This is a genomic window from Pseudomonas sp. P5_109, assembly GCF_034009455.1.
GTDB lineage: Bacteria > Pseudomonadota > Gammaproteobacteria > Pseudomonadales > Pseudomonadaceae > Aquipseudomonas.
In genome coordinates this window covers 1,413,539-1,470,109 of record NZ_CP125380.1, presented here as the reverse complement: position 1 = coordinate 1,470,109, position 56,571 = coordinate 1,413,539, and the positions used below count along the sequence as shown (strand labels likewise).

53 protein-coding genes (2 of these 53 only partly in view) are annotated in these 56,571 nt (G+C 60.4%); 31 read left to right on the top strand and 22 right to left on the bottom strand.

What is annotated here, in order from left to right:
* Positions 1-1,988: the 3' portion of an RNA polymerase-associated protein RapA gene (rapA, locus tag QMK54_RS06445; protein WP_320402232.1), read on the top strand. Its footprint begins 859 nt before the window's first position; 1,988 of the gene's 2,847 nt are visible here — the last part of the coding sequence; its start codon lies beyond the left edge, outside the window; its stop codon occupies positions 1,986-1,988.
* 184 nt (positions 1,989-2,172) lie between these two features.
* Here the strand turns inward: rapA and QMK54_RS06440 are convergent, their stop codons facing one another.
* The gene (locus QMK54_RS06440; protein WP_110658096.1) at positions 2,173-3,522 is read right to left on the bottom strand and encodes a spinster family MFS transporter; all 1,350 of its coding nucleotides are present in this window, start codon (positions 3,520-3,522) and stop codon (positions 2,173-2,175) included.
* A gap of 374 nt (positions 3,523-3,896) precedes the next feature.
* Here QMK54_RS06440 and QMK54_RS06435 point away from each other — a divergent pair, with 374 nt between their 5' ends.
* Together QMK54_RS06435 and QMK54_RS06430 are read left to right on the top strand one after the other, a co-directional pair.
* A complete protein-coding gene (locus tag QMK54_RS06435) occupies positions 3,897-4,262 on the top strand; it encodes a YkgJ family cysteine cluster protein (RefSeq protein WP_110658094.1) in 366 nt (121 codons plus the stop codon).
* A 147-nt stretch (positions 4,263-4,409) separates the two neighbouring features.
* Positions 4,410-6,626, top strand: a complete 2,217-nt coding sequence (locus QMK54_RS06430) for a putative bifunctional diguanylate cyclase/phosphodiesterase (RefSeq protein WP_277749437.1) — start codon at positions 4,410-4,412, stop codon at positions 6,624-6,626.
* Here QMK54_RS06430 and QMK54_RS06425 read toward each other — a convergent pair.
* Entirely contained in the window at positions 6,583-7,479 is an 897-nt protein-coding gene (locus QMK54_RS06425; protein WP_320402231.1) for an NAD(P)-dependent oxidoreductase, read from the bottom strand. The genes QMK54_RS06430 and QMK54_RS06425 overlap by 44 nt on opposite strands.
* A gap of 196 nt (positions 7,480-7,675) precedes the next feature.
* Between QMK54_RS06425 and QMK54_RS06420 the strand changes: the two genes are divergently transcribed.
* Entirely contained in the window at positions 7,676-9,874 is a 2,199-nt protein-coding gene (locus tag QMK54_RS06420; RefSeq protein WP_110658088.1) for a hypothetical protein, read from the top strand.
* Between the two features lie 263 nt (positions 9,875-10,137).
* Here the strand turns inward: QMK54_RS06420 and QMK54_RS06415 are convergent, their stop codons facing one another.
* Positions 10,138-10,443 (bottom strand): DUF2288 domain-containing protein, encoded by a 306-nt coding sequence (locus QMK54_RS06415; protein ID WP_110658086.1) that lies wholly within the window; start codon positions 10,441-10,443, stop codon positions 10,138-10,140.
* 351 nt (positions 10,444-10,794) lie between these two features.
* Here QMK54_RS06415 and QMK54_RS06410 point away from each other — a divergent pair, with 351 nt between their 5' ends.
* The 5 genes from QMK54_RS06410 (at position 10,795) to QMK54_RS06390 (ending at position 15,798) form a co-directional block, all read left to right on the top strand.
* Positions 10,795-11,922 carry a branched-chain amino acid ABC transporter substrate-binding protein gene (locus tag QMK54_RS06410; RefSeq protein ID WP_110658084.1) on the top strand — a complete coding sequence of 376 codons (1,128 nt, stop codon included), beginning with the start codon at positions 10,795-10,797 and terminating at the stop codon, positions 11,920-11,922.
* 233 nt (positions 11,923-12,155) lie between these two features.
* Positions 12,156-13,079, top strand: a complete 924-nt coding sequence (livH, locus tag QMK54_RS06405) for a high-affinity branched-chain amino acid ABC transporter permease LivH (protein ID WP_110658082.1) — start codon at positions 12,156-12,158, stop codon at positions 13,077-13,079.
* Positions 13,076-14,332 carry a high-affinity branched-chain amino acid ABC transporter permease LivM gene (locus QMK54_RS06400; protein WP_110658080.1) on the top strand — a complete coding sequence of 419 codons (1,257 nt, stop codon included), beginning with the start codon at positions 13,076-13,078 and terminating at the stop codon, positions 14,330-14,332. The genes livH and QMK54_RS06400 overlap by 4 nt, the downstream gene beginning before the upstream one ends.
* Entirely contained in the window at positions 14,329-15,096 is a 768-nt protein-coding gene (gene livG / locus QMK54_RS06395) for a high-affinity branched-chain amino acid ABC transporter ATP-binding protein LivG (RefSeq protein ID WP_057716103.1), read from the top strand. The genes QMK54_RS06400 and livG overlap by 4 nt, the downstream gene beginning before the upstream one ends.
* A complete protein-coding gene (locus tag QMK54_RS06390; RefSeq protein WP_034146751.1) occupies positions 15,097-15,798 on the top strand; it encodes an ABC transporter ATP-binding protein in 702 nt (233 codons plus the stop codon).
* Positions 15,799-15,841: 43 nt separating this feature from the next.
* On the opposite strand, the gene QMK54_RS06385 is transcribed toward QMK54_RS06390, so the two are convergent.
* Positions 15,842-17,173 (bottom strand): IS4 family transposase, encoded by a 1,332-nt coding sequence (locus QMK54_RS06385; protein WP_223588473.1) that lies wholly within the window; start codon positions 17,171-17,173, stop codon positions 15,842-15,844.
* 229 nt (positions 17,174-17,402) lie between these two features.
* Positions 17,403-18,311: a LysR family transcriptional regulator gene (locus QMK54_RS06380; RefSeq protein ID WP_110658078.1), complete on the bottom strand. Its 909-nt coding sequence runs from the start codon at positions 18,309-18,311 to the stop codon at positions 17,403-17,405.
* Between the two features lie 106 nt (positions 18,312-18,417).
* Between QMK54_RS06380 and QMK54_RS06375 the strand changes: the two genes are divergently transcribed.
* On the top strand, positions 18,418-19,017 hold the full coding sequence (locus QMK54_RS06375) for a short chain dehydrogenase (RefSeq protein WP_110658076.1): 600 nt from the start codon (positions 18,418-18,420) through the stop codon (positions 19,015-19,017).
* 35 nt (positions 19,018-19,052) lie between these two features.
* Here QMK54_RS06375 and QMK54_RS06370 read toward each other — a convergent pair whose 3' ends face one another.
* Entirely contained in the window at positions 19,053-19,421 is a 369-nt protein-coding gene (locus QMK54_RS06370) for a SecDF P1 head subdomain-containing protein (protein WP_320402230.1), read from the bottom strand.
* Between the two features lie 171 nt (positions 19,422-19,592).
* On the opposite strand from QMK54_RS06370, the gene QMK54_RS06365 reads away from it, so the two are divergent.
* On the top strand, positions 19,593-20,261 hold the full coding sequence (locus QMK54_RS06365) for a COG3650 family protein (protein WP_110658072.1): 669 nt from the start codon (positions 19,593-19,595) through the stop codon (positions 20,259-20,261).
* Between the two features lie 95 nt (positions 20,262-20,356).
* Positions 20,357-21,970 carry an NAD(P)/FAD-dependent oxidoreductase gene (locus tag QMK54_RS06360; protein ID WP_223591562.1) on the top strand — a complete coding sequence of 538 codons (1,614 nt, stop codon included), beginning with the start codon at positions 20,357-20,359 and terminating at the stop codon, positions 21,968-21,970.
* Positions 21,971-22,087: 117 nt separating this feature from the next.
* Here QMK54_RS06360 and QMK54_RS06355 read toward each other — a convergent pair whose 3' ends face one another.
* On the bottom strand, positions 22,088-23,185 hold the full coding sequence (locus QMK54_RS06355; RefSeq protein ID WP_223591620.1) for a PLP-dependent cysteine synthase family protein: 1,098 nt from the start codon (positions 23,183-23,185) through the stop codon (positions 22,088-22,090).
* Positions 23,186-23,432: 247 nt separating this feature from the next.
* On the opposite strand from QMK54_RS06355, the gene nhaA reads away from it, so the two are divergent.
* Complete coding sequence (gene nhaA, locus QMK54_RS06350; RefSeq protein ID WP_110658066.1) at positions 23,433-24,620, top strand: Na+/H+ antiporter NhaA; 1,188 nt, start codon at positions 23,433-23,435, stop codon at positions 24,618-24,620.
* A 92-nt stretch (positions 24,621-24,712) separates the two neighbouring features.
* Here nhaA and QMK54_RS06345 read toward each other — a convergent pair whose 3' ends face one another.
* Complete coding sequence (locus QMK54_RS06345; RefSeq protein ID WP_007971612.1) at positions 24,713-25,177, bottom strand: glycine zipper 2TM domain-containing protein; 465 nt, start codon at positions 25,175-25,177, stop codon at positions 24,713-24,715.
* A gap of 164 nt (positions 25,178-25,341) precedes the next feature.
* Here QMK54_RS06345 and QMK54_RS06340 point away from each other — a divergent pair, with 164 nt between their 5' ends.
* Complete coding sequence (locus tag QMK54_RS06340; RefSeq protein WP_110658064.1) at positions 25,342-25,578, top strand: hypothetical protein; 237 nt, start codon at positions 25,342-25,344, stop codon at positions 25,576-25,578.
* 5 nt (positions 25,579-25,583) lie between these two features.
* Here QMK54_RS06340 and pdxH read toward each other — a convergent pair whose 3' ends face one another.
* The 5 genes from pdxH to dinG form a co-directional block, all read right to left on the bottom strand.
* Complete coding sequence (gene pdxH, locus QMK54_RS06335; RefSeq protein WP_223591564.1) at positions 25,584-26,231, bottom strand: pyridoxamine 5'-phosphate oxidase; 648 nt, start codon at positions 26,229-26,231, stop codon at positions 25,584-25,586.
* 24 nt (positions 26,232-26,255) lie between these two features.
* Positions 26,256-27,263, bottom strand: coding sequence for an OmpA family protein (locus tag QMK54_RS06330; RefSeq protein ID WP_223591566.1), 1,008 nt, complete (start codon positions 27,261-27,263; stop codon positions 26,256-26,258).
* 113 nt (positions 27,264-27,376) lie between these two features.
* Complete coding sequence (locus QMK54_RS06325; RefSeq protein WP_110662981.1) at positions 27,377-28,522, bottom strand: serine hydrolase domain-containing protein; 1,146 nt, start codon at positions 28,520-28,522, stop codon at positions 27,377-27,379.
* A 250-nt stretch (positions 28,523-28,772) separates the two neighbouring features.
* Positions 28,773-31,256 carry a beta-galactosidase gene (locus QMK54_RS06320; RefSeq protein WP_320402229.1) on the bottom strand — a complete coding sequence of 828 codons (2,484 nt, stop codon included), beginning with the start codon at positions 31,254-31,256 and terminating at the stop codon, positions 28,773-28,775.
* Between the two features lie 96 nt (positions 31,257-31,352).
* A complete protein-coding gene (gene dinG, locus QMK54_RS06315; protein WP_102702550.1) occupies positions 31,353-33,497 on the bottom strand; it encodes an ATP-dependent DNA helicase DinG in 2,145 nt (714 codons plus the stop codon).
* A gap of 99 nt (positions 33,498-33,596) precedes the next feature.
* On the opposite strand from dinG, the gene QMK54_RS06310 reads away from it, so the two are divergent.
* Entirely contained in the window at positions 33,597-34,061 is a 465-nt protein-coding gene (locus QMK54_RS06310; RefSeq protein ID WP_320402228.1) for a CopD family protein, read from the top strand.
* Between the two features lie 202 nt (positions 34,062-34,263).
* On the opposite strand, the gene QMK54_RS06305 is transcribed toward QMK54_RS06310, so the two are convergent.
* From QMK54_RS06305 to QMK54_RS06290, 4 genes are all read right to left on the bottom strand, one after another.
* Entirely contained in the window at positions 34,264-35,022 is a 759-nt protein-coding gene (locus QMK54_RS06305; protein ID WP_223591569.1) for a collagen-like protein, read from the bottom strand.
* Positions 35,015-35,293, bottom strand: a complete 279-nt coding sequence (locus QMK54_RS06300) for a DUF1145 domain-containing protein (protein WP_223591571.1) — start codon at positions 35,291-35,293, stop codon at positions 35,015-35,017. Before QMK54_RS06300 ends, QMK54_RS06305 begins: the two co-directional genes overlap by 8 nt.
* Positions 35,294-35,441: 148 nt before the next feature.
* Complete coding sequence (locus QMK54_RS06295; protein ID WP_320402227.1) at positions 35,442-36,149, bottom strand: OmpA family protein; 708 nt, start codon at positions 36,147-36,149, stop codon at positions 35,442-35,444.
* Between the two features lie 91 nt (positions 36,150-36,240).
* Positions 36,241-36,930: an OmpA family protein gene (locus tag QMK54_RS06290; RefSeq protein ID WP_046041243.1), complete on the bottom strand. Its 690-nt coding sequence runs from the start codon at positions 36,928-36,930 to the stop codon at positions 36,241-36,243.
* 189 nt (positions 36,931-37,119) lie between these two features.
* Here QMK54_RS06290 and QMK54_RS06285 point away from each other — a divergent pair, with 189 nt between their 5' ends.
* The 4 genes from QMK54_RS06285 (at position 37,120) to QMK54_RS06270 (ending at position 38,889) form a co-directional block, all read left to right on the top strand.
* A complete protein-coding gene (locus tag QMK54_RS06285) occupies positions 37,120-37,617 on the top strand; it encodes a DUF6231 family protein (protein ID WP_223591579.1) in 498 nt (165 codons plus the stop codon).
* 4 nt (positions 37,618-37,621) lie between these two features.
* Positions 37,622-38,098 (top strand): YchJ family protein, encoded by a 477-nt coding sequence (locus QMK54_RS06280; RefSeq protein WP_223591581.1) that lies wholly within the window; start codon positions 37,622-37,624, stop codon positions 38,096-38,098.
* An 87-nt stretch (positions 38,099-38,185) separates the two neighbouring features.
* A complete protein-coding gene (locus QMK54_RS06275) occupies positions 38,186-38,680 on the top strand; it encodes an LEA type 2 family protein (RefSeq protein WP_223591590.1) in 495 nt (164 codons plus the stop codon).
* Positions 38,677-38,889: an SEC-C metal-binding domain-containing protein gene (locus QMK54_RS06270; RefSeq protein WP_053155520.1), complete on the top strand. Its 213-nt coding sequence runs from the start codon at positions 38,677-38,679 to the stop codon at positions 38,887-38,889. Before QMK54_RS06275 ends, QMK54_RS06270 begins: the two co-directional genes overlap by 4 nt.
* 172 nt (positions 38,890-39,061) lie before the next feature.
* On the opposite strand, the gene QMK54_RS06265 is transcribed toward QMK54_RS06270, so the two are convergent.
* The gene (locus tag QMK54_RS06265) at positions 39,062-39,619 is read right to left on the bottom strand and encodes a cysteine hydrolase family protein (protein ID WP_320402226.1); all 558 of its coding nucleotides are present in this window, start codon (positions 39,617-39,619) and stop codon (positions 39,062-39,064) included.
* 194 nt (positions 39,620-39,813) lie between these two features.
* On the opposite strand from QMK54_RS06265, the gene QMK54_RS06260 reads away from it, so the two are divergent.
* The 8 genes from QMK54_RS06260 to QMK54_RS06225 all read left to right on the top strand — a co-directional run bounded on the left by QMK54_RS06260 (position 39,814) and on the right by QMK54_RS06225 (position 49,513).
* Positions 39,814-42,264: a penicillin acylase family protein gene (locus QMK54_RS06260; protein ID WP_320402225.1), complete on the top strand. Its 2,451-nt coding sequence runs from the start codon at positions 39,814-39,816 to the stop codon at positions 42,262-42,264.
* A 124-nt stretch (positions 42,265-42,388) separates the two neighbouring features.
* Positions 42,389-43,423: a ligase-associated DNA damage response exonuclease gene (locus QMK54_RS06255; protein ID WP_223591594.1), complete on the top strand. Its 1,035-nt coding sequence runs from the start codon at positions 42,389-42,391 to the stop codon at positions 43,421-43,423.
* Positions 43,420-45,090 carry an ATP-dependent DNA ligase gene (locus QMK54_RS06250; RefSeq protein WP_320402224.1) on the top strand — a complete coding sequence of 557 codons (1,671 nt, stop codon included), beginning with the start codon at positions 43,420-43,422 and terminating at the stop codon, positions 45,088-45,090. Before QMK54_RS06255 ends, QMK54_RS06250 begins: the two co-directional genes overlap by 4 nt.
* 224 nt (positions 45,091-45,314) lie before the next feature.
* Positions 45,315-46,097 (top strand): transporter substrate-binding domain-containing protein, encoded by a 783-nt coding sequence (locus QMK54_RS06245; protein WP_110658610.1) that lies wholly within the window; start codon positions 45,315-45,317, stop codon positions 46,095-46,097.
* 56 nt (positions 46,098-46,153) lie between these two features.
* On the top strand, positions 46,154-46,882 hold the full coding sequence (locus QMK54_RS06240; protein ID WP_110658609.1) for an ABC transporter permease: 729 nt from the start codon (positions 46,154-46,156) through the stop codon (positions 46,880-46,882).
* Positions 46,879-47,589 carry an ABC transporter permease gene (locus QMK54_RS06235; RefSeq protein ID WP_110658608.1) on the top strand — a complete coding sequence of 237 codons (711 nt, stop codon included), beginning with the start codon at positions 46,879-46,881 and terminating at the stop codon, positions 47,587-47,589. Before QMK54_RS06240 ends, QMK54_RS06235 begins: the two co-directional genes overlap by 4 nt.
* Positions 47,590-47,616: 27 nt before the next feature.
* Positions 47,617-48,735, top strand: coding sequence for a succinylglutamate desuccinylase/aspartoacylase family protein (locus QMK54_RS06230; protein WP_110658607.1), 1,119 nt, complete (start codon positions 47,617-47,619; stop codon positions 48,733-48,735).
* A 13-nt stretch (positions 48,736-48,748) separates the two neighbouring features.
* On the top strand, positions 48,749-49,513 hold the full coding sequence (locus QMK54_RS06225) for an ABC transporter ATP-binding protein (RefSeq protein ID WP_110658606.1): 765 nt from the start codon (positions 48,749-48,751) through the stop codon (positions 49,511-49,513).
* 55 nt (positions 49,514-49,568) lie between these two features.
* Here the strand turns inward: QMK54_RS06225 and QMK54_RS06220 are convergent, their stop codons facing one another.
* The 3 genes from QMK54_RS06220 to dcd all read right to left on the bottom strand — a co-directional run bounded on the left by QMK54_RS06220 (position 49,569) and on the right by dcd (position 51,078).
* Positions 49,569-49,949, bottom strand: a complete 381-nt coding sequence (locus QMK54_RS06220) for a hypothetical protein (protein ID WP_223591600.1) — start codon at positions 49,947-49,949, stop codon at positions 49,569-49,571.
* 245 nt (positions 49,950-50,194) lie between these two features.
* Complete coding sequence (locus QMK54_RS06215) at positions 50,195-50,404, bottom strand: hypothetical protein (RefSeq protein ID WP_110658604.1); 210 nt, start codon at positions 50,402-50,404, stop codon at positions 50,195-50,197.
* 107 nt (positions 50,405-50,511) lie between these two features.
* Positions 50,512-51,078 carry a dCTP deaminase gene (gene dcd, locus QMK54_RS06210; RefSeq protein WP_110658603.1) on the bottom strand — a complete coding sequence of 189 codons (567 nt, stop codon included), beginning with the start codon at positions 51,076-51,078 and terminating at the stop codon, positions 50,512-50,514.
* Positions 51,079-51,433: 355 nt separating this feature from the next.
* Here dcd and QMK54_RS06205 point away from each other — a divergent pair, with 355 nt between their 5' ends.
* Positions 51,434-51,643 carry a cold-shock protein gene (locus tag QMK54_RS06205; protein WP_002554837.1) on the top strand — a complete coding sequence of 70 codons (210 nt, stop codon included), beginning with the start codon at positions 51,434-51,436 and terminating at the stop codon, positions 51,641-51,643.
* Between the two features lie 149 nt (positions 51,644-51,792).
* Here QMK54_RS06205 and QMK54_RS06200 read toward each other — a convergent pair whose 3' ends face one another.
* A complete protein-coding gene (locus QMK54_RS06200) occupies positions 51,793-52,800 on the bottom strand; it encodes a DUF481 domain-containing protein (RefSeq protein WP_110658602.1) in 1,008 nt (335 codons plus the stop codon).
* 163 nt (positions 52,801-52,963) lie between these two features.
* Here QMK54_RS06200 and QMK54_RS06195 point away from each other — a divergent pair, with 163 nt between their 5' ends.
* The 3 genes from QMK54_RS06195 to QMK54_RS06185 form a co-directional block, all read left to right on the top strand.
* Complete coding sequence (locus QMK54_RS06195; RefSeq protein WP_007971652.1) at positions 52,964-53,317, top strand: MGMT family protein; 354 nt, start codon at positions 52,964-52,966, stop codon at positions 53,315-53,317.
* 44 nt (positions 53,318-53,361) lie between these two features.
* The gene (locus QMK54_RS06190; protein ID WP_110658601.1) at positions 53,362-54,921 is read left to right on the top strand and encodes an AmpG family muropeptide MFS transporter; all 1,560 of its coding nucleotides are present in this window, start codon (positions 53,362-53,364) and stop codon (positions 54,919-54,921) included.
* 143 nt (positions 54,922-55,064) lie between these two features.
* On the top strand, positions 55,065-56,571 hold the 5' portion of the coding sequence (locus QMK54_RS06185; RefSeq protein WP_223591611.1) for a proline--tRNA ligase. The gene runs 209 nt beyond the window's last position; only the first 1,507 of its 1,716 coding nucleotides appear in the window; the start codon lies at positions 55,065-55,067; its stop codon lies off the right edge, out of view.

The following is a 56,571-nucleotide window of genomic DNA, read 5'->3' as shown; positions in this document are numbered from 1 at the left end:
AAGATCAGGTCAGCCCTGAATACTCGCTGGTCGAGCAACTCGCCGAAACCATTCCCGGCGTGCTGCTGTTGACCGCCACCCCGGAACAACTGGGCCAGGACAGTCACTTCGCCCGTCTGCGCCTGCTCGACCCGAACCGCTTCCATGACCTGCAAGCCTTCCGCGCCGAGAGCGAAAACTATCGCCCGGTGGCCGAAGCCGTTCAGGAGTTGCTGGACCAGGGTCGCCTGTCGCCGCAAGCCCACAAGACCATCCACGGTTTCCTCGGCAACGAAGGCGAAGCCCTGCTGGCCGCCGTCAACGATGGCGACACCGAAGCCAGCGCGCGCCTGGTGCGCGAACTGCTCGACCGCCACGGGACCGGCCGCGTGCTGTTCCGCAACACCCGCGCCGCCGTGCAGGGTTTCCCGGAGCGCAAGCTGCACCCGTATCCGCTGCCGTGCCCGGACGAATACCTCGAACTGCCACTGGGCGATCACGCCGAGCTGTACCCGGAAGTCAGCTTCCAGGCCCAACCGGACGCCAGCGAAGAAGAACGCTGGTGGAAATTCGACCCGCGCGTCGAATGGCTGATCGACCAGCTGAAGATGCTCAAGCGCACCAAGGTGCTGGTGATCTGCGCCCACGCCGAAACCGCCATGGACCTGGAAGACGCCCTGCGCGTGCGTTCCGGCATCCCGGCCACGGTGTTCCATGAGGGCATGAACATCCTCGAGCGCGACCGTGCCGCCGCCTATTTCGCCGACGAAGAGTTTGGCGCGCAGGTACTGATCTGTTCGGAAATCGGCAGTGAAGGTCGCAACTTCCAGTTCTCCCATCACCTGGTGCTGTTCGACCTGCCGTCCCACCCGGACCTGCTGGAACAACGTATCGGTCGACTGGACCGGATCGGTCAGAAGCACATCATCGAAGTGCACGTGCCGTATCTGGAAACCAGCCCGCAAGAGCGCCTGTTCCAGTGGTACCACGAAGCACTGAACGCCTTCCTCAACACCTGCCCGACCGGCAACGCCTTGCAGCACCAGTTCGGCCCGCGCCTGCTGCCGCTGCTCGAAGAAGCCGACGACGGCGAGTGGCAAGCGTTGATCGACGAAGCCCGCACCGAGCGTGAACGCCTGGAAGACGAGCTGCACACCGGTCGCGACCGTCTGCTGGAGCTGAACTCCGGCGGCGCGGGCGAAGGCGATGCGCTGGTGGAAGATATCCTTGAGCAAGACGATCAGTTCGCGCTGCCGATCTACATGGAAACCCTGTTCGATGCCTTCGGCATCGACAGCGAAGACCATTCGGAAAATGCGCTGATCCTCAAGCCGAGCGAAAAAATGCTCGACGCCAGCTTCCCCCTGGGCGACGACGAAGGCGTGACCATCACCTACGACCGTAACCAGGCGCTGTCTCGCGAAGACATGCAGTTCATCACCTGGGAGCACCCGATGGTGCAGGGCGGCATGGACCTGGTGTTGTCCGGTTCCATGGGCAACACCGCCGTGGCGCTGATCAAGAACAAGGCGCTGAAGCCGGGCACCGTGTTGCTGGAACTGCTGTATGTCAGCGAAGTGGTTGCCCCACGCTCGCTGCAACTGGGCCGCTACCTGCCACCGGCCGCCTTGCGCTGCCTGCTCGACACCAACGGCAACGACCTGTCGACCCGCGTGTCGTTCGAAACCTTGAACGACCAACTCGAAAGCGTGCCGCGTGCCAGCGCCAACAAGTTTATCCAGGCCCAGCGTGACCAGTTGACGCCGCGGATCAACGCCGGTGAAGCGAAGATCCTACCGCGCCACACTGAACGTGTCGCCGAGGCGCAGCGTCGCCTGGCCGCCGATACCGATGAAGAACTGGCGCGCCTGACCGCGTTGCAAGCGGTCAACCCGACCGTGCGCGACAGCGAACTGGTAGCCCTGCGCAAACAACGCGAACAAGGCCTGGCCATGCTCGACAAGGCTGCGCTGCGACTGGAAGCGATTCGGGTGTTGGTGGCGGGTTAATCCCCTGCTCCACCCTGCTTAAAAAGAAGGCCCGCAGTGATGCGGGCCTTTTTGTTTAATTCAATTTCAGTTGTGCTGCTGATGGCCTCTTCGCGAGCAAGCCCGCTCCCACAGGTTTAGTGTTGACCACATAACCTGTGAACAACACTAACCACTGTGGGAGCGGGCTTGCTCGCGAAGGCGGTTAAGCAGTCACCGCAGAACCTTCAGGCTCAACCACCGCCACCAACCCTTCCTTCATCCGCTTGGCATCGCGCACGAAACACCGCGAAGCCAGGAACAGAAACACCACGGTGAACAACAGCGCCACCGGAATCAGGTACATCGCATCGTGCAGGCCGACCGCTTTAAACGCCTCAGTCATCTGCTCGGCACCCGCAGCGAGCATCGCCGTGTGGGCGAAGTGATCGGACAAAGCCCCGACCACCACCGGCCCCAGGCCACCGCCCAACAGGTACAGCCCGGCAAAGAACAGCGCCATCGCCGTCGCCCGCAAGCGCGGCTCGACCACGTCCTGAATCGCCGTGTACACGCAGGTGTAGAAGTTGTAGGCGAACAACCAACCCAGGCTAAACACCGCAACAAACACACCGATCTCGATGCGCCCGGAATGCAGTGCCCATGCGGTGCAGACCGTCGAGATCACCAGGCTGAAGGCAGCAAACAACAGCCGCCCGTTGGCGATCCGCTGGTGAATCTTGTCCGCGATCCAGCCACCGAGGGTCAGGCCGACCAGCCCGGTCACGCCGACAATAATCCCGGTGGCGACCGCGGCTTCCTGCAATGGCATCAGGAAATAACGCTGTAGCATCGGCACCAGGAACGAGTTGCAGGCATAGGTGGCGAAGTTGAAACACAGGCCCGCCATCACCAACCACAGGAAGGTCGGTACAGCCAACACCCGGCGGATCGGCCGGTCGATGTGTTCCTGCGACACCTGGACGCTCTCGGCGGCGCCGCGTTTCGGCTCCTTGATGAAAAACATGAAGATCGCGAGGATCAGCCCGGGTACCGCCGCAATAAAGAACGGCGCGCGCCAGCTATCGAAGGCCTTGACCATCGCGCCGATGGTGAAGAACGCCAGCAACAGCCCCAAGGGCAAGCCGAGCATGAAGATGCCCATGGCCCGCGCCCGACGGTGCGCCGGAAACAGGTCGCCGATCAGCGAGTTGGCGGCCGGCGCGTAGCTGGCCTCGCCGATGCCGATACCCATGCGCACGATCAGGAAGCTCCAGAAACTGCCCACCATGCCGTTGACGGCGGTCAGCCCGCTCCAGACCGCCAGCCCCCACCCCATCAGTTTGCTGCGCGAACCGGTATCGGCCATGCGCCCCAAAGGCAAGCCGGCAATGGCGTAGACGATAGTGAACGCGGTACCGATGATCCCCAACTGGAAGTCACTGAGGTGCCATTCCATGCGAATGGGCTCGATGATGATGGCCGGGATGGTGCGGTCGAAAAAATTGAACAGGTTGGCCAGGAACAACAGGAACAGGATGCGCCAGGCATTGGCCGCTTGGGTCGAGTTCTGCATGGGTCCGTCTCTTTTATTGTTATTGGGGCGTCACTGCCCCCGGACTTTGCAATCTAGACAGGCCAGGCACGACTGTCTTTCATTATTCGCCAGGCTGATACCTGCCCATGGTGCACACCCTGTGGGAGCGGCGGTGCGACGATTCGACTTGCTCGCGAATGCGGTGTGTCATTCACCCATTACATTGACTGACCCGACGCTTTCGCGAGCAAGCCCGCTCCCACAGGGGCAAAGCGTTCTAATGACGGATATTTCGCAGTCCGTCAGGTCGATGAAAAATACCTTTCGCCCCCCCTTCCCAAGCCGTTGGCGAAGCCTAGAATAGCGCCCTTGCTCCCCCCCTGCGTTTCCACTCCTCCTTACGATAATCGCCCATGTCCGAAGCCAGTCCGTGTCTGAATTGCGGTGCCTGCTGTTCTCATTTTCGCGTGTCATTTTTCTGGGGTGAATGCGCCTCGTCCGGAGGGACGGTACCCGATGAGCTTGTCGAGCCGATCAGCCCCAGCCGGGTCGCGATGATCGGCACCGGCTGCAAACCCGTGCGCTGCACCAGCCTGGTGGGAGATGTCGGCAGTACGGTGCAGTGCTCGATTTATGAAAAACGCTCCAGCACCTGCCGGGAGTTCGAGGCTTCCTGGGAAGATGGCCTGGCCAATCCCGATTGCGATGCGGCCCGTGCCGCTTTCGGCTTGCCGGCACTGCAACCTGCGTTCGAGACGCCTCAGAAGCAAATCGCCTGAGTAATAGCACTAATCGCTATTAGGCTAATGTCAAAATCATTGGCGCCAATGTGCCACTACCGCTTGCGCTCCATCCATGCCCTCTATACTCCAAGACATTCGTTGGCGCTCCTTGCGTCGGCCTGAGGGATAACGATGGGGCATGCTATGGAGTGGCTTGGTCTGCATTTCATTACCGAGCTACCAGAGAGTGGACAGGTCATACTCGATTGCACACATGACCCGTTTCTGGTGCTGCTGGCTTATCTGGTCGCCTGCGTCGGCTGTTTCGCGACACTGGACATGGCCGAACGGGTTGCTCATGCGGAAAAATCCGCGTCCCAGACGCTCTGGCGCTGGGTGGGTAGCGCGTGCCTGGCGGGTGGAATCTGGGCCATGCACTTTGTCGGGATGCTGGCCTTCCAGGCACCCATCGATCTTCACTACCAATTGCCTGTCACGGTGTTCTCGCTGACCATCGCACTGCTCGCCGCGTGGCTGGCAATGCATACCCTCAGTCTCCCGGACTTGAGTCTGCAACAGTGCTTCAAGGCATCGATCGGGGTCGGCCTGGGTATCGCAACCATGCATTACGTGGGCATGACGGCCATGCACTCCAATGCCTCGGTCTATTATCATCCGGGCCTATTTGCCCTTTCCATCGCGATTGCGATCGGTGCCGCGCTGGCAGCCTTGTTGCTGGCACGGTATCTGCGCGACGGCGCCGGGATGCTGCATCAGCTCTTCAAATACTGCGCCAGCCTGTTGCTCGGCGCGGGCATCCTCAGCATGCACCTCACTGCCATGGCCGCCTTCAACCTGGTGCTGCCCAGCGGCAGTCTGCCAACGCAGACCGGCGAGCACAGTCACCTGCAACTGGCGCTGACCGTGACGGTCATGACCCTGCTGATTATCGGCAGCAGCATCAGCGCGGCGCTGGCGGACAAGAAACTGCAACACAAGGACCATGACCTGCAACGGGTCAACTCCCTGCTCAGCCAACTGGACCAGGCGCGCATGTCGCTGCAACAGGTGGCGCACTATGACCCGCTGACCAACCTGATCAACCGCCGCGGATTCAACCAGATCTTCGCCGAAAAGCTCATCGAGAAAACCAACGAAGGCGGGATGCTGGCGGTGCTGTTCCTGGACATCGACCATTTCAAGCGGATCAACGACAGCCTTGGCCACGATGCCGGCGATGAACTGCTCAAAGTGCTTGCCGGGCACATCAAGAGCTCGATTCGCAGTCATGAGGATGTGGTCGCACGCTTCGGCGGTGACGAGTTCTGCCTGCTCATCGATCTGAATGATCGTGACGAAGCGCGACAGATGGCCCAACGCATCATGCTGAAAATGAAAGAGCCCATCGAGCTGGCTGGCCGGCGCATGGTCATGACCACCAGCATCGGCATCAGCCTGTTTCCGGAAGACGGCAAGACGTGTGAGGAACTGTTGAAGAACGCCGACCTGGCGCTGTATCAGTCCAAGGGCAGCGGCCGCAACGGCCTGAACTTTTTCAGTGCCAACCTGAAAACCCGCGCCACACTTGAGCTGCAACTGGAAGAAGAGTTGCGCCATGCCCTGCGTGAAGACACCGGCCTGATGCTCTACTACCAGCCGATCTATGACCTCAAGACCGGCCAGGTCAGCAAACTCGAAGCATTGATCCGCTGGCAGCACCCGGTCCACGGTTTCCTCGTACCGGATCGTTTCATCGCCATCGCCGAGGCCAACGGCCTGATCGCCGAACTGGACAATTGGGTGCTGCGCAAGGCCTGCGAGGATCTGGGCGAGTTGTCGCGCCAGGGCTGTGAAGAGCTCAAGATCGCCGTGAATTGCTCACCCCTGAACCTCGCGCGCGAAGAACTGGCCGATGAAATCGAGTACGCATTGCGGGCCGCCGGTGTGGCGCCCCATCGGCTGGAACTGGAAGTCACGGAAAACGCCCTGATGGGCAATATCGCCAACACACTGGTGTTGCTGCGACAGATTCGCGCCCTCGGCGTGTCGCTGTCGATCGATGACTTCGGCACCGGCTATTCATCCCTGGCCTACCTCAAGCGCCTGCCGCTCAACACGCTGAAAATCGACCGCTCGTTCATCCAGGACATCCCCAAGGCCACCCAGGACATGGAGATTGTCCAGGCGATTATCGTCATGGCCCATACCCTGCAACTGCAAGTGGTCACCGAAGGGGTCGAAACCTTCGAGCAATACCAGTTCCTGGAAGACCATGGCTGTGATTTCGTTCAGGGCTATTTGCTCAGTCGGCCGGTGCCGCTGGCCGAGTTGCTTCCGGTACTGAACGAAATCAACCAGCGCAAGCATGCCTATACCGTCACGACGCTGAGTCTGGCTCACGGTACATCTGCACTAATGTAGAGGGGTCCTTTTCAAGGAAACCCTGACTCCCATGCAAGCGCATCAACTGCGCGGCCAGACCGCTGATCGGTGTCGCCGAGCCTTGCTCACGGGAAAACTTCACCGCTGCATCCAGATCCTTGAGCAACGTGCGCACGTGCCACTTGATCGGCTCGAAACGGTTTTCAGCCATCTGCGGGGCCAGGAACTGCAAGGGTTTGGAATCGGCAAAGCCGCCCGCCAGAGCTTCGGCGATCAGGCTGGCATCAACCCCGGAACGTTCCGCCAAAGCGACCACTTCGGCAATCACCAAGGCATTGCAGGCGACGATCATCTGGTTGCACGCCTTGGTCACCTGCCCTGCCCCGACGCCGCCCATGTGCGTCACACGTTGCCCCAGGTTCAACAGCACAGGCCGGACGCGCTGCAGATCCTGCACATCACCACCCACCATGATCGCCAGGCTCCCGGCTTGCGCCCCAACCACACCGCCGGACACCGGCGTGTCGAGCCAGCCCATGCCGGTTTTACCGGCGAGTTCGGCGGCCATTTCTCGCGTGGCGTTGGGCTCCAGACTGGAAAAATCCACCAGCAGCTGGCCTTTTTTTGCCCCCTCGACAATGCCCGCCGGGCCGAACACTACCTCGCGCACGACAGCCGTATCCGCCAGGCACAACATCACCACGTCAGCGTGCTGGCACAGTTCGGCCGGGCTGGCGACCTGGCGTGCGCCAGCTTCCACCAGCGGCTTGCACTTGTCCGGGTTGCGATTCCATACCACCAGCGGATAACCCGCGGCCAGCAGGCGCTGGCACATCGGCAACCCCATCAGGCCGATCCCGGCAAACCCCAACGAAGGTAGCGTTGACATCATTTAGCCTCCTTTTGATTAAAGATCGCCAAATATTGGCCGATCCATCATGACTTAGGAAAGGATTCACTCCGAGCAATGCTCAGGCAAAAGACCAAGGCATGGTCCAAGTACGCGCTGAAAAAAGACGCGATTGTATTCCGTGACGGTTCGACGACAGTGAGTCGGCCAACCAATCAGCCCAGGTAGATGGCGAACAATGACTTCTAAAAACAACCCGGCCACTGCGGTAACCGATCTGACGTTGAGCCCCGCGGCCAACAGCCCGTCATCACCGAAGCCGTTGATTCAATCGCGCCCGTTGGCGACCCAGCAATACCTGTACTTCACCGAAACCAACACCGACCGCATCCTCGACAACCTCGACGGCCTGCGCGACATGGTGTTCCCGCGCGCACCGCACCTGGAAGGCGACAGCGAACAGCACAACGATCAGGAATTCCCGTCGGTGTGCCTGATCGGCCTGGGCCGTTGCGGCTCGAACATTGCGCTGGACGTGGCGGAGCTGGTGTACAACGCCCGCAAGTTCTACCTCAACGAATTCAACAACGAAGATCGCCTGTCGCCGGACAAGCGCTTTGCCGAAAAGGGCTACAGCCCGGCCCAGTGGATCCGCAACAACCTGCGCCTGGGCCAGAACAAGAACACCAAGCCGGTGTTTCTGGTCGAACCGCTGGTGATGCTCGGTGACCTGGACAAGGACATCGCCGGACGCATCCGCTTCTCGCGCAAGGGCGAAAAAAGCGGATTCCTGCGCGACTACAGCAAGATGAAAATCATGGACTTGTCGGAAGTCCACGCCGGTGGCGCCGGTAACGCGCCGATCCTCGGCCAGTACCTGGCCAAGATCATCCTGAACAAGGACACCCAGCGTTTCTCCAGCCCTGACTGGAAAATGATTCACTCGTACCTGATCGACAGCTGCGGTATCAAGGCCAACCAGTCGCGCCTGTATTTCTCGATCTTCAGTGCCGGCGGCGGTACCGGCTCGGGCATGGCCTCGGAATTCGGCCTGGCCCAGCAGCACTCGTACATGAACAAGACGTTCGACACCAAGCCGATGGACGAGCACGACAGCAAGAGCGGCCACTCCTTCGTCTTCGAACCGATCTTCACCAGTGGCATCTGCGTGCTGCCGAACATTTCCGACCACCGCAGTGAAATGTCCGAAGCGCTGCACATCAACGCCGGCCGTCTGCTGTGCAAATACCTGTCGGAAGAGTGGGACTTCTCCTACAACTTCGCCAACGAAGACAGCAGCGAAGCCAGCGTCATGGGCCGTATCCGCCCATGGAACGCGATGATGCTGATCTCCAACGACATCATGCGTTACGCCGAAGAGAACGATGACGGCAATATCCAGAACATTGATGTCAATGCCATGGAAAAGCATGCCAACCAATACATCTCGCAGCAGATCTTCAACATTCTGACGGCCCAGGCGGTGACCACCGACTACGACCAGAACTATTTCCGTCGTGCCGGAATCGACATCGGCGAAACCATCCGCCTGGACGCCAACGACCTGTTCATGAGCCTGGCTGGCCCGGTGGCAATTGCCTATGCCGAGTCCGTGGTGCCGGAAACCCCACCGCCGAGCAGCGACAAGTTCAAGGTGTTCGAGAAAGAGCCGCAGCGCCTGAATATCGACGACCTGTTCTTCCGCTCGATCGACCTGCCGCACTTCAACAAGGTCACCCAGGCCATCGAAGGCATCAGCCTGTTGCCGATCGAGTCCAAGCGCTATCGCGCGTCGCTGGAGCAGTACAAGAACTCCGGTTACGACGCGGCGGCCCTGCATGACCTGCACTTCTTCAAGAATTGCTCGTCGGTGGTGTCGATCGTTTCCTTGCCGAAGGACTACAAGCTGTCCTACATGGACCTGAACCGGTTGAAGACTCACCTCAACAGCCTGTTCCCCAACACCACACTCAAGCGCTACGCGCTGGTGATCGGCGCCTCGGCCAACCTGTCGCTGACCACTCTGATCGCCAAGAGCCCATGCCTGTCGGACGACTTCCTGACGCTGATCGTGGCCTTCATCAAGCGCTGCTTCGCGAAAAACCCGTACCGCTTCGACGAGACCCTGGACAACTCGATCCTGGACTTCATCATCAACGAACAGTTCGATGAAGACCGGATCGACGAGTTGCTCAACGAATTCGAGAACCCGGCGAAGATCCTCGATACCAACTGGTACGCGATCAAGCCGATGTACGAGAAGAAGTACCGTGAGCTGATCAACGACAAGGAAAAATTTGTCTCGATCAATGACATCCGCCTGTCCCGGGATTGCGTGAAGAAATCGATCAAGTATCTGCGCGAGATCTACCGTCACCGCATTGGCAAGACCAAGGTTATTTCGTTGAATAACCATACGGGCAAGACCGCTCACTAAGCGTCGCCTCATTCGCGAGCAAGCCCGCTCCCACATTCGACTCGGTTGAATGTGGGAGCGGGCTTGCTCGCGAAGGCGACTTTGAAAACCACACATATCAACATCCAGAAACAATTGAGCGGACGTTCAATTGCCCTCTCAACTGTTCCCGTTACGTTTACGTCACCGTGAGGCTGTGGCCTTTCTCTACGGCAACATGCCATCACGCTACTCGGCTACACACTTTCCCCCCTGAAAGAAGCGCACCAATCAGGTGCAACCTTTTATACCTGCGCCCTTTCCTGGACCAGAATCCACGGCGAAACAACCACGGCCCACAATTGCGGATCACGTTCAAAAAGATCCAGCGCCCGCGTTTCAGACAGCTTGGCGACCTTGTCGGCGGCCAGCCAGGCAGCCACTTTCTCGCCCTCATCGGTCGCCACGGCCTCAGCGGCGGCGATCAAATCCAGGCCGGGATCGACCCACAATAGGGCACCCTTGGCGAAGAACGGCTCCAGCTCTTTCCAGGTAATAGATGCAGTTTCACCAAGCAGCTTGGCATAGAGGGTGCTAGGTTCTTGATTCATGGGACTGTCCGGAAAAAGAAATCGACGTGAATCATAACGTCGGTGGTCTGGCAGAAAAACCCGGATGCAATTGAGTGACCGAAATGAAAAGCGCAGGAAAGCCAAGGAATGCACGGAATCCGGCTATAAGCCCCTCAATGCCCCGCCGCAATTCTGTCTTTTACTTTCAATAAAGCGACACTTGCAGGTTTTGTCCCCCGGAGCCGCCTTCCCAGGCTGACAATCGGCGCTCTACACTGTACCGGTACAGTTGCCGAGGGACTTTTCCGGGGAATGTCGCAGATATCTGACCCGGTTCTGCTGCTTTCGGCGCCAGGACTATAAAAACTACAACAGTAAGAGTGGAGCACTATGACTAAGGCTACTAAGCAGATTTCCAAACTGTTTGCCGCTATGGTTCTGGCAGGGGTTGCCAGCCATTCGTTCGCAGCTGACACCATCAAGATCGGCATCGCCGGCCCTAAAACCGGCCCTGTAGCCCAATACGGCGACATGCAGTTCAGTGGCGCCAAAATGGCCATCGAACAGATCAACGCCAAAGGCGGCGTAGACGGCAAGAAACTCGAAGCCGTTGAATACGATGACGCCTGTGATCCAAAACAAGCTGTCGCGGTCGCGAACAAAGTCGTCAACGACGGCGTCAAGTTCGTGGTCGGCCACCTGTGCTCCAGCTCCACTCAACCGGCTTCGGACATCTACGAAGACGAAGGCGTGATCATGATCACCCCGGCTGCCACCAGCCCGGACATCACCGCCCGTGGTTACAAAATGGTGTTCCGCACCATCGGCCTGGACAGCGCTCAAGGCCCTGCCGCCGGTAACTACATCGCCGACTTCGTCAAGCCGAAGATCGTTGCTGTCCTGCACGACAAGCAGCAATACGGTGAAGGCATCGCCACCGCCGTCAAAACCACTCTCGAGAAAAAAGGCGTTAAAGTCGCCGTGTTCGAAGGCGTCAACGCCGGCGACAAAGACTTCTCCTCGATGATCGCCAAGCTCAAGCAAGCCAACGTCGACTTCGTCTACTACGGCGGCTACCACCCGGAGCTGGGCCTGATCCTGCGTCAATCCCAGGAAAAAGGCCTGAAAGCCAAGTTCATGGGTCCGGAAGGCGTGGGTAACGACTCCATTTCGCAGATCGCCAAGGACGCTTCCGAAGGCCTGCTGGTGACCCTGCCGAAATCCTTCGACCAGGATCCTGCCAACGTTGCCCTGGCTGACGCGTTCAAGGCCAAGAAAGAAGACCCGAGCGGTCCGTTCGTGTTCCCGGCCTACTCGGCTGTGACCGTAATCGCCGATGGTATCAAGGCTGCCAAGTCCGAAGACGCTGCAAAAGTGGCGGAAGCCATTCACGCCGGCACCTTCAAGACCCCGACCGGCGACCTGAGCTTCGACGCCAAGGGCGACCTGAAGGACTTCAAATTTGTGGTTTACGAGTGGCACTTCGGCAAACCAAAAACTGAAGCTTCGCCTCAGTAAGGCGCTGCCTGACTGACTGCCAACAAAGCCCACGGCGTGCCGTGGGCTTTGTTTTACGAACGTATTTGGGCCGCGCTGGCGTGATCCGCCAGTCTCCCCACCTGAAAATCTCAAAACCGTCATCAGCGGTTCGCTGGCAAACCCCGGATTCGAAGTGGATGCAGATCCACGGGGCCCGGGCGGGAAAATGACTCCACCAGTGAAATGCGTATCAGGTTTTTAGGAGCGCTGTAATGCCTGACATCTATCACTTTTTCCAACAGCTGGTTAATGGCCTGACCATTGGCAGCACGTATGCCCTGATCGCCATCGGCTATACGATGGTTTACGGCATCATTGGAATGATCAACTTCGCCCATGGCGAGGTGTACATGATCGGCTCCTACGTGGCGTTCATCGCCATCGCCGGGCTGGCCATGCTGGGACTCGACAGCGTTCCGCTGTTGATGACCGCCGCTTTCCTGGCAACCATCGTCGTCACCAGTGCCTATGGCTACAGCATCGAACGGATCGCCTACCGCCCCTTGCGCGGCAGCAACCGTCTGATCCCGCTGATTTCCGCCATCGGCATGTCGATCTTCCTGCAGAACACGGTTCTGCTGGCGCAAGACTCCAAGGACAAATCCATCCCCAACCTGATTCCGGGCAACATTGCCTTTGGGCCAGGTGGCGCACATGAAGTGCTGATTTCCTACATGCAAATCGTGGTGTTCGTGGTGACCTTGATCGCCATGCTCGGCCTGACGCTGTTCATCTCCCGCTCTCGCCTGGGTCGCGCCTGCCGCGCCTGCGCCGAAGACATCAAGATGGCCAACCTGTTGGGCATCAACACCAACAACATCATCGCCCTGACCTTCGTCATCGGTGCGGCACTGGCAGCCATTGCCGCCGTCCTGCTGAGCATGCAGTACGGCGTGATCAACCCGAACGCCGGTTTCCTCGTCGGCCTCAAGGCCTTCACCGCAGCGGTGCTGGGCGGTATCGGCAGTATTCCGGGCGCCATGCTCGGCGGGCTGGTACTTGGCGTGGCGGAAGCCTTTGGTGCCGATATCTTCGGCGACCAGTACAAGGACGTCGTGGCGTTCGGTCTACTGGTTCTGGTGCTGTTGTTCCGGCCAACCGGCCTGTTGGGTCGTCCGGAGGTTGAGAAGGTATGACTAGGAATCTTAAACAGGCGTTTTTCAGCGCCTTGCTGGTGTGGGCCGTGGCCTACCCGGTACTCGGTCTGAAGCTGACCATCGTCGGCATCAACCTCGAAGTTCATGGCACCAGCGACGCCACCCTGATCACCATCGCGGTGTGCTCGGTACTGATGTTCCTGCGTGTGCTGTTCGACCAGCAGATCAGCTCGGCCTGGCGTTCGTCGCCAAGCATGCCGATGATTCCGGCCAAGGCCAGCAACTTCCTGACCCTGCCAACCACGCAGCGCTGGATCATCATCGCGCTGATCGCCGGTGCGCTGGTCTGGCCGTTCTTCGGCTCTCGCGGTGCGGTGGATATCGCAACCCTGGTGCTGATCTACGTGATGCTCGGCCTCGGCCTGAACATCGTGGTCGGCCTGGCCGGTCTGCTCGACCTCGGTTACGTCGGCTTCTACGCCGTCGGCGCCTACAGCTACGCGCTGTTGTCGCACTACTACGGCCTGAGCTTCTGGATCTGCCTGCCGATTGCCGGCCTGATGGCGGCCACCTTCGGCTTCCTGCTCGGTTTCCCGGTACTGCGCTTGCGTGGCGACTACCTGGCGATCGTGACCCTGGGCTTCGGTGAAATCATTCGTCTGTTCCTGCGTAACCTGACCGGCCTCACTGGCGGTCCGAACGGCATCAGCAACATCGAGAAACCGACGTTCTTCGGCCTGACCTTCGAACGTAAAGCCGCGGAAGGCATGCAAACCTTCCATGAGTATTTCGGCCTCGAATACAACTCGATCAACAAGGTGATCTTCCTCTACCTGGTTGCGCTGTTGCTTGCCCTGGGTGCGCTGTTCGTCATCAACCGCTTGCTGCGCATGCCCCTGGGGCGTGCCTGGGAAGCGTTGCGCGAAGACGAAATCGCCTGCCGCGCCCTGGGCCTGAACCCGACCATCATCAAACTGTCGGCCTTCACCCTCGGTGCCAGCTTCGCCGGTTTCGCCGGCAGCTTCTTCGCGGCCCGTCAGGGTCTGGTAACGCCGGAGTCCTTCACCTTCATCGAGTCGGCGATCATTCTCGCCATCGTGGTGCTCGGCGGCATGGGCTCGCAGCTGGGTGTAATCCTGGCGGCGATCGTGATGATCCTGCTGCCGGAAATGATGCGTGAGTTCAGTGAGTACCGCATGTTGATGTTCGGCGCCTTGATGGTGCTGATGATGATCTGGCGCCCTCAGGGTCTGCTGCCCATGCAACGTCCTCACATGGAGCTGCGCAAATGAGCCGCGAGATCCTTAAAGTAGAAAACCTGAGCATGCGCTTCGGCGGTTTGCTGGCGGTCAACGGCGTTGCCTTGAGCGTGAAAGAGAAACAAGTGGTTGCACTGATCGGCCCCAACGGTGCCGGCAAGACCACCGTGTTCAACTGCCTGACCGGTTTCTACAAGCCGAGCGGCGGCAGCATCCTGCTCGACGGCGAGGCGATCGAAGGCCTGCCGGGCCACAAGATCGCTCTCAAGGGCGTGGTGCGCACCTTCCAGAACGTGCGGTTGTTCAAGGACATGACCGCGGTCGAGAACCTCTTGATCGCCCAGCACCGTCACCTGAACACCAACTTCCTGTCCGGCCTGTTCAAGACCCCGTCGTTCCGCAAAAGCGAGCGCGAGGCCATGGACTTCGCCGAGTTCTGGCTGGAAAAGGTCAACCTGAAAGAGTTCGCCAACCGCCCCGCCGGCACCCTGGCCTACGGTCAGCAACGTCGCCTGGAAATCGCCCGCTGCATGATGACCCGCCCGCGGATCCTCATGCTCGACGAACCAGCCGCCGGCCTGAACCCGAAGGAAACCGAGGACCTCAAGGCGCTGATCAGCATGCTGCGTGAAGAGCACAACGTCACCGTTCTGCTGATCGAACACGACATGAAGCTGGTCATGAGCATTTCCGACCACATCGTCGTGATCAACCAGGGCACGCCCTTGGCCAACGGTACGCCGGAACAGATCCGCGACAATCCTGAAGTGATCAAAGCCTACCTGGGGGAAGCGTAAATGCTGCAGTTCGAAAACGTTTCCACCTTCTACGGCAAGATCCAGGCCCTGCACAGTGTCAACGTCGAAGTCCGCCAGGGCGAGATCGTGACCCTGATCGGTGCCAACGGTGCCGGCAAGTCCACGCTGCTGATGACGCTTTGCGGTTCGCCGCGCGCCCACAGCGGCAGCATCCGTTACATGGGTGAGGAACTGGTCGGCCAGGACTCCTCGCAGATCATGCGCAAGAGCATCGCCGTCGTGCCGGAAGGTCGTCGGGTGTTTTCCCGCCTGACCGTGGAAGAAAATCTCTCCATGGGCGGTTTCTTCACCGCCAAGGGCGACTATCAGGAACAGATGGACAAGGTTCTCGGACTTTTCCCACGCCTGAAAGAACGCTTCAGCCAGCGCGGCGGCACCATGTCCGGTGGCGAACAGCAAATGCTCGCCATCGGCCGTGCGCTGATGAGCAAGCCCAAGTTGTTGCTGCTCGACGAGCCGTCGCTGGGCCTGGCACCCATCATCATCCAGCAGATCTTCGACATCATCGAACAACTGCGCAAGGACGGCGTGACGGTGTTCCTGGTCGAACAGAACGCCAACCAGGCGCTGAAGATCGCTGACCGCGCCTACGTTCTGGAGAACGGCCGGGTGGTGATGCAAGGCACCGGTGAAGCATTGCTGACCGACCCGAAAGTGCGCGAAGCGTACCTGGGTGGCTAAGCCTTTGCGGTAAACAAAAAACGGCCTTAGCGGGTAATGCCAGTCAGTTAAGCTGACTGGCATTTTTATTTTTGATCGGATACTTCGGGGATTTGAGCCTGATGGCCCGGGGGTAAATGCGCTCCGCCCGTCGATGAGGCAGTACATACTGCGGGGCTGAGGCATGCAGCTCGGCCAGGTACTTGGGGATGTTCCCGGAGCGGTCGGCCGAGACGCTGTTGATAAACCCGAGGATCGCCCAGGTGCAGGCGGTAAAACTCATTTCACATGGGTAAATGCCGGGGCAGTGGCGACTCATTTCCACCATTTGATAGCGCAACAAGTTGTAGCCCAACAACACTCCCCATAATTCCTGCTCGATCATCTCGGGCGTTTTGCTGCGCAACGTATAGCTGCTGTTGAGCAGCGTCTGTTTCATTTCCCGAAAGCCTAATTCGATCTCCCATCGCTGACTGTACAGATCAACGATTTCGTCGGGCGGGAAGCGCAGCGGGTCGGCCATTGAGGTCAGGATCTGACATACCTTGCCTTTGACGGTTTTGCTCAGGAGTCGCGCGGTCAGACGCTCCGGCAGCCCCGGCCATTGCTTGCGAGCCTGCGGCGAAGTGCTTAACGAAACCACCGCATCCTGGCGACCCAGACGCTGAACCACTTCGTACTGCGCACCTTTGCGCAATGGCATCAGCCAATGGCGCTCGGAGCCGGCCTGCTGCCACTGGTGCAGCAAACCCAAGGAATAAAAGCCGCGATCGAACAGCGTCAACGAGTGATCGGGCGTGGTTTCGATCAGTTGTTCTGCCAGCTTCATTTCGTTGCTGCGGTAGCCGTCAAACGCACTGCCGATCAACAAGTGGCTGGTCAACTCCATTTGGCAGACCATGCGCACCTGAGGGAAACCAGTGTCGCCATGCTGGTTACTGGCCGAGTCGTAACGCGCACGGTTTTCGGGGGTATCGGGTGTTCGCCAGACGACACCGTCGACGCCCAGTAAGCGCAAACCGGCCCAAGTTGGATGAGCGGCCGCTTCATGCCAACTTTTCTGAGTCAGATCGAAGACCTGTCGTACAGCTTCGCTGCCTAATCGCTGACGGGCCTGGACTACGGCGCTGGGCGCTACCAGCGGACGCTGTCCCGGCAGCATGATGTTCATGCGGCTGACCACATCCCAGGCCGACATACGTCGAAAGAACGACATGGAGATCACGCACCAAAGCATCATTTCCAGCGGCAAACGCCGCTTGCGCAGGGTCGCTACACCGGCCTGCTCAAGTGCCTGTTCGACCAAAGAAGGGTCGAGTAAGGAATCCAATCCATCGATGGCGTTGGGAGTGGAGGCGATGTTGTGGGTCAGTTCCAGTGCCCGAGCGAGACGCATAAAAAAATCCGATGCCAGTACAGGCATCGGATTTTGATTTCTTGCGGCCAAAGGTCAAGCGAGAAGGCTTAACTGATCGGCATTAGCCTTAGCGGGCCGTTTTTTTTTATGCCATCAACCCCTGTAGGAGCCGGCTTGCTGGCGATAGCGGCGTATCAGTCAACATCTCTTTTGAAGGTTACACCGCCATCGCCAGCAAGCCGGCTCCTACAGGGGGTCGTGTTCTGGCCTATAGCCTGTCCAGCACCTCCCCACTGCGCTTGAACCACCCGATCAAATAGTCCGCCAGCACCTGCGTACGCCTGGGCAATCCGCCCTGATACGGATGCACCAGGTACATCGGCATACTGCGGGTCTGATAATCGCGCAGCAGCCAACGCAAACGCCCGTCGGCCAGCTCTGTTGGCAAACAGTAGGACGGCAGGCGCGCAATTCCGGCGCCGACCAGTGCGGCCTTTTTCAACAGGTTGTAATGGTTGCTGGCGAACGGCCCCGACACCCGCACACGCAACAACTCATGCTGCTGGTGATACAGCCACTCCTCCCGGCCGCTGTAATGGCTGTTAAGCAGGCAGCGATGCTCGGCCAGCGCCTGAGGCGTTTGCGGTTCACCGTATTGCTCCAGATAGGCCGGGCTGGCACAGGTCAGCTCTTGCCACGCCAGCAGCGGACGTGCCACTAGTCGTTGGTCAATGGCCACGTCAGAGCGAATCGCCAGGTCGAAGCCGTCGCGGGACAGATCGCGGTAGCTGTTGTTGAGCTCCAGCTCGATCTGCACTTGGGGATACTTGGCGGAGAACTCCAACAGCAAGCCATCGAAGAAAGTTTCCCCGAGCGATACCGGCACCGTCATCCGCACCGGACCGGCCATGTCGTCCTTCAATCTCGCCAGCGCCTGGCGCGCCCGCTCGACTTGCACCACCAGCGCCTGAGCCTGTGGCAACAACGCAGCACCGGCGGCGGTCAGGCTCAAGCGGCGGGTGGTGCGTTGCAGCAACACCACGCAAAACTGCGCTTCCAACTGACTGATGCGCTTGGACAACTGGCCTTTGCTGCACCCGAGCTGCTGCGCCGCCAAGGTAAAACTACCCGCTTCGATCAATACCGCAAACGCGGCCAGGTCATCCATCTCGCTCATGGATTGTTTCCATTTGAAAACCAAAGGTTGCCTATTAGTGCGCTTATCCGCAGAAAAAACCACTCTAAACTGAAAGCTCATCCAACCCACATGAGGATCAGCCTCCATGAAAATTCTTTTGATCGGCGCAGGCGGCACCATCGGTTCGGCAGTGGACAAAGAGTTGTCCCAGCGCCACGAAATCATCCGCATTGGCCGCAACAGCGGCGACTTTCAGGTGGATATCAGCGACAGCGCTTCGATTCGCAAACTGTTCGAGCAGACCGGCAAATTCGATGCGCTGGTGTGCGCCGCAGGCAACGTGACCTTCGCTGCGCTCAACGAGATGACCGAAGAAAGCTTTGCCCTGGGCCTCAAGGACAAACTCATGGGCCAGGTCAACCTGCTGCTGATCGGTCGCGAGTTCGCCAATGACGGTGCTTCGTTCACCTTCACCACCGGCGTGCTCAGTCACGATCCTATTTACAGCGGTGCCTCGGCAGCGTTGGTCAACGGTGCACTGGACAGTTTCGTTCGCGCCGCCGCCATCGAATTGCCGCGTGGCCTGCGAGTGAATTCGATCAGCCCGAATGTCCTGGTCGAAGCCATGGGCAAATACGCGCCGTATTTCCGTGGCTTCAAGCCGGTTCCGGCAGCGGATGTAGCCTTGGCCTACGCCAAGAGCGTGGAAGGCCTGCAAACGGGTCAGACCTTTCACGTGGGTTGAGCCGGCTCAATGTGCGGCGCTGATTCAGCGTCGCCTCAGAGTATCGGAGGCTCCAGTAGCGTGGGCAGCAAATCGCGGGCGATCTGGCTCGGTACTACTATCCTCAGACTGGGTCCGCGGATAACCGATTGAATCGTCGCGGTCGACACCAGCACGCCGTTGATGAACAGCCGCAAAGGCTGATGCATTTCGTCGCGCGTGACCTGGGTAAAGCGGCGTTGCGCCTCAGGACTTAAGGTGACCTGAAGATCGATGAATTGTGGATTCGATTCGCCCGCCTGTTTTAGCTGCAGATTCATCTCGGAGAAGTCCGACCGTGACGAAAATGCAAAATCTGCCGCTCGACACTGCAGCGCCGTCGTCATTGCCAACGCCACCAGAAGCAGCTTGCCTGATCCCTTCATACAACCTCCTTCAACGAAAAGCCTACAAGGTTACGTGCAAACTTCCGTCGTCCCCTTATCTGAAGTAAAGCCGGATGTTACGTGTCCAAATTCCATGGCCAATCGCAACGCGCGGGTTGTGATGAACGGTCAGGCTGAGTAACGTGGCGGCACTTGTCAGGAGACCCCAAGATGCGTGTTGCCCGTTCCTTAGTCCTCGTTGCCCTGCTTCCGCTGTTCGCCGCTTGCCAGTTGTTCGAGGGTGAGCGGCAGAGCGCCTCCCATGTCGGCCAGACACGCATGCAAGGCCAGTTGACCGCGGCGGACGGCAAACTGCTGTTCCAGCCGTGCAACCAGGCTAACCGCTACGTGGTCAACGACACGGGCGGTACCAGTGTCCTGCAGCAGGCTGCAAGCCTGGCGGATAAGCAAGGCAAGCTGTTTGCCGACGTGCGCGGGCGGGTTGTGGCCGGCAGCGGCGGTGACGGCCAGCTCGATCTGGAGCAGTTGTACCGCGTCGAGCGCTCGGGCACCGCGTGCGACGATCCGAATTTCAAATTGCTGATCCTGCGCGCCGCCGGCCACACTCCGGAGTGGAGCGTGAAAGTCAGCGGCAAAGGCATGGTCGTCGACCGCGCCGGCCAGCCGCCATTGGCCGTGCCTTACGTCGAAGAGCAACTGGGCGATGGCCGTTTCAACCTCAGCACCGAAGCCAACAACCAGCACATCGAACTGTGGGTTGCACCGCAACGTTGCGTCGACAGCAGCACCGGCAGCATCCAGCACATGAGTGCCGAACTGCGCGTTGACGGTCAGGTCCAGCGTGGATGCGGGTATTTCGGCGGCTCGCGCGACGACTGATCGTTTAAGCCTCACAGGCCTGCGCCTTTGGGGCTTATAATCGCGGGCTTCAAACGCCCTGGCGCAGTTGTGCGCCCCGCGAACCGGATCCTGCCATGTTACGAATCACCGAACTCAAGTTGCCGATCGACCATCCCGATGAAGACCTGCGCCCCGCCATCGTGCAGCGCTTAGGGCTTGCCAGCGATGATCTGCTCGATTTCACCTTGTTCAAGCGCAGCTACGATGCGCGTAAAAAGTCCTCCGAACTGTGTTTCATCTACACCATCGACCTTGAAGTTCGCGACGAGGCGGCGGTGCTGCACAAGTTCGCCGATGACCGTAACGTCAACGTGGCACCGGATGTCAGCTACAAAGTGGTTGGCCAGGCACCGGCCGACCTGAGCGCGCGCCCGATCGTCGTCGGCTTCGGTCCGTGCGGGATTTTCGCCGGGCTGCTGCTGGCGCAAATGGGCTTCAAGCCGATCATCCTCGAGCGTGGCACCGAAGTACGCCAGCGCACCAAGGACACCTGGGGCCTGTGGCGCAAAAACGTGCTCAACCCCGAATCCAACGTGCAGTTCGGTGAAGGCGGCGCGGGGACATTCTCCGACGGCAAGCTCTACAGCCAGATCAAGGACCCGAAATTCCTCGGTCGCAAAGTCCTGCACGAATTCGTCAAGGCCGGCGCGCCGGAAGAAATCCTCTACGTCAGCAAACCGCACATCGGTACGTTCCGTCTGACCGGCGTTGTGGAAAACATGCGTGAGCAGATTCGCGCCCTCGGCGGCGAAGTGCGCTTCCAGCAGCGCGTCACCGACGTGTTGATCGAAGACGGCCAACTGGTCGGCGTCGAGCTCAACGGTGGCGAGCAAATCCATTCGAAACACGTGATCCTGGCCCTCGGTCACAGCGCCCGCGATACCTTCCGCATGCTCCACGGCCGTGGCGTGTTCATGGAAGCCAAGCCGTTCTCGGTGGGTTTCCGCATCGAGCACCCGCAGTCGCTGATCGACCGTGCGCGCCTGGGCAAGTACGCCGGCCACCCGAAACTGGGCGCCGCCGACTACAAACTGGTGCACCACGCCAAGAATGGTCGTTCGGTCTACAGCTTCTGCATGTGCCCGGGCGGAACGGTGGTGGCGGCGACGTCCGAGCCGAACCGTGTGGTCACCAACGGCATGAGCCAATACTCGCGTAACGAGCGCAATGCCAACTCCGGTATCGTCGTCGGCATCACCCCGGAAGTCGATTATCCGGGCGGCCCGCTGGCCGGTATCGAGTTGCAGGAACGCCTGGAATCCCACGCCTTTGTGCTGGGCGGCAGCAACTACGAAGCCCCGGCGCAACTGGTCGGCGACTTTATCGCAGGCAAACCCTCCACCGAACTGGGCAGCGTCGAGCCGTCCTACAAGCCGGGCGTTGCCCTGGGTGATCTGGCGCTGGCACTGCCGGCGTTCGCCATCGAAGCGATTCGCGAAGCCTTGCCGGCGTTCGAAAAGCAGATTCGTGGTTACTCGTTGCACGACGCGGTGTTGACCGGGATTGAGACTCGCACGTCCTCGCCGCTGCGCATGACCCGTAACGAGTCGATGCAGAGCCTGAACGTGAAGGGCTTGTTCCCGGCCGGCGAAGGTGCCGGTTATGCGGGCGGGATTCTGTCGGCAGGTGTTGACGGGATTCGGATTGCGGAAGCTGTGGCTCGGGATATCCTCGGTCTCCAGGACTGACAGCCCCCGAATGTGGGAGCGGGCTTGCTCGCGAAGACGGTTTCACATCCAACCTGTGTGTTGGCTGATCCACCGCCTTCGCGAGCAAGCCCGCTCCCACATTTGATCTTCGAGGGGTCAGATGTTGGCGCGCAGCACCGACTCCGGCAACGCCTCACCCCGCTCTACCGTCGCCGCTACCGCAGCCATCAAGCTACCCAAGTCATACCCCTGAGCCTTGAGCCAGTCCTGATCGTAATAGGTCGTGGCATAACGCTCGCCGCTGTCACACAGAATCGCCACCATCGACCCCTTCTCCCCTGCCGCCTTCATGTGCTGGGCGGCCATCAGTGCGCCGATCAGGTTGGTCCCGCTCGACCCGCCGACATGGCGTCCCAGACGCTCCGCCAGGTAGTGCATGGCCGCCAGTGACAGGGCATCCGGCACCTTGACCATAGCGTCGATCACCTTCGACAGGAACGACGCTTCCACACGCGGCCGGCCGATGCCTTCGATCCGCGAGCCGTGGTCCAGACGCAGGCTGGCATCGCCGGTCTGGTAATAATCAAAGAACACCGAACGCTCGGCATCGGCACACAGCACGCGGGTGCAATGCTGGCGATAACGCACGTATCGACCCAGGGTGGCCGTGGTACCACCGGTGCCAGGGCTGGAAATCAGCCAGCTCGGCTCGGGATGCTGCTCGAAACGCATCTGATGAAAGATCGATTCGGCAATGTTGTTGTTCGCCCGCCAGTCGGTGGCGCGCTCGGCATAGGTGAACTGGTCGATGAAGTGTCCGTCGTGTTCACGGGCCAGACGCTCGGACTCGGCGTAGATCTGGGTCGGGTCGTCCACCAGATGACTTTGGCCACCGTAGAAGGCGATCTGCGCGATCTTTTCTTTTGAGGTGGTCGCCGGCATCACCGCAATGAACGGCAAGCCCAGCATGCGCGCGAAATACGCTTCGGAAATCGCCGTGGAACCACTGGAAGCCTCGATGACCGGCGCACCGGGTTTGAGCCAGCCGTTACACAGCGCATACAGGAATAGCGAACGGGCCAGACGGTGCTTGAGGCTGCCCGTGGGATGGCTGGACTCATCCTTGAAATACAACTCGATGCCCGGAAAACCCGGCAGCGGCAAGGGGATCAAGTGGGTGTCGGCGCTGCGCTGGAAATCGGCTTCGATGATCCGGATCGCTTCGCGGGACCACTGTCGGTTGTCGCTCATGATGGTTTTCTCGTTGAATCGGGCAGGAGTCGGCCTTTTATCAAGGCTCATCCACCAAGCTTAGGAAAAATCCTGCATCCGGCACAGGTACAGCTGAGATCCAATACACCCGACAACTGCTAGGCTCAGCCCGATGCTGGCGGATCACTCTGTAACGGCATATAACAAAAAAGAATATAACTTTTGTTTTAACAACTAACAGTACTTGTTAGGGTGTAACACCTTTTGAATTCACAGATGGAGAGCGACCTTGCCTCTGCGTAGCACTTTCACGCGTTTCTTTCAGTTGGAAGCTGCCAGCGGTCTGTTACTGATCGCCGCTGCCGTTCTGGCTCTAATCATCAACAACTCGCCGCTGTCATGGCTGTACAACGGCCTGCTGGATACCCCCGTGGTGGCCCAGATCGGCGCGCTGAAAATCGCCAAGCCGTTGCTGCTGTGGATCAACGACGGCCTGATGGCGCTGTTTTTCCTGCTGATCGGCCTGGAGGTGAAACGCGAAGTCCTCGACGGCCAGTTGTCCAAGCCGTCGCAAATCGTCCTGCCTGGCGCGGCGGCGATTGGCGGCATGGTGGTGCCGGCGCTGATCTACTGGTATCTCAATCGCGACACGCCAGCGGCCCTCGATGGCTGGGCGATCCCGACCGCGACCGACATCGCCTTCGCCCTTGGCGTGCTGGCGTTGCTGGGCAAACGGGTGCCGGTTTCGCTGAAGCTGTTCCTGATGACCCTGGCGATCATCGACGACCTCGGCGCGATCATCATCATTGCGATCTTCTATTCCGGCGCGCTGTCGACCTTGTCCCTGGCGCTGGCCGCGGCCTGTATTGCGGCACTGATCGGGATGAACCGACTCGGCGTGGTCAAGCTCGGACCGTACATGATCATTGGCCTGATCCTCTGGGTCTGCGTGCTCAAGAGCGGTGTCCATGCCACGCTGGCCGGCGTGACCCTGGCGTTTTGCATTCCGCTGCGCACGAAAAATGCCGAGCCTTCGCCATTGCTGACCCTGGAACACGCCCTGCACCCTTGGGTGGCCTACGGCATCCTGCCGCTGTTCGCGTTTGCCAATGCCGGCCTGTCCCTGAGCGGTGTCACCGTCGAAAGCTTCACTCACCACGTCCCCATGGGCATTGCCGCCGGACTGCTGCTGGGCAAGACCGTCGGTGTCTTCGGCCTGACCTGGCTGGCGGTGAAAACCGGTATCGCCGCCCTGCCCCAAGGCGCCAATTGGGGCCAGATACTGGGCGTGGCGATTCTCTGCGGCATTGGTTTCACCATGAGCCTGTTTGTCGGCTCGCTGGCCTTCGAGCCTGGCGTGAGTGATTTCGCCGGGATGGACCGCATGGGAATCCTGACCGGTTCGATCCTGGCCGCGCTGATCGGTTATGGGGTGACGGCAATGGCGAGTCGCAAGAGCTCCAGCCTGGCCTCCTGATAAACCACGACAACACCTGGCACCATCAAGGCTTGAAACAAAAAACCCGATCAGTCACCTGATCGGTTTTTTTGTTTATCCGGTATTTGCGCTTAGTGCGAAACGCGGCTGGTGCCATTCACACTGGCGATGCGCACACGTTCGCCAACACGGAACACTTCGTTCGGCTGAACTTCCTGAACGTAGGCGCGCATGCTGCCATCGTCTTCGCGCACGGTGATTTCCACGCCCTGGGTGCGGGTCATGCCTTCTTCAGCGGCCGAACCGATCAGGCCGCCGGCGACTGCGCCGATGACCGCAGCAACGATACTGCCTTTGCCGCCACCGATGGCGCTGCCGCCAACACCGCCGACCACTGCGCCTGCAGCGCCGCCGATCGGGGTTTTGGTGCCTTCGATTTTCACCGGGCGCAATGCTTCAATGGTGCCCATGCGAACGGTCTGCACACGACGCGCCTCGTCACGGGAATAGGAGTCACCGGTCAGGCTCGATTGGCATCCAGTGAGCAACATCGCCATCGTGGAAAAGGAAGCAACCAGCAGAACAGACTTACGCATAGCATCAACTCCAAAGAAACAGATGTTCATTAAACTCCGCAGCTTGACGCCTGTCACGGCACAGCCCGGGTAAAATTGCTTTGATTCAGGCTCCGTTAAGGCGCCACCACGAACTCACACAGTAGCGGCAAAAGCAGAAAACTGCCCATTGGCCAAGGATTTTCATGGACTACTTTATCATTGTCGTCACGACGGTTGCCGGTTTGTACTTCCACTGGTGGCTGTACGTGCGGATCAAACGCTGGATGGACCGTGACCTGGCGCTAGCGCTGGCGGGCAAGAATGAGCAGAAAAAAGCCTTCATGCTCGAACAGTTGGCGAGTGCTCATGCGCAGAAGATCAAGCGTCGAGACCTGCCGAAGTGGCTGGAGGCCGCTGCGGCAGGCTATCCCGGTCGGTAGACTGTTCAGGGTGCTAGACGTTCAAGAATCCAGTCGGCGCCCTGCTGGCGGTAATTGAGACGGTCGTGCAGGCGGCTTGGGCGGCCCTGCCAGAATTCGATGCGCTCCGGCAGCAGGCGATAACCACCCCAGTGTTCCGGGCAATGCGGCTGGGTTTCGCTGAAACGTTGCTCGGTATCCTTGAGCAGCGCTTCGAGCTCCCCCCGATCGGCGATCACGCGGCTCTGCGGCGATGCCCAGGCCCCCAGGCGACTGCCCAGTGGACGGACCTGATAATAGGCGTCGGACTCCTCAGGCGTGACCTTCACCACCCGCCCTTCGATGCGCACCTGGCGCTCCAGCGCCGGCCAGAAAAACGTCATGGCCGCGAACGGATTCGCGGCCAGGTGCTGGCCCTTGGCGCTATCGTAGTTGGTGAAGAAGGTGAAGCCCTGCTCGTCCAGGCCCTTGAGCAACAGAATGCGACAGTGCGGTCGACCGTCCTGGTCGACCGTGGCCAGGGTCATGGCGTTGGCTTCCACCGGCGCCTGTTCGGTTTTCACCGCGTCGGCGAACCACTGATGGAACAGTGCGAACGGCTCGGCCGGGGCTTGTACCTCGGTCAGGCCATCACGGGTGTAGTCACGACGCATATCAGCCAGGCCCTGGGTCATGGCGCATTCCTTTTGGTTAACGAATCACTGCTTTGCAGTATCGGTGCTGGCGACCTTCTTGTCTGTCGCAGCGGCTTTGGCTGGCGTGGTTTTCTTCGCCGGCGTTGCAGTTTTCGCAGGTGTTTTCTTGGCCGGAGCTTTTTTCGCCGGGGCTTTTTTCGTCGCTGGAACAGCCGCCTTTTTAGTCGCAGGGGCCGGTGTCACAGGCTTGGCGACCGGCTTGACGTCAGCGGCAGCAACCAGGGTCACTGGGGCTGGCGCCGGCATGTTGTACTTGCTCAGCAGCGCAACCATGGTGTTCTGCGGGGTCACCAGCAGTTCCACGCGGCGGTTCAACGCACGCCCTTGCACGCTGTCGTTGGCGGCACGCGGCGCATCACCGCCCAAGCCACGCAGCATCAGGCGATCACGCTGCAAACCACTGAGGCGGAAAATCGCCGCAACGGCCTGGGCGCGTTCCTGGCTCAGCTTGACGTTGGCAGGCGCGGCGCCGGACGTATCGCTGTGGCCGAGGATCAGCACAGCGGTCTTTGGATCGGCTTCAAGGATCTTGGCAACGCGGGTGAACGGACCGAGCGTGACCGGCAGCAGCATGGCCGGACGATCAGGGTTGAACGAGCCTTCGACCGGCGCCGTCACCACCAGCACGTTTTCGCGGCGCTCGAGTTGCATGTTGCTGTCCTTGACCGCCTCGCGCAGACGCGGCTCGTAGTCGTCAAGCCAGGCCTGGGTGACTTTCGGGTCCGGCATCGGCACGGCCTTGGCGGTGCTCTGGTCGCTGCCACCGAACGGCCACCACCATTTGTTGCCGCTATCGGACTGGGCCTTGGCCACCGTCACGGGTTTGACTTCAGGTTTCACTTCCGCCTTGGCCACGGGCTTGACGGCGCTGTCATCGGAACCAAACGGCCAGTACCAGTGGCTGCCGCTTTCAGTCTTGGCGACAGGCGTCGTCGCATCTTTCTGTGGAGTCTGTGCGCAACCGGTAATGGCGAAGCACAGGGCCAAGGCGAGGGTTTTATTGGATGACATTGGATATCCACAAAAATGAAGTCAAAAAAATCAGGCCACATCGGCCCGCTTAAACAGACGCTTTGAAACTGAAAAGGCTATCGGGTTCCAGCCCTGGAACCCGATAGCCGCTTTTACAGACAAGTGGCCAGAACCCGCACCAGCTTTTGCGCGCGCGGGTCCATCAAGACGTACGGCCCCAGGGTATTTGTCACAAATCCGAAGGCCACATCGTGCTCCGGGTCGGCAAAACCGATGGAGCCGCCGGCACCCGGGTGACCAAACGCCCGCGGGCCAAGGCCGAAGGTGGCATTGGCAACGTCCGGTTGATCGAGCATGCAACCCAGGCCGAAACGCGTCCGGGTCAGTAAAGTCTTGTCCTCGCCGAGGCTGTGCTCGCGAGTCAACTCATCGAGCATTTCGCTTTCCAGCAGGCTACCGTCGAGCAGGCCGGCGTAGAAACCGGCCAGGCTGCGGGCATTGCCATGGCCATTGGCGGCCGGCTGCTGCATGCGTCGCCACTCGGGTTTATTGGTGCTGGTCATGATCGACGGCGGGTTGGTGAACGCGCGGGTCGTCATGGCCGTTGGCTCGCGCATGGTCACTTGCAGCAGGCGTTGGGCGGCGGCATCGCCGACATTGCCCTTGCCCCGCGCAATGTGGGCCACGCGATGGAACTCTTCGTCAGCCAAGCCCACATGGAAGTCCAGGCCCAACGGCTTGGCGACCCGCGCCACAATGGACTCACCCGGTCCACGACCGTCGGCTCGGCGCAGCAGTTCGCCGACCAGCCAGCCATAGGTGATCGCCGCGTAACCGTGGCCTTCGCCAGGCGTCCACCACGGTGTTTCGGCGGCCAGGGCGTCGACCATGGTTTGCCAGTCGTAAAGGGCTTCGGGGGCCAGTAACTCACGCAGTGCCGGAAGGCCGGCCTGATGGCAGAGCAGTTGACGCAAGGTGACGGACTCTTTGCCCGCTGCGGCAAATTCGGGCCAGTAGCGCGCAACCGGGGCATCCAGTTGCAGCTTGCCTTCAGCCACCAATTGCAGCGCGGTGACGGCCGTAAAGGTCTTGGTGCAGGAGAACAGGTTGGCGATGGTGTCGCTGTGCCAGGCCTCGGCGCCGTCCTTGTCGGCAGTGCCGGCCCACAGATCGACGACGGTTTCGCCACCGACCTGAATGCACAACGCCGCACCACGCTCCTGGGGATCGTCGAACAGCGCCGCGAACGCCTCGCGCACCGCTTCGAACTTAAGCTCGTAATGACCCTGAATCTGCACCCGCAACTCCCCGGATTAACACTCTACAAAGTGGCGGGCATTGTTCCAGCCCTTGAGGGTTTTGGGAACAGGGTGGGGCCGGGCGGTTGTTTTACCGCCGATCCCTTGTGGCGAGGGGGCTTGCCCCCGCTGGAGTGCGCAGCACTCCCAAAGTCTTGGGCCGTTGCCGAGATTTTGGGGTCGCTGCGCAACCCAACGGGGGCAAGCCCCCTCGCCACAGGCAAGCCCCCTCGCCACAGGGTTTCAGGGCCTAGTGGCCATTCCCGGAATGCCCGCCAGCGCCCTTCCCCGGTCCCTTGCCGGCTTCGGCCTTGCGGCCGCCCTCGGCGTCGTGGCTGGCTTTGTCGGCGGCGGCCGCTGCCTTCTCGGCCTCTTTGCCCAATTGCTCGACTGTCATCAGATTGCTCTTGCGCACGCTGTCGACAAAGCCCTGGAACGGCAGGTCTGTGATGCCCACCAACCCGAAGTGACCGTTTTCACCGTCAAGCAGGCGCCCGGTGACCGGTTGATCGAGGTACTGGAACCAATGCACGCCAACAATCGACGGCTCGCTCAAGGCCTGTTTGAGGAAGTTGGCATACGCCGGCCCGCGGTCCTCCTCCTTCGCCAACTGCGTGACCCCGCCCCAGAACGGGCCACGATCAGCCGAGCCGAAGTTGAATTCGGTAATCAGCACAGGCTTGTCGAGACTGCGCAGCCTGGCGAAGTCGTAACCGTCCTGGGGTTGCAGGGTGTACATGTTGAAGCTCAACACGTCGCAATACTGGGCGCAGGACTCCACGGCTTCAGGCGTGCTGATGGCGAACCGGCCACCGAGCAGCAGCTGGTTCGGCGCGTGCCATTTGAGCGAGTCGGAGATGGTCTTGAAATAAGTGTCGGCAAAGACCTTCTGGAAGTATTTGAAGTCCGCTTCGATTTCCGGGTGCTCGGCGCTCGGGAGCGGCGGCACGAATCCCGGGTCCTCCATCAACTCCCAGGCCGGCAGATCAATGCCCCAGGCCTTCGACAGACCCGCCTGGTTGCGGTACTTGTCGCGCAGTTGCTTGAGGAATGCGCGCTTGGCCGGCACGTCGGTGGTCATTTTCAAGGTGCCGTAGGCCAGGGCATAACGGGCTTTCGGGTCATCGCCGGGACCGGCCCAGGCCAGTTCGTTGTCGGCGTAGTAACCGATCAACCAAGGATCGTCACGATGGTCGCGGGCGGCAATCGCCACGGCACGTTCGGTGGCCATGGCGAAACGCGGGTCGAACGGGTCGGGCATGCCGCCCCACCAGTCGGTACCGGTACTGATGCTGGCGTAGTCGCCGACGATCGACAGCGGCAAGGTGTACGCCACGCGATCAGCGTTGCCCAGTACCGGTGCACTCCAGTTGCCAATGGTGTTGAAGCCCCAGGCCTGCAAGCGATCAAGGGTATGACTGGCCCAGCGCTGCTCGTCGAATGTGGCCTTGCAGGGTTCGGCAGCGACTGGCGCTGGCGTATTTGCCTCGACTTTGGCTGCTTCGGCGACACCGGACTCGGCAGTCGCAGGCACAACCGGTTTCTCGGCGGCCTTTTCCGTCGTTGCTTCAACCGCATCGGCCTTTGCCGCTTCGGCGACGCCAGCCTTGGTGGCGCTGCTCGATTCGCAAGGATTGCCAAACAGGCGTTGCAGGTTGGCACCGTAGAAGTCGTACCAGCGCCCGGCATTGTAGCCGCGCCCTTGATCGGCACCGTTGCCGCCACGGTTGTCACCCTCGCCGTAGTGGCTGGCCAGCGCCTCGTCAGCCTTGGGCAGGGATTCGAACATCCACTCGCGACCGGCCACGTAGGTCTGGTCGACATCCGGGGCCACGGTATTGACCCCGAGGGAGTAGAACGGGTGCCCCTCAGGCGTCACCAGATACCAGCGACCATTACGTTTCTCCGTGCGGAAGAAGCCGCTGGCCTTGAACGACGGGCCTTTGGTCAAGCCACCGAACTTGTCCAGGGAGGACTTTTCGCGCTCGGCCAGCCAGGTTTTCAGTTGTTGCTGCTCCTTGCCGGCAGCGCCTTTGAGTTGTTCATCGCTGCTGATTTTTTCCGGCCATTTGGCCCGGGTCGACTGGCCATACGCATCCACCAGCCCGCCATACACGGCTTGGGTGACCGACTCACCGTCCTGCACACCAAAGCGTTCCAGCAGGATGCTTTGCGCAGCTTTCGGCTGGTCCATCGACAAGCTCACCGACACGACCTGGCTGCGATCCAACTCACCGGCGCTGCTGGCCAGCAGGATGCGTTGACCCTCCACGGTCATCGGCATCGGCGGACCGGCCTTCATGCCCTGGCTGAGCGGCGATGTCGCTTGCAACGGGACCAACAGGGTTTGCGCAGGCCCCGCCGGCAGATCGACGCGGCTGACCAGTGTCTTGCCGTCGTTGCTCTGGATGGTCACGTACAGGGTCAAGGCCCAGTTCATCGCGCTCTGGATTCGCAGGCTCATGACGCCCGACTGCGACCAGTCCCAAGCGCCTGTTTGCGGGGTCAGGCGCAAGGTTGGCCGGGCGACCGGGTTGAACGTCACCCGGCGCAGCACTTCGCCCTCGGGGGTTTGCTCGGCGTTGGATTGCGGCAGGCTGGCGTCCTGAGTCGCCACCTGGACCACATCGGCGGGGCGCACAAAGTTGAACAGCGTCTGCTGGCTGGCAGGCGCGGCCAGCAGAGGTGTTGCGAACATCAGGGCAAAAACAGCGGGCAACGAACGGCAAATCATGAGAACGAAATTCTCCCTAACGACCTTCAATGGGCCAGTGGAAAAGCGATGGCAGAGAGATAGACAACGCGGTGGGCAAAATTGCCCACCGGTGCTTCAGGAAATTTCTCGACGGAACGGCGGCAACGCGTTGAGGATGGCTTTGCCATAGCGCTGGGTCACCAGGCGCCGGTCGAGCAAGGTGATGGTGCCGCGGTCTTCTTCGGTGCGCAGCAAGCGGCCGCAGGCCTGGACCAGCTTCAGCGAGGCGTCCGGCACGGAGATTTCCATGAACGGATTGCCGCCCCGGGCTTCGATCCACTCGGCCAGTGCAGCCTCGACCGGATCATCCGGTACCGAGAATGGAATCTTGGCGATGACCACGTGCTCGCAATAGGCACCGGGCAAGTCGACCCCTTCGGCGAAGCTCGCCAGGCCGAACAACACGCTGGAGTCACCGCCATCGACCCTTGCCTTGTGCTTGTTCAGGGTTTCCTGTTTCGACAGGTTGCCCTGGATAAACACTTGCTTGCGCCAATCGCGGTCGAGGCCGTCGAACACGTCCTGCATCTGCTTACGCGAGGAAAACAGCACCAGCGTGCCCCGCGAGCCTTCGACCAATTCAGGCAGGTCACGAATGATCGCGGCGGTATGCGCCGCTGCATCACGCGGGTCGGCGTTCAGGTTCGGCACCCGCAACACACCGGCGTCGGCATGATGGAACGGGCTTGGCACTACCGCCGTCACGGCTTTTTTCGGCAGGCCGGCGCGCATGCGGAAGCGGTCGAAGGTGCCGAGGGCGGTCAAGGTCGCCGAGGTCACCAAGCAGCCATAGGCCACGTTCCACAGGTTGCGGCGAAGCATTTCCGCCGCGAGGATGGGACTTGCGTTGACCTCGATGTCGAACAGCGAGCCGCTTTCGGCCAGGGTCAGCCAGCGCGCCATCGGCGGGTTGTCTTCCGGGTCTTCGACGGTGAAGGCAGTCCACAGCTCCCAGTTACCGGAAGAACGCGACAACAGGCTGCCGAACAGCGGATACCACTCTTCGGCCTGGTTGCTGGCGATGCCAATGTTGACCTCGCCGTCCATGCCTTCCTTGAGCAGGTCGGTCAGGCGGGTGAACAGGTCGGTCAGGCGCGCGAAGCCTTTCTTCAGCTCGATGCCCATTTCACGCATGTGCTCGGGAATCACCCCGCCGACGAATCGATGACGCGGGCGCTCGCGGCCTTCGACGTCTTCGCCGGGTTTGAAATCGGCAATCTGCTCACACGCAGTGAACATGAACTGCTGCTGGGTCTTGATCTCCCGCGCCAGCTCGGGCACCTGCTCGATCAACTTGCCCAGGTCGCCTGGCAACGGGTGCTGGGCCAGCAATTTGGTGAGGTTCTTGGCGGTGGTTTCCAGCCAGTCGGCAGTGGAGCGCAGGCGCGTGTAATGGGCAAAGTGGCCGATGGCCTTGTCCGGCAGGTGATGGCCTTCGTCGAACACGTAGATGGTGTCGCGCGGGTCCGGCAGCACCGCACCACCGCCCAGGGCCAGGTCGGCCAGGACCATGTCGTGGTTGGTGACGATCACGTCGACCTTGCCCATGCCTTCGCGGGCCTTGTAGAAGGCGCACTGGCCGAAGTTCGGGCAATGGCGGTTGGTGCACTGGCTGTGGTCGGTGGTCAGGCGCGCCCAGTCGGCGTCTTCCAGGGCGGTGGACCAACTGTCGCGGTCGCCGTCCCACTTATTGCCGGCGAGCTTCTCGATCATGCTGGTGAACAGCTTCTGGCTGGCCTCGTCGACCTCGATCTTGAAGCCTTCTTCTTCGAACAGCTGCGCCGTGGCGGTCTGCGCGTGGCCTTCCTGGAGCAACATGTCGAGCTTGGACAGGCACATGTAGCGCCCGCGGCCCTTGGCCAGGGCGAAGCTGAAATTCAGCCCGCTGTTGCGCATCAGGTCGGGCAGGTCCTTGTAGACGATCTGCTCTTGCAGGGCCACGGTGGCCGTGGCTATCACCAGGCGTTTGCCCGCGGCCTTGGCGGTCGGAATCGCCGCCAGGCTGTAGGCCACGGTCTTGCCGGTACCGGTGCCGGCTTCCACCGCGACGATCGCGGGGTCGCCACTGCGCCGGCCTTCGTCGTCGGTGTCGATGTCACCCAGGACCTTGGCGATTTCGGCGATCATCAGGCGTTGGCCGTAGCGCGGCTTGAGGCTCTTGGCTTCGAGAAAACGCGAGTAGGCGCCCTGGATCGTGGTTTTGAGTTCGGTGCTGATCATTGATTGTCGGGCGTTAAAAACGCTGGATAAATTTTCAGTAGTTCGGTTCGGCCGCTATCATACCCCGCTAATGAATCCCGCGCAGAACGGAGTACCCCAATGACACTTTTTAGCCTCACTTATAGCCTGCATGTACTGGCAGCCCTGGTCTGGGTCGGCGGCATGTTTTTCGCCTGGATGGTCTTGCGACCCGCTGCGATCACGGCACTGGAGGGCCCTGCCCGGCTGAAGCTGTGGGTAGAAGTGTTTCAAGGTTTTTTCCGTTGGGTCTGGGTGGCGGTCGTGCTGTTGCCGGTCAGCGGCGTGGGCATGCTGCACATGCACTTCGGTGGCTTTGAAACTGCGCCACGTTATGTACAGGTGATGATGGGCTTGTATGTGGTGATGACCGCGCTGTTTATCCGCATTCAGGCGCTGATGTTGCCGGAGTTGCGCACCGCGGTGGCCGAGCAGGATTGGCCGGCGGGTGCCGGTGTGCTGGGACGGATTCGCCGCTTGGTGGGGATCAATCTACTGGTGGGGTTGGCCGTGGTGGCGATTGCTGCGGCTCGGCCGATGTTTTGAATCTGCCGAGCTTTTGTGGCGAGGGGGCTTGCCTGTGGCGAGGGAGCTTGCCCCCGTTCGGCTGCGTAGCAGTCGTAAATCCAGACAACGCTAACCTTCAGCAGTATTGCGATTGCCGGAATTTGGGGCCGCTTCGCGGCCCAACGGGGGCAAGCCCCCTCACCACAGGCAAGCCCCCTCGCCACAGGGCTCTCGGTGTTGCTTACATCCGCTGTACAACCACCGAACCCGCCGCGCCTTCCGGCCCCGGCTGACCATCAGCCCCAGGTTTACCGCTCTTGCCGCCATCGGCGTTGTAAATCAGGCAGCCCTTGGCCTTGCCACCCGCGCCCGGCTTGCCGCCAGGGCCGGCCAGGCCACCGGCGCCGCCGGCCACCTGAACCTTGATCCGGTCTGCGGGGAAATCGTGCGGCACTGCCAGTTTAACCAGAGCCCCTGGCGCTCCCGGCTGACCATTGCTGCCATCACTGCCATCGGCACCGCGCCCCGCCTGGCCCCAGGTGCAGCCCGGCTCCTGGCCGTTAGCCCCATCAAGCCCCACAAACCCCGGTGCGCCCGCACCACCGCGAGCATCAACGAGTAATTGCGCTGCGTTCAGTGCCTTGATCTGCAAATCAAGGTTGCGTCCGGATCGGGCGGCCTTCTGATAGGTCCCGGGGGCGCCACGGGCGGTGATCTGGCTGCCTTCGGACAAATCGGCGCGATGGACCTTCAGCGCCAGCGCCTGCTCCCCCGGCACGATGGCGATGCGTGCTTCACGGCCCAGATGCAACTCACCGACAATGACTTCGGTGACGTTCGAGGGAATCAGCAAGGTGCCGTAATCGGCCACTTCCAGACGTTCCAATTGCAGGGTGCTGGCGGTGTTGGGCAAGCGCATCAGCGAGTTGGGTTCGACACTCACCACCTGGGCGCTGGCCAATGGACTGATGAGTACGGCGAGCAGGCAGAGTTTACGCATGGGAAGCCTTCGAAGCGCTGGGGGCAGGAATGGTTTGCAGGTGAAATACGCCGAAAATGACGATCTTCAGGCGGTCAAGCCAGGGATGGGCGCGACCCCGGAGAGTGCGATAGCACAGCAACGCCTCCAGTAGATGGATGAACCCCAACAAGCCGCCGGCCAGATTGACCAACAGGTGCAGCGGAAAGACGAACGGCGTGAGCTGATTGACCAACACCACCAACCAGAACAGCAGGGTCAACAACCGCCCCAGCCCCCATAAGACTTTCATACGCGCCCCCGATGAGAATTATTGTTTGCGCGCACAGTAACGGCTTCCACGCGGGATAAGCCAGAGGGCAACGGAAAATTCTTCATGAAGGCCGCCGAACGGCCGTCGCAGCGCTCACAGGTGTCGCTCGACGGCTCTATCTCTTGGCTCAGCGGTTTATATGCAGTTCCACGCGACGGTTTTTCGCGCGACCTGCATCCGTTTCGTTGTCGGCAATCGGCTGACTCTCGCCCCTGCCTTCGCTGGTGACTTTGGTCGGCGCGACACCCTGGCTGATCAAGTACTCCGCCACGCTACTGGCACGTCTCTCCGACAAGGCCTGGTTGTACGCATCCGAGCCGACGCTGTCGGTATGGCCAACCACCTTGATGCTGACCACATCGGCATCCTCGAACTTGCTCATCAACGCATCCAGTTGACTCTTGGCCGTCGGGGTCAGGTCGGATTGATTGAAGACAAACAGTACATCGCTCAGAGTAATGACCTCCGATTGCACAGGTTCGGGCGGGACGCTGGCCGGATACTGCGGAACCGCGCAGCCGCGGTGGTCAACCGGGGTATTGGCGGGGGTGTCAGGGCAACGGTCACGTCGGTCGAAAACGCCGTCGCCATCTTCGTCGCCATCCTGGGCATAGCAGATCAAGCCGCCGGACAAGATACCCAGCGCCGCACCACCCGCGGCCCAGGCACCACTCTCGATTGCGCCCAGACCACCACCGACCAGACCGCCGATAAGGCTGCAAATTGGCCAGGTGCGTTGATTGAGGGGGGCAGTGCCATCGCTGTGGGTCGCGCAGCCGGTCAAGAGGCTGCCAAGAAGTAGAACCGGCAAGACGGTCCTTGTGAGAACGATCATATTGAAAGCTCCTGTGTCACCGGCCAATACCGGTTACACAGGAGTAAAGACCCGCATCCGCGACTGCACAAGGCGCGGATGCGAGGGGGGCTTAACGCTGGATTTTGATTTCCGTACGACGGTTCTGTGCACGACCGTCCGCAGTTTTGTTGTCCGCAACCGGCTGGCTTTCACCGGCGCCGACAACCGACACGAAGTTGCTGCGAGGTACGCCTTGCTCGATGAGGTATTCAACCACCGAGTGGGCGCGTTTATCCGACAGTTTCTGGTTGTAGGTGTCGCTGCCCACGCTGTCGGTATGGCCGGTTACGGTCAGTTGAGCAGTCGGGGCTTCGGCTTTCAGGCGAGTGGCAATCTTGTCGAGTACCTGTTTATCGGACGAGGTAAGCGTGGCTTTATCAAACTGGAAGTGAACATCGCGGATGACGATGGTTTCTTCCTTGACCACAACCGCTTCTTCGACCACAGGTGCTGGTGGTGGGCAACCGTTGGCATCGACCTGAACGCCTTTTGGCGTGCCTGGGCACTTGTCACGGCTGTCCGGCACACCATCGCCGTCTTCGTCGCCATCACCGTGAACCCAGCAATAAGCCGCTGCCGTACCGCCGACGAGCAGAGCACCATACCCCGCCCATGCCGAGCTTTCGGTCGCACCGAGGCCCGCGCCCACGACACCACCAACTGCCGCACAGGTCGGCCAGTCGGTTTTCTGCAAACCTGCGCAACCAGTCAAGACACTGGTTAGCAGAACCAAGGGTAATGCTGTCCGAACTATGCTCATCTAGTTTTCTCCTGAGGGATCGGCTTAGAACCGATTCAGGTAGTAAAGACCCGAGTTTTAAACTCCGCCAGCAATAGGCCATGCTGTTTATTAGTGTAATAACGGCAAGTTGGCGCTTTTGTCGCCAAGCCGCTCTAGGCCCAAAGGTTCGGGCAGGCTAGTCTTGGCAGATCTGATTGAGGATCTTCGATGATTGCAGGTATTTCTTCACGCACGCCACAACAGGCACTGGCCGCCTTACTTGACCGATATGCCCCTGCGCGCCTGTTGTTGATCGGCGCCAGCGAGTTCCCGGCGCTGGAGGCTTTCAAACTCGCGCACCCGGACAGCTGCGTCGCTTTCGCTGCCCCCGGCCCGTTGCCCGACGATTTGGCGGCCCGGCGTTTCGACCTGGCCCTGGTGGTCGATTGCCTGGAGCACCTGCCCAAGCGCGATGGCCTGAACCTGCTGGGTGGTATCCGCAACCTCAACGCCAGCCGCATCGCCGTGCTGGCGGATCTGCCGGCCTGTGGCTGGCAGGAAACCGACTTTTTCTCCCTGGCCCTGCAAGCCAGCGAACGCTTTCAACGGGAGGAACAGGTCCTGACCCTGTTCACCTACGATCTGCTTGAATACAAACAGGTCCCCGACTGGCTCAACTCGCGCTTCTGGGCCAATCCGGAAAACTTCGGGAAATACTGGTGGTAATGCAATGAGTACATCCATTTGCCCTTGCGGCAGCGGCACCCTGCTCGACGCCTGCTGCGGTCATTACCATGCCGGCCACCCAGCGCCATGCGCGGAGGCCTTGATGCGCTCGCGCTACAGCGCCTACGTGCTGGGGTTGGTCGACTATCTGGTGGCCACCACCCTGCCCGCCCAACAGGCCGGCCTGGACCGTCAATCGATCAGCGACTGGAGCGCGCAAAGTACGTGGCTGGGCCTTGAGGTGGAAAGCTCCGAAGTCCTGGGCGGCCAGCCTGAACACGCCTTCGTGACCTTCACCGCGCGGTGGCACGACAGCAATGGCGAGCACAGTCACCGCGAACGTTCGTCATTTGTGCAGAACACCGGGCGCTGGTATTTCATCGACCCCACCGTGGCGCTCAAGCTCGGACGCAATGACGCCTGCCCGTGCGCGAGTGGGCAGAAGTTCAAGAAGTGCTGTGCGGGGTATTTCAGCAGCTAGGACATGGAATGCCTGTGTGTCACGCAGGCGCTGCCGAAGGTTGCGATCTTTTGGGTCTAGACTGGGGCTCAAGGGAGACACACCACGATGATCATTCGCCGCGGCTCACTCTATCTGCTCACTTTGTTCCTGACACTGGGGCTTGGCGGCTGTGCATCGTGGTTCGGCGACGACTTGCCGGACCCCGAGGTCCATCTGGTGAAAGTCGAGGTGGTCAGCGCCAAACTGCTGGAACAGAAATTCCTCCTGCATTTTCGCATCGACAATCCCAACGACAGCGACCTGACGGTGCGCAGCCTGGAGTACCGCGTTCACTTGGCTGACATTCTGCTGGCCGATGGCGAGTACGAACACTGGTTCACCATCAGCCCCAGGCATAGCGCGTACTTCAAGGTGCCGATCCGCACCAACCTGTGGTCCAAGGTCCGTGATCTGGCCAAACTGCTGAAAAAATCCGACCGACCCATTCCCTATCGTCTGGAAGGTGAACTGGAAACCGGTATATTCATCGCCCACTACGTGCACCTGGCGCGCAATGGCGTGATAATCGCCGCCGATTTAATTCCGGAGCAACACCGATGACCCAGCAACCCCACGTCCACGGCCCTGACTGCAACCACGATCATGACCATCACCAGCATGATCACGACCACGACCACGGCCATGTCCACGGTCCGAACTGCGGCCACGCTCACCAGGAACCGGTGCGCAATGCCCTGAAAGACGTCGGCCGCAACGATCCGTGCCCATGCGGCAACGGCAAGAAATTCAAGAAGTGCCACGGCGCTTGATGCTTCGGGCGAATTCTTGCTTCGCCTGCTGAATCGTCTTCGCGAGCAAACCTGTGCTGTTGAATGCAGTTCCCTTGTGGGAGCGGGCTTGCTCGCGATAGCGCTGTGTCAGGCAACAACGATGTTGAAGCTGAGGCCCTCTTCGCGAGCAAGCCCGCTCCCACAATAGTTGTCAGTCATGCATCAGAAGGGTGGCAGCGCTGACCACCGTCGCATACTCGCCGTGCAGATTTCCCAGCGACATCGCATGCACTTCTTCGGCGCTATGGGCCTGGTCAAAAAAATCAGCCTTGTCGAAGGTAAAGCACGCATCCTCGACCACCCACGTATCAAACCCCAGGTTGCCCGCGGTACGCGCCGTGGATTCCACCGAGTTGTGGGTCGCGACACCGACGATGATCAACTGCCCGATCCCCGCCTCGCGCAACTGCGCCTCCAGTCCCGTCGCACAAAACGCATCCGGCACCTGTTTCTGGATCAAGCGTTCACCGGTCCGTGGCGTAAAACGCTCCTGAAACTCCACCCCCGACTGCTGCGGCCAGAATACCGAGTCTTCCGAGCGGGACAGGTGTTGCACATGGATCACCGGCCGGGCCGTGCGCCGCCAATGGCCGAGCATTTCCAGCATGCGCTCTTCGGCCTCTGGATTATTCCTGCGACCAAGCCTGGGATGCAGGATGCCTTTTTGTTGATCGATGATGATCAGTGCCGCGTTTGCCTTGAGCTCCATGCCGACTGTTCTCCTGGATTGTTGAGCGTGTCGCACTTCAACACCCCCCATTGCGACTGGCAAGACGGCGATCTTTCCGGTTTATCAGACAAATCCTGAAATAACCTTGTACCCCGCTTGCGCGGCCACCTCCCGCTCACTAACGTAGCGCCTTTATTGCGCGCCGCCGCCTCTACCCCCGCAGGAGCTTTGCCATGGCCTCGCCAGCCCTTACTCATTTTCTACCCCGGTTCGGCGTTGCCGCAGCAGTGGCCGGCGTCTTGAGCCTGACCGGTTGTCAGAACTTCGACGCCCAGGACACCCTCCCGCCGGCCTCCGGCGTACAACCGCTCAAGGGCCTGGCGCAAAACGTTTCGGTGCGCCGCAATGCCATGGGCATGCCGCTGATCGAAAGCAACAGCTTCCACGACGCGCTGTTCACCCTCGGTTACGTGCATGCCAGCGACCGCATCACGCAGATGGTTACCCTGCGCCTGCTGGCCCAGGGCCGTTTGGCTGAAATGCACGGTGCCGAACTGCTGGATGCCGACCGTTACATGCGCGCGGTCAACCTGAAGAAAAGTGCTGGCGAGTTGTACAAGGCCTCTTCGCCGCGCCTCAAACGCTTCTTCGAAGTCTATGCGCGCGGAGTCAACGCCTACCTGTTCCGCTACCGCGACAAACTGCCGGCGGATCTGGCGGCCAGCGGCTACAAACCCGAGTACTGGCAACCGGAAGATTCGGCGTTGATTTTCTGCCTGCTGAACTTCAGCCAGTCGACCAACCTGCCGGAAGAAATTTCCACGCTGGTACTGGCCCAGACCGTCACCAGCGACAAACTCGCATGGCTGACGCCATCGGCTCCCGACGAAAAATTGCCGGTCGCCGAAAGCGAAAAACTCCAAGGCCTCAAGCTCAACGGGCAAGTACCGGGGCTGGCCGAGCTCAGTAAAGCCACTGGGCAACTGTCGGACCTGAACCTGCTGGGCGCCACTTCCTCGAACAACTGGGCAATCGCCCCGCAACGCAGCCGCAGCGGCAAGAGCCTGTTGGCCAGTGACACTCACGGCCCGCTGGGCGTGCCTTCGCTGTTCAGCTACGTGCAGATTCGTGCGCCGAAGTATCAAGCGTCCGGCGTGACCATCGCCGGCCTGCCGATGGTGCTTGGCGGTTTCAACGGCAAAGTGGCGTGGAGCATGACGTCGGTGATGGGCGACAACCAGGACCTGTTCCTGGAGAAGATCAAACGCCAGGGCAACGGGCTCACCTATGAAAACGCCGGGAAGTGGCAGCCGGCGATCGTGCGCAACGAAACCTACTTCGTCAAAGGCCAGCGACCGATTCGCGAAGCTGTCTACGAAACCCGCCATGGCCCGCTGCTCAACAGTGCCCAGGGCACCACGCTGGCCAATGGCTTCGGCCTGGCCTTGCAGACGCCAAGCTTCACCGACGACAAGTCCCTGGACGCGTTCTTCGACCTGTCCCGCGCCCAGAGTGTCGAGAAAGCCTCGGATGCCAGCCGTGAAATCCGCGCCATCGCGCTGAACCTGGTGTTCGCCGATGCCAGCCACATCGGCTGGCAAGTCACCGGTCGTTACCCGAACCGCCGCGAAGGTGAAGGCCTGCTGCCTTCCCCGGGCTGGGAAGGTCGTTACGATTGGGACGGTTACGCCGACCCGATGCTGCACCCGTATGACCAGGACCCGGCCCAGGGCTGGCTCGGCACCGCCAACCAGCGGGTCATCCCCCATGGCTACGGCATGCAATTGTCCAACTCGTGGGCGGCACCGGAGCGCGGCGAGCGCCTGGCCGAACTGGCTGGCGCAGGCAAACACGACAGCCGCAGCCTGATTGCCATGCAGTATGACCAGACCACCACTTTCGCTGCCAAGCTGAAGAAAATGTTCGAAGCGCCGGGCATGGCCCAGCCACTCAAGCAAGCCATGGACGCTTTGCCGGTGGCCGATCGCGCCAAGGCACACGAAGCCTACAGCCGCTTGATGGCGTTCGACGGCAAGCTCAGCCCGACCTCCACCGATGCGGCCATCTACGAACTGTTCCTGCAGGAAAGCACCCGGCAGATCTTCCTCGATGAACTGGGCCCGGAAAGCAGCCCGGCGTGGAAGGCCTTTGTCGCCGACGGCAAGTTGTCCTACGCAGCCCAGGCCGATCACCTGCTCGGACGTGAGGACAGCCCGTTCTGGGATGACGCGCGCACCGCGCAGAAAGAAGACAAACCGGCCATCCTCGCTCGCAGCCTAGCCGCCGCGATCAGTGCAGGCGACAGCCAGTTGGGCAGCGATCACAAAGCCTGGCAGTGGGGCAAACTGCACCGCTATGAGTGGAAAAACAGCAACGGCCAGACCGTACGCGGGCCATTGCCGGCTGGCGGCGATCACACCACGCTCAACACCTCGGCGTTCGCCTGGGGCCAGGACTTCAACACCACGCTGGCGCCGGCCATGCGCTTTATCGTCGACTTCGGCCAGTCCGAACCGCTGATGGCGCAGAACGGCACCGGCCAGTCCGGCAACCCGGCCAGCCCGAACTACCTCAACAGCATCGAACCGTGGCTCAAGGGGCAATACATGAGCCTGCCGATGCAGCCGCAGAACTTCGACAATGCCTATGGCAAGAATCGACTGACGCTGACACCCGGCAAGTAACACGGGTCCCTTGTGGGAGCGGGCTTGCTCCCACATTGGTATTTCATCCATCATGAAATCCCGATAGAACTTCTACCCCCGCGCCAACCTCATAGCTAACAAGTCCCTCCACTCTGACAACGCCATGGACCTTGTTATCTCGCGTCCCGAAGGTTTGTACTGCCCCGCCGGCGACTTTTACATAGACCCGTGGCGGCCGGTCGAACGCGCCGTGATTACACACGCCCACGGCGACCATGCCCGTGTCGGCAGTCAGCATTACCTGGCGGCAGCGCCCGGCGAGACCATCCTGCGCGCGCGACTGGGCCAGGACATCAACCTGCAAACCCTGCGCTATGGCGAACGGCTGCTGCATCAAGGCGTGTTCCTCAGTTTTCATCCCGCTGGCCACCTGCTCGGCTCGGCGCAGATTCGGCTGGAATACGGCGGGGAAGTCTGGGTCGCATCCGGGGACTACAAGATCGAACCCGATGGCACTTGCGCGCCGTTTGAACCGGTACGCTGCGACACCTTCATCACCGAATCGACCTTTGGCCTGCCGATCTACCGCTGGCAACCCCAGGCGCAGGTGTTTGCCGAGATCAATCAGTGGTGGCAGGCCAATTCGGCAGTCGAAAAAACCAGCGTGCTGTTCTGCTATTCCCTCGGCAAGGCCCAGCGCATTCTCCATGGCATCGACGCACGAATCGGCCCCCTTCTGGTGCATGGCGCCATGGAACCGATCAACCGGATCTACCGCGAAGCGGGGGTTTACCTGCCCCTCACGATTAATGCCGCCGAAATCAAAAAGAACGACCCGATGATGCGCAAGGCACTGGTGCTTGCCCCTCCTTCGGCGGCGAACAGCAGTTGGATGCACCGCGTCGGCGATTACAGCGATGGCTTCGCCAGTGGCTGGATGCGTGTACGCGGCACACGGCGACGGCGCGGCGTGGACCGAGGCTTCGTGCTGTCCGACCACGCCGACTGGCCAGGTCTGCTATGGGCCATCGAACAGAGCGGCGCGCAGCGGATCATGGTGACCCATGGATCGGCCGGCACACTTGTACGCTATCTGCGCGAGCAGGGGTTCGATGCCATGGCGTTCGATACCCAATTTGGTCATGACGAAGAGGACGTGGTCATCGCCGCCGCCGAGCCCGCCGAGATGCTGCCATGAAGGCGTTCGCCGAGCTGTATGCCGAGCTGGACGCATCCACTTCGAACAACGCCAAACTGGCGGCGATGCAAAACTACTTCGCCCAGGCCGCGCCGGAAGATGCCGCATGGGCCGTGTACTTTCTGTCAGGGGGACGCCCCCGGCAGTTAGTACCGGTACGGGTACTGCGCGAACTGGCGGTGGTGTTTTCGGGGTTGCCGGAATGGCTGTTCGAAGAGAGTTACCAGGCCGTCGGTGATCTCGCGGAAACCATTTCGCTGGTGTTGCCGCAAATGTCGCACCGTTCAACCGACGGCTTGGCCACCTGGGTCGAGGACAAGCTGCTGCCACTGCGTGGCGATACACCGCAATCCCTGGCCCAGCGGTTACCGATGCTGTGGGCGCAACTGGACAGCCCGAGCCTGATGATCTGCATCAAGCTGATCACCGGCAGCTTGCGCGTCGGTGTGTCCAAATTGCTCGTGACTCGCGCCCTGGCAGCCATGGCCCACCTCGACAGCAAACGCGTGGCGCAGCGGCTGGTGGGTTACACCGACCAGACCCACCGCCCCAGCGCCGCCAGCTACTTGAAACTGATCGCCGCCGAATCCGTTGATGAATACGCCCAGCGCGGTGGCCAGCCCTACCCGTTTTTCCTCGCCCACGCCTTGGCGTCGTCCGTGGAGCAATTCGAAGCACGGCTCGGTCCCGTCCAGCACTGGCAGGCGGAATGGAAATGGGATGGCATCCGCGCCCAGGTGATCAAGCGCGACGGGCGACTGTGGATCTGGTCACGGGGTGAAGAGCTGATGACCGAACGCTTCCCCGAACTGGACAGCTTGATTCTGAGCCTGCCCGACGGATCAGTGATCGATGGCGAGATTGTCGCCTGGAAATCCGCGCCAACCGGCAGTGAGAAGGCCTTTGAGCCCGCTGTGCAACCTTTCGCCCTCCTGCAACAACGCATCGCTCACAAGACCCTGGACCGGAAAATCCTCGAAGACGTGCCGGTGGTGCTGCTCGCCTTCGATTTGCTCGAATGGCAGGGTGAAGACTGGCGCAACCGGAGTCAGGCCGAGCGACGCGCACAACTGGAATGGGTGGTCAGCGACTGCGCCAATCCACGGTTGCACCTCTCGCCGTTGTTGAGCGGCGACACCTGGCTCGACCTCGCCCGCCAGCGCGAGGCATCACGCGCCCTCGGTGTCGAAGGCCTGATGCTCAAGGCGCGCGTTGCCCTGTACGGTGTCGGCCGGACCAAGGGCATGGGCGTGTGGTGGAAATGGAAAGTCGACCCGTTCAGCGTTGACGCCGTGCTGATCTATGCGCAACGGGGGCAAGGACGCCGGGCCAGCCTCTATAGCGACTACACCTTCGCCGTCTGGGACGGCCCGCCAGATGCCATCGAACGCTCCCTTGTGCCGTTCGCCAAAGCTTATTCAGGGCTGAGCGACGACGAAATCCGCCAGGTCGACAGCATCGTGCGCAAGACCACGGTGGAAAAATTCGGCCCGGTGAGCAGTGTCCAGCCGACTCTGGTGTTTGAACTGGGTTTTGAGGGAATCGCCCTATCCCGCCGCCACAAAAGCGGGATTGCCGTGCGCTTTCCGCGGATGTTGCGCTGGCGCAAGGACAAGTCGGTCGAAGAAGCCGACAGTCTGGCGACCCTGCAGAACCTGCTCAACTAGGCCCTCTTTTTATCCTCAATATTTTTTCTTTTTGAACCGAACGGGTGCGGCCATTTCCCTGCGCCCGTTTTCGTGCATAAATCTGTGTCCGGCTATTTCCAGACACCTTTTAAACGCTTGTTCGGCACTCTGGTTCGGAAATTGCTACTTTCAAAAGGTCTTACGCTTTCCAGTAACAATAATTCTGCGCCACAAGCGCTCATATTGGTTTTAGGGATTGAATAATGAAAAAAGCATTGCTGACCCTTTCTGCACTGGCGTTGTGCATGGCTGCTGGCTCCGCCATGGCAAAAGAATACAAAGAACTGCGTTTTGGCGTGGACCCTTCCTACGCACCGTTTGAGTCGAAAGCAGCCGATGGCAGCCTGGTAGGCTTCGACATCGATCTGGGGAATGCGATCTGCGCCGAACTGAAGGTCAAGTGCAAATGGGTCGAAAGTGACTTCGATGGCATGATCCCTGGCCTCAAAGCCAATAAATTCGACGGGGTGATCTCGTCGATGACCGTGACCGAAGCCCGTGAAAAAGTCATCGACTTCTCCAGCGAGCTGTTCTCCGGCCCAACCGCCTACGTGTCCAAGAAAGGTTCTGGCGTGACTGAAGACGTCGCTTCGCTCAAGGGCAAGACCGTCGGCTACGAACAAGGCACCATTCAGGAAGCCTATGCCAAGGCCGTTCTGGACAAGGCCGGCGTGAAAACCCAGGCCTACGCCAACCAGGACCAGGTTTACGCTGACCTGACTTCCGGTCGTCTCGACGCGGGCATTCAGGACATGCTGCAAGCCGAACTGGGCTTCCTGAAGTCGCCACAGGGCGCCGACTATGACGTCAGCAAGCCACTGGACGACCATTTGCTGCCGGCCAAAACAGCCGTTGGCATTAAGAAAGGTAACACCGAGCTGAAAGCACTTTTGGATAAAGGTATCAAAGCGTTACACGATGATGGCACCTACGCCACCATTCAGAAGAAACACTTTGGCGATCTGAATCTGTACAGCGGCAAATAATGCCCGGCGCCCATCTCGCGATGGGCGCTTTTTTCATCCGATCAGGTTGCTGATTTATGTTCGAAAACCTACTAGAAAATCTGGGGCTCTCTGCCTTCAGCCTCAAGGGCTTCGGTCCGCTGCTGATGCAAGGCACCTGGATGACAATCAAGTTGTCGGCCTTGTCGCTGTTGGTGGCCGTGTTGCTCGGGCTACTCGGTGCCAGTGCCAAGCTGTCAAAAGTCAAACTGATGCGCGTGCCTGCCCAGCTTTACACCACACTCATTCGCGGCGTTCCGGACCTGGTCCTGATGCTGCTGATTTTCTACAGCCTGCAAACCTGGCTGACGTCGTTTACCGATTACATGGAATGGGAATACATCGAGATCAACCCGTTCAGCGCCGGGGTCATCACCCTTGGCTTCATCTACGGTGCGTATTTCACTGAAACCTTCCGTGGCGCGATTCTCGCCGTCCCACGGGGTCAGGTCGAAGCAGCCACCGCCTATGGGCTCAAGCGCGGCCAGCGTTTCTGGATCGTGGTGTTCCCACAGATGATGCGTTATGCCCTGCCGGGTATCGGCAACAACTGGATGGTGATGCTCAAGGCCACGGCCCTGGTGTCGATCATTGGCCTCGCCGACTTGGTCAAGGCTGCCCAGGACGCTGGTAAAAGTACTTATCAGCTGTTTTATTTCCTGGTACTTGCCGCGATGATCTACCTGCTGATCACCAGCGCGTCCAACTTCATTCTGCGCTGGCTCGAACGTCGTTACTCCGCCGGTACCCGGGAGGCCGTACGATGATCGAACTTCTGCAGGAATACTGGAAACCCTTCCTCTACAGCGACGGTAACCACATCACCGGCCTGGCCATGACGATGTGGCTGCTCAGCGCCTCGATCTTCTTCGGCTTCCTGGTGTCGATCCCGCTGTCCATCGCCCGTGTATCGCCGCACTTCTACATCCGCTGGCCGGTGCAGTTCTACACCTACCTGTTCCGTGGCACGCCGCTCTATATCCAACTGCTGATCTGTTACACGGGGATCTACAGCCTGGCCGCCATTCGGGCTCAGCCAGTGCTCGACTCGTTCTTTCGCGATGCGATGAACTGCACCATCCTGGCCTTCGCCCTGAACACCTGCGCCTACACTACGGAGATCTTCGCCGGGGCCATTCGCAGCATGAACCACGGTGAAGTGGAAGCGGCCAAGGCTTACGGCCTGACCGGCTGGAAGCTATATGCCTACGTGATCATGCCGTCGGCCTTGCGTCGCTCGTTGCCGTACTACAGCAACGAAGTGATCCTGATGCTGCACTCGACCACCGTGGCCTTCACCGCGACCATCCCGGACATCCTGAAAGTTGCGCGGGACGCCAACTCGGCGACCTTCCTGACCTTCCAGTCGTTCGGCATCGCCGCGCTGATCTACCTGACCGTCACTTTTGCGCTGGTCGGCCTGTTCCGCCTTGCCGAACGCCGATGGCTGGCCTTCCTCGGGCCGACCCACTAGGTCTCAACCAGTTTCAGGAAACAACAGATGCGCCACCAGAAACATGATCTGCTGGCCCCGCTGCCGGGGACCGCACGACAGATCCACAGTTTTCACTTCGGCCCACAACCGGCCAATGGCAAGATCTACATCCAGGCCTCCCTGCACGCCGACGAAATGCCCGGCATGCTGGTGGCCTGGCACCTCAAGCAACGCCTGGCGGAGCTGGAAGCCGCCGGTCGCCTGCGCAGCGAAATCGTGCTGGTGCCCATCGCCAACCCGGTGGGCCTGGAACAGGTACTGATGGATGTGCCGCTGGGCCGCTACGAGCTGGAAAGCGGCCAGAACTTCAACCGCTGGTTCGTCGACCTCAGTGAGGAAGTCGGTAACGCGATCGAGGGCAAGCTCGGTGAGGATCCGCAGCACAACCTGCAACTGATCCGCAGCAGCCTGAGCGACGCGCTGGCCCGGCAAACTGCCGACACCCAATTGCAATCCCAGCGCCTGACCCTGCAACGATTGGCCTGCGACGCCGACATGGTGCTCGACCTGCATTGCGATTTCGAAGCGGTCGCTCACCTCTACACCACGCCGGATGCCTGGCCGCAGGTCGAGCCGCTGGCCCGCTACATCGGCGCCGAGGCCAGCCTGCTGGCGACGGATTCCGGCGGTCAGTCGTTCGATGAATGCTTCACCCTGCTCTGGTGGCAGTTGAAGGAGCGCTTCGGCGAACACTTCGACATTCCGCCAGGCAGTTTTTCGGTGACCGTCGAATTGCGCGGTCAGGGCGACGTCAATCACCCGCTGGCCGGCCTCGACTGCCAAGCGCTGATCGATTACCTGATCCATTTCGGTGCGATCGCCGGCGAACCCTCGCCCCTGCCCGACCTGCCCTATCCGGCGACACCCCTGGCCGGCGTAGAACCAGTGGCCACGCCCGTCGGCGGACTGCTGGTGTTCACCGCGCTACCGGGTCAGTACCTGGAAGCCGGGCAATTGATCGCCGAGATCATTGATCCGATCAACGATCGCGTCACCCCCGTTCATTGCTCCGCCGCCGGGTTGATGTACGCCCGTTCGCTGCGCCGCATGGCCACTGCCGGCATGGTGATCGCCCACGTCGCGGGCACCGAAGCCTATCGCAGCGGCTATCTACTTTCGCCTTGAGGATGCATGCCCCATGTACAAATTGACCATCGAAGGCCTGCATAAAAGCTATGGCGACCATGAAGTCCTCAAAGGTGTTTCGCTCAAGGCCAAGACCGGCGACGTCATCAGCCTGATCGGCGCCAGCGGCTCGGGTAAAAGTACCTTTCTGCGTTGCATCAACTTCCTGGAACAACCCAACGACGGCGCCATGAGCCTCGACGGGCAGAACATCCGCATGATCAAGGATCGCCACGGCATGCACGTGGCCGACGCCGACGAGCTGCAGCGGATTCGCACCCGCCTGGCCATGGTGTTCCAGCACTTCAACCTGTGGAGCCACATGACGGTGCTGGAAAACATCACCATGGCCCCGCGCCGGGTGCTGGGGTGCGACAGGAAGGAAGCCGAGGACCGCGCCCGGCGCTACCTCGACAAGGTGGGCCTGGCCTCCCGTGTGGCGGACCAATACCCCGCCTTTCTCTCCGGCGGCCAGCAACAACGGGTCGCGATTGCCCGCGCACTGGCCATGGAGCCGGAGGTCATGCTGTTCGACGAACCGACTTCGGCGCTGGACCCGGAACTGGTGGGTGAAGTACTCAAGGTGATCCAGGGCCTGGCCGAAGAAGGCCGGACCATGATCATGGTGACCCACGAAATGAGCTTCGCCCGTAAAGTGTCGAGCCAGGTGTTGTTTCTGCACCAGGGACTGGTGGAGGAAGAAGGCGCGCCGGAAGACGTGCTGGGCAGTCCGAAGAGCGAGCGGTTGCAGCAGTTCCTCAGTGGCAACCTGAAATAGCCACCGGGAGCAGTAGCGGAAGCCGGCCTACCCGGCTTCCAGCTTCGATCAACCGTTAGGCGCCCGCTTCGTTTTCCAGCCTGAAACTGCCATTTTTCACGTGCAGGTCATTAGCGTCCATCCCGCTGAAGCGCCCGACAAATTGCGCGTCACCTCCCACCGTCAACTCGAGCGTTCCCGGATAAAGCTCTGCCTCCGAGCTGCCGGTCACATGGATGACCATGGGAGATCCCTCGGTGAGCCCCAGGCTGAAGCTGCCACTCTGGATTCCCATCGGCAAGTACACGTAAAACGCTGTCCCCTGGCCGTTATCCGCCTCGATGCATTGAATGATTGACCGCTGATAAAAATCGAGCCCATCCGTTACGCGAAACTGCAGGGTGCCGTCCGCCGTGATGACCTCGGCACTCAAATATCCCGATCGATTTGCACTCATCTGAATGTTCCCTTTCATATTTGTAGTCAACTGTATGGTGCCCTCTGCCAGCGGCCCCGGGGCACGCGGCTCCCGGATAGAACCACGGTCTATCCGTCGATTGGTTTCCACGACAGACACAGTTACTTCCGAATATGTGCAGGCCGATTCAGACGCTACGTTCGTCCATGGCAACAACAGGCACAGGCCTGCCTGCTGAAGGCAACAAGCGCAGTTCACCGGGCATGAAAGGCGGAAATCGAAAATCAGGCAACAGGCGCAGGAGGCGGCTCGTCCGGCAGAGTCGGCTCGCCTGGCTCGTTAGGCTGTTCATTCGGGGTATCAGGATCAGGCTGGCCGGGAATACCCCCTGCCATGCTGACGGGCGGATGTGCCAACAAGGACCAGGCCAGAACGCCAACCTGATTGGGTTCAAGCCTTGCCAGTTCGGCACTGATTCGCGGATGGATCTTCATTCGGCACTCCTGAGCGATGGCCCGATCCACCTTGCGCGGATCGGAACAGTACACCCCATAGAGTGTACGCCCGCCCAGGAATTCCCGGCATTTGTCGGACGGTTGACTCAGGTACGCGGCAGGGTCACGCCACGCTGGCCCTGATACTTGCCGCCACGGTCCTTGTAGGACACTTCACACTCTTCGTCAGACTCGAGGAACAGCATCTGCGCCACGCCTTCGTTGGCGTAGATTTTCGCCGGCAGATTGGTGGTGTTGGAGAACTCCAGGGTCACGTGACCTTCCCACTCAGGCTCGAGCGGAGTGACGTTGACGATGATGCCGCAACGCGCATAGGTGCTTTTACCCAGGCAAATGGTCAATACATTGCGCGGAATGCGGAAGTATTCGACGGTGCTGGCCAGGGCGAAAGAGTTCGGCGGAATGATGCACACGTCGCTGTGGATATCGACGAAGCTGCCAGCATCGAAGTTCTTCGGGTCGACGATGGCCGAATTGATGTTGGTGAACACCTTGAAATGATTAGTGCAACGCACGTCGTAGCCGTAGCTCGACACGCCGTAGGAGATCACACGGTTATCGTCGCTGCCGCGCACCTGGCGCTCGACGAAAGGCTCGATCATGCCGTGTTCCTGCGCCATGCGGCGAATCCACTTGTCCGATTTGATGCTCATGGCGGGGGTGTCCTGAATAGCGAGGTCGAAAAATTCTGTCCGGCATCTTACCGGGCGCGCCGCCGGGTTCAAAGTCCGGGGTGCAATTCTCGCCGAACAGGCAGGAATTACGTGCTCTGGCGACGAACCGTCACACCGCCGATCCCTAAAACAGAGAAACCTTCGCAAGAAGCATTGGCACGTCTCGGAAAAAGGGTTAAGGTGGCGTCACTGTGCTGCTTGTGTCACTGAGAATCTCTACACGATATGTTGAATTTCGATCCAACCATCTACAAGAATTTTTCCTGCTCTTTGCACTCAGTCTCGGCCAGGGTTCTTCCTGAGTCGCAGTTATCTTTGTTCAAGGAGTTACACCATGTCTAATCGCCAAACCGGTACCGTTAAGTGGTTCAACGATGAAAAAGGCTTCGGCTTCATCACTCCACAATCCGGTGACGACCTGTTCGTTCACTTCAAAGCTATCCAATCCGACGGCTTCAAAAGCCTGAAAGAAGGCCAACAGGTTTCTTTCATCGCTACCCGCGGTCAGAAAGGCATGCAAGCTGAAGAAGTTCAAGTTATCTAACTTGCACTTGCTTTAGTAAAAAGCCCCGCCCTCAACAGCGGGGCTTTTTTGTGGGCGAGTGTTTTGTCCACACAAAAAAGATCGCCGCCTTCGACAGTTCCCGGGTTGTCCCTGCAGGAGCTGTCGAAGGCGGCGATCTTTTGATTTTCTTACCAGGTCACGCCAAACCCTGCGGTGTAGCGTGTCTTGTCCAGATCCGCGTCATCGGTGCCGCTGATGATGTCGCGCTCCGCCTTCAGGTTCAGCGAAGCCCAGTCGGTCACCTTGTAGCGCAACCCCATCTCGGCATCGAGTGCGTAATCAGCCACACCCGACAGCGGCTTGCCGACTTCACCACTGGTGAAAAACTCGACACGCTTGCCGATCAAGTAACGGTTGTAGTCCCACTTCATGGCCAGGGCGTAGAAATTGTCCTTACTGCCATCGGCGAACTCATAATCCGTGCGGTTGACCAGCGAGCCCAGGGAGAACGCCCCGAGTTCGTTATCCCAGAACTGATAGCCGGGACCGGTACCGACCGTGCGCTGACGGGAAAGGTCTTCGACCTTGTCGCGCTTGTACACCAGGCGCCCCTGCCAGAACCATTGCTCGGTCAGGAATCGGTCGATGGAGTACTCGGCCCGCCAGTTGTCGGTGGTTACCACGTCGTCCTGGAACTCACGGTTGTATTCGCCTTCGGCGGTATGGCGCCAGCGACCGTGGCGTGCACTGGTCTTGAAATCGATGTCGTAGTCATCGGTGTCGTTTTCCGCCCGCTGATAATCCAGCGCGACATCGACATTGCCTTTCCACACCAGATCCTCGACCACCGGTTTTGGCTTGAGAATCTGCTGAATGCTCGCCAGCTCGACCGTCTTCGGCGCTTCGCCGTTGGCCAGCGTGACTTTGCCTGCGTCCGCCGCTTTCAGCGACTTGGCTTTCTCGCCAGTGTAGGCATCCTGCTTGACCAGCAACTCCTGATCGCTGTCCAGGGTCTTGACCTGTTTCCAGTCGATCGTCACCGCCCCGGCATACTCGGTCTGGATCAGCAGCTTGCCACCATCGAACAGCGTGATCTTGCCACTCAACTTGTCACCGTTCTTCAACCACACGGTATCGGCTAGCAAGGGGGAGGAAGCACCAAGGACGGCGAGACACAGCAGGGATCTGGACAACATAAGCAAAATACGGGCTCGGGATTGCGAAAAAAATCGGCATTATCCTTAGGAATAAGGCCCTGACAAGGACTGACCCGACTATTTCTATTGAGTTCATTTCTCAACTGCCCGTGCAGGAATTACTCTACAGACGGTAAAGCAGACTTCTTCAGGACTGACGCACGTGACCGACCCAACCGATGAACCCGAGAGCGCGGCGCAAATCCGACGCACGGCGCTGTATCTGACACTGGCGCAAGTTCCCGAGGGCAAAGTCGTCAGCTACGGCCAATTGGCCGAGCTTGCAGGACTGGGTCGTGCCGCCCGCTGGGTCGGCCGCACCCTCAGCCAATTGCCGAGCGACAGCAAGCTGCCCTGGCACCGTGTCCTGGGCGCAAACGGGCGTATCAGCCTGCCGGTCGGCAGTCCTTCGGGCGACGAGCAGCGCGCGCGATTACGCATGGAAGGCATCAGTGTCCTGAACAATCGTGTTGATATTCAGCGCCATGGCTGGCGCCCGGTAGAGCACAGCGGTTAGAGTGCGCGCTTTGTTTCCGTATTTGTTGAGGCAGACTCCAGCCCATGCCCCGTAAAACCTGGCGCGCCGCGCTCGCCGCTTATGCCAGCCCTTCGACACTCGTGCTGTTGCTGCTTGGTTTCGCCGCCGGCCTACCCTACATGCTGGTGTTCTCGACGCTTTCAGTCTGGCTGCGTGAAGCTGGCGTGGCCCGTGAAACCATTGGTTATGCAAGCCTGATCGGCCTCGCGTATGCCTTCAAATGGGTCTGGTCGCCCTTGCTCGACCAATGGCGACTGCCATTGCTCGGCAAACTCGGCCGACGACGTTCCTGGCTCGTATTGTCCCAGGCACTGGTCATCCTCGGCCTGATCGGGATGGGTTTCTGCGACCCGCAAAAGCATTTGTCCTGGCTGATCGCCATTGCCGTGGTCGTCGCTTTCGCATCTGCGACACAGGACATCGCGGTCGACGCCTATCGCCTGGAAATCGCCGAGGACAATCGCCAGGCCGCCCTGGCTGCCAGCTACATGTCCGGTTACCGGGTCGCGGCACTGCTGGCTACCGCAGGTGCGCTGTACTTCGCTGAAGGCTTTGGCTCCACCGGCTTCAACTACAAGCATTCAGCCTGGGCCGGCACTTACATACTGTTCGGGGCGCTGATGCTCCCGGCACTGCTGACCTCCCTGTTCATGCGCGAACCACCCGTGCCGTTGCGCACGCAACTGCAGGCCGGGCGCTACAGCTTCGCGCACCAACTGGCCTCGGTGTTCGTGCTGATCATATTGCTGGTATCCGTGCCGGCCATGTTCACCCAACTCTACAACACCGACTTCGCCAGCGTGCTGTTCGAAGGCGTGAGCCTGCTCGACCTGCTGCTCGAAGACCGTGCGTTCCTGCGGGCCATCCTCTACATCACGCTCACCGCCCTGTGCCTCTCGGCCATGGGCCGTCGCGGCCTGGCGCCGGTACTCACCCCCGTCAACGACTTCATCCTGCGCTACCGCTGGCAAGCGCTGCTGCTGCTCGGCTTGATCGCCACCTATCGGATGTCCGATACGGTCATGGGGGTGATGGCCAACGTGTTCTACATCGACCAGGGCTTCACCAAGGACCAGATCGCCAGCGTCAGCAAAATCTTCGGCCTGATCATGACCCTGGTTGGCGCCGGCATGGGTGGCCTGCTGATCGTGCGATTCGGCATCCTGCCGATCCTGTTCATCGGCGGCGTCGCATCCGCGGCGACCAATATCCTGTTCCTGATGCTCGCCGACATGGGCCCCAGCCTGAACATGCTGGTGCTGACCATCTCCCTGGACAACTTCAGTTCCGGCCTGGCGACCTCGGCCTTCGTCGCCTACCTGTCGAGCCTGACCAACCTCAAGTTCTCCGCCACCCAGTACGCCCTGCTCAGTTCGATCATGCTGTTGCTGCCACGCCTGATCGGCGGTTACTCCGGGGTCATGGTGGAGAAGTTCGGTTATCACAACTTCTTCCTGATTACCGCCCTGCTCGGCGTCCCGACCCTGCTGTTGATCGCGCTGCACTGGTTCCAGGAGAACCGCCGCGCAGGCCCGACACCGACACCAGAACCGGTGCAGACCCCAGTCGCCGAAGAATCGTAGGTTCTTTACGCAGGAAAAATCGCGGAGGGCCGACTGAATCGTGTCCTCCTGCCACACCGCCGACCGCACGCCTGTACGCCAGCGGAACTCGCCCGTACAATGCTCCGTCATTTCTCGTCATCAGCAATCGATAACGGCCAACCATGCGCACCAGTCAATTTTTGCTCGCCACACAAAAAGAAACGCCTTCCGACGCGGTCGTGATCAGCCACCAGCTGATGCTGCGCGCCGGCATGATCCGCAAACTCGCCTCGGGCCTGTACACCTGGCTGCCGATGGGCCTGCGGGTAATGCGCAAGGTCGAAGCCGTTGTTCGTGAAGAAATGAACGCCGCCGGCTCTCTCGAAGTGTTGATGCCGAGCACGCAACCGGCTGAGCTGTGGCAGGAGTCCGGGCGCTGGGAAGAGTACGGCCCTGAATTGCTGCGCTTCAAGGATCGCCATGGCCGCGACTTCTGCGCCGGCCCGACCCACGAAGAAGTCATCACCGATCTGATGCGCAACGAATTGAGCAGCTACAAGCAGCTGCCGATCAACCTGTACCAGATCCAGACCAAATTCCGTGACGAAATCCGTCCACGCTTCGGCTTGATGCGCGGCCGCGAATTCATCATGAAGGACGCCTACTCGTTCCACGCCGATCAGCCTTCGCTGCAGGTCACCTACGACCGCATGCACCAGGCCTACTGCAATGTATTCACCCGCCTGGGCCTGAAGTTCCGCCCTGTTGAAGCCGACAACGGCTCCATCGGCGGTGCCGGTTCCCACGAGTTCCACGTGCTGGCCGAGTCCGGTGAAGACGATATCGTCTTCAGCAACGGCTCAGACTACGCCGCGAACATCGAGAAAGCCGAAGCCGTGCCACGGGAAACCTCGCGCGCCGCTGCGACCGAAGAGCTGCGCCTGGTCGACACCCCGAACGCCAAGACCATTGCGCAACTGGTCGAAGGCTTCAACCTGCCGATCGAGAAAACCATCAAGACCCTCGTGGTTCACGCCGAAGAGAAAGGCAAGCTGATTGCCCTGATCATCCGTGGCGACCACGAGCTGAACGAAATCAAGGCCGCGAACCAGCCTGGCGTTGCCAGCCCGCTGGTGATGGCGTCCGAAAGCGAACTGCGCGACGCCATTGGCGCCGGTGCCGGCTCCCTCGGCCCGTTGAACCTGCCATTGCCGATCATCATCGACCGATCGGTCGAGCTGATGAGCGACTTCGGCATCGGTGCCAACATCGACGACAAACACTACTTCGGCGTGAACTGGGAGCGCGACTTGCCTGTTCCGACCGTTGCCGACCTGCGCAACGTCGTGGCCGGTGACCCGAGCCCGGACGGCAAAGGCACCCTGGAAATCAAGCGCGGCATCGAAGTCGGGCACATCTTCCAGCTGGGCAACAAGTACAGCAAGGCGATGAAGTGCGAAGTGCTGGGCGAAAACGGCAAGCCGGTCACCCTGGAAATGGGTTGCTACGGCATCGGCGTGTCTCGCGTGGTGGCGGCTGCCATCGAGCAGAACAACGACGAAAACGGGATCATCTGGAGCGACACCCTCGCGCCGTTCCAGATTGCCCTGGTGCCGCTGCGCTACGAAACCGAACAGGTTCGCGAAGCCACCGACAAGCTGTACGCGGAACTCACCGCTGCCGGCTTCG

Excerpts from the sequence above, each read along its gene's own strand:
- dcd (WP_110658603.1), bottom strand. The coding sequence starts at position 51,078 with ATGAGCATCAAATCGGACAAGTGGATTCGCCGCATGGCGCAGGAACAC.
- QMK54_RS06400 (WP_110658080.1), top strand. The coding sequence starts at position 13,076 with ATGACTAGGAATCTTAAACAGGCGTTTTTCAGCGCCTTGCTGGTGTGG.
- QMK54_RS06320 (WP_320402229.1), bottom strand. The coding sequence starts at position 31,256 with ATGATTTGCCGTTCGTTGCCCGCTGTTTTTGCCCTGATGTTCGCAACA.
- QMK54_RS06295 (WP_320402227.1), bottom strand. The coding sequence starts at position 36,149 with ATGATCGTTCTCACAAGGACCGTCTTGCCGGTTCTACTTCTTGGCAGC.
- QMK54_RS06305 (WP_223591569.1), bottom strand. The coding sequence starts at position 35,022 with ATGCGTAAACTCTGCCTGCTCGCCGTACTCATCAGTCCATTGGCCAGC.
- QMK54_RS06345 (WP_007971612.1), bottom strand. The coding sequence starts at position 25,177 with ATGCGTAAGTCTGTTCTGCTGGTTGCTTCCTTTTCCACGATGGCGATG.
- dinG (WP_102702550.1), bottom strand. The coding sequence starts at position 33,497 with ATGATCAGCACCGAACTCAAAACCACGATCCAGGGCGCCTACTCGCGT.
- QMK54_RS06230 (WP_110658607.1), top strand. The coding sequence starts at position 47,617 with ATGCGCCACCAGAAACATGATCTGCTGGCCCCGCTGCCGGGGACCGCA.
- QMK54_RS06240 (WP_110658609.1), top strand. The coding sequence starts at position 46,154 with ATGTTCGAAAACCTACTAGAAAATCTGGGGCTCTCTGCCTTCAGCCTC.
- QMK54_RS06415 (WP_110658086.1), bottom strand. The coding sequence starts at position 10,443 with ATGAATCAAGAACCTAGCACCCTCTATGCCAAGCTGCTTGGTGAAACT.
- QMK54_RS06370 (WP_320402230.1), bottom strand. The coding sequence starts at position 19,421 with ATGAAGGGATCAGGCAAGCTGCTTCTGGTGGCGTTGGCAATGACGACG.
- QMK54_RS06330 (WP_223591566.1), bottom strand. The coding sequence starts at position 27,263 with ATGTCATCCAATAAAACCCTCGCCTTGGCCCTGTGCTTCGCCATTACC.
- QMK54_RS06245 (WP_110658610.1), top strand. The coding sequence starts at position 45,315 with ATGAAAAAAGCATTGCTGACCCTTTCTGCACTGGCGTTGTGCATGGCT.
- QMK54_RS06300 (WP_223591571.1), bottom strand. The coding sequence starts at position 35,293 with ATGAAAGTCTTATGGGGGCTGGGGCGGTTGTTGACCCTGCTGTTCTGG.
- QMK54_RS06410 (WP_110658084.1), top strand. The coding sequence starts at position 10,795 with ATGACTAAGGCTACTAAGCAGATTTCCAAACTGTTTGCCGCTATGGTT.
- QMK54_RS06220 (WP_223591600.1), bottom strand. The coding sequence starts at position 49,949 with ATGAGTGCAAATCGATCGGGATATTTGAGTGCCGAGGTCATCACGGCG.
- QMK54_RS06290 (WP_046041243.1), bottom strand. The coding sequence starts at position 36,930 with ATGAGCATAGTTCGGACAGCATTACCCTTGGTTCTGCTAACCAGTGTC.
- QMK54_RS06225 (WP_110658606.1), top strand. The coding sequence starts at position 48,749 with ATGTACAAATTGACCATCGAAGGCCTGCATAAAAGCTATGGCGACCAT.
- QMK54_RS06420 (WP_110658088.1), top strand. The coding sequence starts at position 7,676 with ATGACTTCTAAAAACAACCCGGCCACTGCGGTAACCGATCTGACGTTG.
- QMK54_RS06375 (WP_110658076.1), top strand. The coding sequence starts at position 18,418 with ATGAAAATTCTTTTGATCGGCGCAGGCGGCACCATCGGTTCGGCAGTG.
- livG (WP_057716103.1), top strand. The coding sequence starts at position 14,329 with ATGAGCCGCGAGATCCTTAAAGTAGAAAACCTGAGCATGCGCTTCGGC.
- QMK54_RS06285 (WP_223591579.1), top strand. The coding sequence starts at position 37,120 with ATGATTGCAGGTATTTCTTCACGCACGCCACAACAGGCACTGGCCGCC.
- QMK54_RS06235 (WP_110658608.1), top strand. The coding sequence starts at position 46,879 with ATGATCGAACTTCTGCAGGAATACTGGAAACCCTTCCTCTACAGCGAC.
- QMK54_RS06260 (WP_320402225.1), top strand. The coding sequence starts at position 39,814 with ATGGCCTCGCCAGCCCTTACTCATTTTCTACCCCGGTTCGGCGTTGCC.
- QMK54_RS06275 (WP_223591590.1), top strand. The coding sequence starts at position 38,186 with ATGATCATTCGCCGCGGCTCACTCTATCTGCTCACTTTGTTCCTGACA.
- QMK54_RS06425 (WP_320402231.1), bottom strand. The coding sequence starts at position 7,479 with ATGATGTCAACGCTACCTTCGTTGGGGTTTGCCGGGATCGGCCTGATG.
- QMK54_RS06205 (WP_002554837.1), top strand. The coding sequence starts at position 51,434 with ATGTCTAATCGCCAAACCGGTACCGTTAAGTGGTTCAACGATGAAAAA.
- QMK54_RS06255 (WP_223591594.1), top strand. The coding sequence starts at position 42,389 with ATGGACCTTGTTATCTCGCGTCCCGAAGGTTTGTACTGCCCCGCCGGC.
- livH (WP_110658082.1), top strand. The coding sequence starts at position 12,156 with ATGCCTGACATCTATCACTTTTTCCAACAGCTGGTTAATGGCCTGACC.
- QMK54_RS06380 (WP_110658078.1), bottom strand. The coding sequence starts at position 18,311 with ATGAGCGAGATGGATGACCTGGCCGCGTTTGCGGTATTGATCGAAGCG.
- QMK54_RS06265 (WP_320402226.1), bottom strand. The coding sequence starts at position 39,619 with ATGGAGCTCAAGGCAAACGCGGCACTGATCATCATCGATCAACAAAAA.
- QMK54_RS06280 (WP_223591581.1), top strand. The coding sequence starts at position 37,622 with ATGAGTACATCCATTTGCCCTTGCGGCAGCGGCACCCTGCTCGACGCC.
- QMK54_RS06340 (WP_110658064.1), top strand. The coding sequence starts at position 25,342 with ATGGACTACTTTATCATTGTCGTCACGACGGTTGCCGGTTTGTACTTC.
- QMK54_RS06435 (WP_110658094.1), top strand. The coding sequence starts at position 3,897 with ATGTCCGAAGCCAGTCCGTGTCTGAATTGCGGTGCCTGCTGTTCTCAT.
- QMK54_RS06365 (WP_110658072.1), top strand. The coding sequence starts at position 19,593 with ATGCGTGTTGCCCGTTCCTTAGTCCTCGTTGCCCTGCTTCCGCTGTTC.
- QMK54_RS06270 (WP_053155520.1), top strand. The coding sequence starts at position 38,677 with ATGACCCAGCAACCCCACGTCCACGGCCCTGACTGCAACCACGATCAT.
- QMK54_RS06385 (WP_223588473.1), bottom strand. The coding sequence starts at position 17,173 with ATGCGTCTCGCTCGGGCACTGGAACTGACCCACAACATCGCCTCCACT.
- QMK54_RS06430 (WP_277749437.1), top strand. The coding sequence starts at position 4,410 with ATGGAGTGGCTTGGTCTGCATTTCATTACCGAGCTACCAGAGAGTGGA.
- QMK54_RS06440 (WP_110658096.1), bottom strand. The coding sequence starts at position 3,522 with ATGCAGAACTCGACCCAAGCGGCCAATGCCTGGCGCATCCTGTTCCTG.
- pdxH (WP_223591564.1), bottom strand. The coding sequence starts at position 26,231 with ATGACCCAGGGCCTGGCTGATATGCGTCGTGACTACACCCGTGATGGC.
- QMK54_RS06250 (WP_320402224.1), top strand. The coding sequence starts at position 43,420 with ATGAAGGCGTTCGCCGAGCTGTATGCCGAGCTGGACGCATCCACTTCG.
- QMK54_RS06200 (WP_110658602.1), bottom strand. The coding sequence starts at position 52,800 with ATGTTGTCCAGATCCCTGCTGTGTCTCGCCGTCCTTGGTGCTTCCTCC.
- QMK54_RS06215 (WP_110658604.1), bottom strand. The coding sequence starts at position 50,404 with ATGAAGATCCATCCGCGAATCAGTGCCGAACTGGCAAGGCTTGAACCC.
- QMK54_RS06390 (WP_034146751.1), top strand. The coding sequence starts at position 15,097 with ATGCTGCAGTTCGAAAACGTTTCCACCTTCTACGGCAAGATCCAGGCC.
- QMK54_RS06310 (WP_320402228.1), top strand. The coding sequence starts at position 33,597 with ATGACACTTTTTAGCCTCACTTATAGCCTGCATGTACTGGCAGCCCTG.
- QMK54_RS06190 (WP_110658601.1), top strand. The coding sequence starts at position 53,362 with ATGCCCCGTAAAACCTGGCGCGCCGCGCTCGCCGCTTATGCCAGCCCT.
- QMK54_RS06360 (WP_223591562.1), top strand. The coding sequence starts at position 20,357 with ATGTTACGAATCACCGAACTCAAGTTGCCGATCGACCATCCCGATGAA.